The sequence below is a fragment of the Serratia proteamaculans genome (assembly GCF_949794035.1).
Taxonomy (GTDB): domain Bacteria; phylum Pseudomonadota; class Gammaproteobacteria; order Enterobacterales; family Enterobacteriaceae; genus Serratia; species Serratia proteamaculans.
The window spans coordinates 2,516,101-2,572,457 of the sequence record NZ_OX461105.1; the positions used below are offsets into that span (position 1 = coordinate 2,516,101).

At 56.0% G+C, this 56,357-nt stretch carries 54 protein-coding genes (2 of these 54 only partly in view); 26 read left to right on the top strand and 28 right to left on the bottom strand.

The annotated features are described in order from the left end of the window. The 3 genes in view from QOT07_RS11845 to QOT07_RS11850 are tightly spaced (at most 2 nt apart) and all read left to right on the top strand, a layout consistent with a single transcriptional unit that may run on beyond the window. Window positions 1-109: the end of an HlyD family secretion protein gene (locus tag QOT07_RS11845; RefSeq protein WP_430523274.1), read on the top strand. Its footprint begins 797 nt before the window's first position; 109 of the gene's 906 nt are visible here — the last part of the coding sequence; the start codon falls outside the window, past its left edge; it ends in the stop codon at window positions 107-109. Continuing rightward, a complete protein-coding gene (locus QOT07_RS25905) occupies window positions 110-472 on the top strand; it encodes a hypothetical protein (protein WP_430523275.1) in 363 nt (120 codons plus the stop codon). A gap of 2 nt (window positions 473-474) precedes the next feature. Continuing rightward, the gene (locus QOT07_RS11850; protein ID WP_346823451.1) at window positions 475-2,610 is read left to right on the top strand and encodes a peptidase domain-containing ABC transporter; all 2,136 of its coding nucleotides are present in this window, start codon (window positions 475-477) and stop codon (window positions 2,608-2,610) included. Window positions 2,611-2,644: 34 nt separating this feature from the next. On the opposite strand, the gene hpxO is transcribed toward QOT07_RS11850, so the two are convergent. Continuing rightward, entirely contained in the window at window positions 2,645-3,802 is a 1,158-nt protein-coding gene (gene hpxO, locus QOT07_RS11855) for an FAD-dependent urate hydroxylase HpxO (protein ID WP_099061919.1), read from the bottom strand. A 331-nt stretch (window positions 3,803-4,133) separates the two neighbouring features. Between hpxO and QOT07_RS11860 the strand changes: the two genes are divergently transcribed. From QOT07_RS11860 to QOT07_RS11870, 3 genes are read left to right on the top strand one after another with little or no spacing between them, the layout of a single operon-like run. Next, window positions 4,134-6,341, top strand: a complete 2,208-nt coding sequence (locus QOT07_RS11860) for a xanthine dehydrogenase family protein molybdopterin-binding subunit (protein WP_261426703.1) — start codon at window positions 4,134-4,136, stop codon at window positions 6,339-6,341. A gap of 13 nt (window positions 6,342-6,354) precedes the next feature. Beyond that, window positions 6,355-6,813 (top strand): (2Fe-2S)-binding protein, encoded by a 459-nt coding sequence (locus QOT07_RS11865; RefSeq protein WP_283603183.1) that lies wholly within the window; start codon window positions 6,355-6,357, stop codon window positions 6,811-6,813. A gap of 11 nt (window positions 6,814-6,824) precedes the next feature. Further along, window positions 6,825-8,129 carry a cytochrome c gene (locus QOT07_RS11870; RefSeq protein WP_283603184.1) on the top strand — a complete coding sequence of 435 codons (1,305 nt, stop codon included), beginning with the start codon at window positions 6,825-6,827 and terminating at the stop codon, window positions 8,127-8,129. 34 nt (window positions 8,130-8,163) lie between these two features. Here the strand turns inward: QOT07_RS11870 and QOT07_RS11875 are convergent, their stop codons facing one another. Continuing rightward, window positions 8,164-9,333 carry a cupin domain-containing protein gene (locus QOT07_RS11875; RefSeq protein WP_099061923.1) on the bottom strand — a complete coding sequence of 390 codons (1,170 nt, stop codon included), beginning with the start codon at window positions 9,331-9,333 and terminating at the stop codon, window positions 8,164-8,166. Window positions 9,334-9,921: 588 nt separating this feature from the next. Here QOT07_RS11875 and QOT07_RS11880 point away from each other — a divergent pair. Genes QOT07_RS11880 through licT form a run of 3 tightly spaced genes read left to right on the top strand, consistent with a single transcriptional unit; the run spans window position 9,922 to window position 14,063 of the window. After that, window positions 9,922-11,787: a beta-glucoside-specific PTS transporter subunit IIABC gene (locus tag QOT07_RS11880; RefSeq protein WP_283603185.1), complete on the top strand. Its 1,866-nt coding sequence runs from the start codon at window positions 9,922-9,924 to the stop codon at window positions 11,785-11,787. Further along, the gene (locus tag QOT07_RS11885) at window positions 11,784-13,196 is read left to right on the top strand and encodes a glycoside hydrolase family 1 protein (protein ID WP_283603186.1); all 1,413 of its coding nucleotides are present in this window, start codon (window positions 11,784-11,786) and stop codon (window positions 13,194-13,196) included. Before QOT07_RS11880 ends, QOT07_RS11885 begins: the two co-directional genes overlap by 4 nt. Before the next feature lie 27 nt (window positions 13,197-13,223). After that, window positions 13,224-14,063: a BglG family transcription antiterminator LicT gene (licT, locus tag QOT07_RS11890; RefSeq protein WP_283603187.1), complete on the top strand. Its 840-nt coding sequence runs from the start codon at window positions 13,224-13,226 to the stop codon at window positions 14,061-14,063. Here the strand turns inward: licT and QOT07_RS11895 are convergent. Beyond that, complete coding sequence (locus QOT07_RS11895; RefSeq protein WP_283603188.1) at window positions 14,060-14,980, bottom strand: LysR family transcriptional regulator; 921 nt, start codon at window positions 14,978-14,980, stop codon at window positions 14,060-14,062. The genes licT and QOT07_RS11895 overlap by 4 nt on opposite strands. A gap of 99 nt (window positions 14,981-15,079) precedes the next feature. On the opposite strand from QOT07_RS11895, the gene QOT07_RS11900 reads away from it, so the two are divergent. Then, window positions 15,080-15,652, top strand: coding sequence for a chromate transporter (locus tag QOT07_RS11900; protein WP_085116687.1), 573 nt, complete (start codon window positions 15,080-15,082; stop codon window positions 15,650-15,652). After that, a complete protein-coding gene (locus tag QOT07_RS11905) occupies window positions 15,649-16,170 on the top strand; it encodes a chromate transporter (protein ID WP_099061927.1) in 522 nt (173 codons plus the stop codon). The genes QOT07_RS11900 and QOT07_RS11905 overlap by 4 nt, the downstream gene beginning before the upstream one ends. Before the next feature lie 41 nt (window positions 16,171-16,211). Here the strand turns inward: QOT07_RS11905 and QOT07_RS11910 are convergent, their stop codons facing one another. The 5 genes from QOT07_RS11910 to QOT07_RS11930 form a co-directional block, all read right to left on the bottom strand. Continuing rightward, complete coding sequence (locus tag QOT07_RS11910) at window positions 16,212-16,571, bottom strand: AprI/Inh family metalloprotease inhibitor (RefSeq protein WP_283603189.1); 360 nt, start codon at window positions 16,569-16,571, stop codon at window positions 16,212-16,214. A 142-nt stretch (window positions 16,572-16,713) separates the two neighbouring features. Beyond that, window positions 16,714-17,214 (bottom strand): GNAT family N-acetyltransferase, encoded by a 501-nt coding sequence (locus tag QOT07_RS11915; RefSeq protein ID WP_283603190.1) that lies wholly within the window; start codon window positions 17,212-17,214, stop codon window positions 16,714-16,716. A 28-nt stretch (window positions 17,215-17,242) separates the two neighbouring features. After that, a complete protein-coding gene (locus QOT07_RS11920; protein ID WP_283603191.1) occupies window positions 17,243-18,250 on the bottom strand; it encodes an alpha/beta fold hydrolase in 1,008 nt (335 codons plus the stop codon). Between the two features lie 132 nt (window positions 18,251-18,382). After that, window positions 18,383-19,552 carry a pyridoxal phosphate-dependent aminotransferase gene (locus QOT07_RS11925; protein ID WP_085116692.1) on the bottom strand — a complete coding sequence of 390 codons (1,170 nt, stop codon included), beginning with the start codon at window positions 19,550-19,552 and terminating at the stop codon, window positions 18,383-18,385. A gap of 143 nt (window positions 19,553-19,695) precedes the next feature. Further along, window positions 19,696-20,571 (bottom strand): LysR family transcriptional regulator, encoded by an 876-nt coding sequence (locus QOT07_RS11930; RefSeq protein WP_283603192.1) that lies wholly within the window; start codon window positions 20,569-20,571, stop codon window positions 19,696-19,698. 126 nt (window positions 20,572-20,697) lie between these two features. Between QOT07_RS11930 and QOT07_RS11935 the strand changes: the two genes are divergently transcribed. Beyond that, window positions 20,698-21,948, top strand: a complete 1,251-nt coding sequence (locus QOT07_RS11935) for an alpha/beta fold hydrolase (RefSeq protein WP_283603193.1) — start codon at window positions 20,698-20,700, stop codon at window positions 21,946-21,948. Here QOT07_RS11935 and QOT07_RS11940 read toward each other — a convergent pair. After that, entirely contained in the window at window positions 21,905-22,822 is a 918-nt protein-coding gene (locus QOT07_RS11940) for a DMT family transporter (protein WP_283604354.1), read from the bottom strand. The genes QOT07_RS11935 and QOT07_RS11940 overlap by 44 nt on opposite strands. A 177-nt stretch (window positions 22,823-22,999) precedes the next feature. On the opposite strand from QOT07_RS11940, the gene QOT07_RS11945 reads away from it, so the two are divergent. After that, window positions 23,000-23,869, top strand: a complete 870-nt coding sequence (locus QOT07_RS11945) for an AraC family transcriptional regulator (RefSeq protein WP_283603194.1) — start codon at window positions 23,000-23,002, stop codon at window positions 23,867-23,869. Window positions 23,870-23,887: 18 nt separating this feature from the next. Beyond that, window positions 23,888-24,325 carry a VOC family protein gene (locus QOT07_RS11950; protein WP_219016130.1) on the top strand — a complete coding sequence of 146 codons (438 nt, stop codon included), beginning with the start codon at window positions 23,888-23,890 and terminating at the stop codon, window positions 24,323-24,325. Window positions 24,326-24,377: 52 nt separating this feature from the next. Here QOT07_RS11950 and QOT07_RS11955 read toward each other — a convergent pair whose 3' ends face one another. The 5 genes from QOT07_RS11955 to QOT07_RS11975 form a co-directional block, all read right to left on the bottom strand. Further along, on the bottom strand, window positions 24,378-25,574 hold the full coding sequence (locus tag QOT07_RS11955) for a multidrug efflux MFS transporter (protein WP_283603196.1): 1,197 nt from the start codon (window positions 25,572-25,574) through the stop codon (window positions 24,378-24,380). Window positions 25,575-25,698: 124 nt separating this feature from the next. Beyond that, window positions 25,699-26,913 (bottom strand): glycosyltransferase family protein, encoded by a 1,215-nt coding sequence (locus tag QOT07_RS11960; RefSeq protein ID WP_012145068.1) that lies wholly within the window; start codon window positions 26,911-26,913, stop codon window positions 25,699-25,701. Further along, on the bottom strand, window positions 26,906-27,736 hold the full coding sequence (locus QOT07_RS11965) for a mannosyl-3-phosphoglycerate phosphatase-related protein (RefSeq protein ID WP_283603197.1): 831 nt from the start codon (window positions 27,734-27,736) through the stop codon (window positions 26,906-26,908). The genes QOT07_RS11960 and QOT07_RS11965 overlap by 8 nt, the downstream gene beginning before the upstream one ends. Before the next feature lie 231 nt (window positions 27,737-27,967). Then, complete coding sequence (locus QOT07_RS11970; protein ID WP_283603198.1) at window positions 27,968-28,300, bottom strand: type II toxin-antitoxin system RelE/ParE family toxin; 333 nt, start codon at window positions 28,298-28,300, stop codon at window positions 27,968-27,970. Window positions 28,301-28,322: 22 nt separating this feature from the next. Further along, on the bottom strand, window positions 28,323-28,556 hold the full coding sequence (locus QOT07_RS11975) for a type II toxin-antitoxin system Phd/YefM family antitoxin (RefSeq protein ID WP_012145071.1): 234 nt from the start codon (window positions 28,554-28,556) through the stop codon (window positions 28,323-28,325). A 146-nt stretch (window positions 28,557-28,702) separates the two neighbouring features. Between QOT07_RS11975 and QOT07_RS11980 the strand changes: the two genes are divergently transcribed. The 8 genes from QOT07_RS11980 (at window position 28,703) to QOT07_RS12015 (ending at window position 36,752) form a co-directional block, all read left to right on the top strand. Beyond that, window positions 28,703-29,566, top strand: coding sequence for a GNAT family N-acetyltransferase (locus tag QOT07_RS11980; protein ID WP_283603200.1), 864 nt, complete (start codon window positions 28,703-28,705; stop codon window positions 29,564-29,566). A gap of 246 nt (window positions 29,567-29,812) precedes the next feature. Beyond that, entirely contained in the window at window positions 29,813-30,685 is an 873-nt protein-coding gene (locus QOT07_RS11985; protein ID WP_099061943.1) for a MurR/RpiR family transcriptional regulator, read from the top strand. A gap of 18 nt (window positions 30,686-30,703) precedes the next feature. Then, window positions 30,704-31,267 (top strand): D-alanyl-D-alanine dipeptidase, encoded by a 564-nt coding sequence (gene ddpX, locus QOT07_RS11990; RefSeq protein WP_099061944.1) that lies wholly within the window; start codon window positions 30,704-30,706, stop codon window positions 31,265-31,267. Between the two features lie 35 nt (window positions 31,268-31,302). After that, entirely contained in the window at window positions 31,303-32,853 is a 1,551-nt protein-coding gene (locus tag QOT07_RS11995) for an ABC transporter substrate-binding protein (protein WP_207976941.1), read from the top strand. Between the two features lie 48 nt (window positions 32,854-32,901). Continuing rightward, window positions 32,902-33,918, top strand: a complete 1,017-nt coding sequence (locus QOT07_RS12000; protein WP_283603202.1) for an ABC transporter permease — start codon at window positions 32,902-32,904, stop codon at window positions 33,916-33,918. A gap of 5 nt (window positions 33,919-33,923) precedes the next feature. Further along, on the top strand, window positions 33,924-34,811 hold the full coding sequence (ddpC, locus tag QOT07_RS12005; protein WP_099062081.1) for a D,D-dipeptide ABC transporter permease: 888 nt from the start codon (window positions 33,924-33,926) through the stop codon (window positions 34,809-34,811). Continuing rightward, window positions 34,811-35,815, top strand: a complete 1,005-nt coding sequence (locus QOT07_RS12010; protein WP_099061946.1) for an ABC transporter ATP-binding protein — start codon at window positions 34,811-34,813, stop codon at window positions 35,813-35,815. Before ddpC ends, QOT07_RS12010 begins: the two co-directional genes overlap by 1 nt. Further along, window positions 35,805-36,752, top strand: a complete 948-nt coding sequence (locus QOT07_RS12015) for an oligopeptide/dipeptide ABC transporter ATP-binding protein (RefSeq protein WP_099061947.1) — start codon at window positions 35,805-35,807, stop codon at window positions 36,750-36,752. Before QOT07_RS12010 ends, QOT07_RS12015 begins: the two co-directional genes overlap by 11 nt. A gap of 12 nt (window positions 36,753-36,764) precedes the next feature. On the opposite strand, the gene lpxA is transcribed toward QOT07_RS12015, so the two are convergent. Next, on the bottom strand, window positions 36,765-37,553 hold the full coding sequence (gene lpxA / locus QOT07_RS12020) for an acyl-ACP--UDP-N-acetylglucosamine O-acyltransferase (RefSeq protein ID WP_261426683.1): 789 nt from the start codon (window positions 37,551-37,553) through the stop codon (window positions 36,765-36,767). Between the two features lie 297 nt (window positions 37,554-37,850). Beyond that, window positions 37,851-38,132: a YjcB family protein gene (locus QOT07_RS12025; RefSeq protein ID WP_085116713.1), complete on the bottom strand. Its 282-nt coding sequence runs from the start codon at window positions 38,130-38,132 to the stop codon at window positions 37,851-37,853. A gap of 293 nt (window positions 38,133-38,425) precedes the next feature. Here QOT07_RS12025 and mrdA point away from each other — a divergent pair, with 293 nt between their 5' ends. After that, complete coding sequence (gene mrdA, locus QOT07_RS12030; protein ID WP_198404388.1) at window positions 38,426-40,351, top strand: penicillin-binding protein 2; 1,926 nt, start codon at window positions 38,426-38,428, stop codon at window positions 40,349-40,351. A 102-nt stretch (window positions 40,352-40,453) separates the two neighbouring features. After that, a complete protein-coding gene (locus QOT07_RS12035) occupies window positions 40,454-42,172 on the top strand; it encodes a penicillin-binding transpeptidase domain-containing protein (RefSeq protein ID WP_283603205.1) in 1,719 nt (572 codons plus the stop codon). 31 nt (window positions 42,173-42,203) lie between these two features. Here QOT07_RS12035 and QOT07_RS12040 read toward each other — a convergent pair whose 3' ends face one another. The 4 genes from QOT07_RS12040 to QOT07_RS12055 all read right to left on the bottom strand — a co-directional run bounded on the left by QOT07_RS12040 (window position 42,204) and on the right by QOT07_RS12055 (window position 45,631). Beyond that, complete coding sequence (locus QOT07_RS12040; protein WP_099061952.1) at window positions 42,204-43,442, bottom strand: hypothetical protein; 1,239 nt, start codon at window positions 43,440-43,442, stop codon at window positions 42,204-42,206. A gap of 441 nt (window positions 43,443-43,883) precedes the next feature. Beyond that, window positions 43,884-44,096 (bottom strand): osmotically-inducible lipoprotein OsmB, encoded by a 213-nt coding sequence (gene osmB / locus QOT07_RS12045; protein ID WP_085116717.1) that lies wholly within the window; start codon window positions 44,094-44,096, stop codon window positions 43,884-43,886. 364 nt (window positions 44,097-44,460) lie between these two features. Further along, entirely contained in the window at window positions 44,461-44,754 is a 294-nt protein-coding gene (locus QOT07_RS12050) for a hypothetical protein (RefSeq protein WP_099061953.1), read from the bottom strand. A 331-nt stretch (window positions 44,755-45,085) separates the two neighbouring features. Continuing rightward, entirely contained in the window at window positions 45,086-45,631 is a 546-nt protein-coding gene (locus tag QOT07_RS12055; RefSeq protein WP_099061954.1) for a helix-turn-helix transcriptional regulator, read from the bottom strand. Between the two features lie 624 nt (window positions 45,632-46,255). Between QOT07_RS12055 and QOT07_RS12060 the strand changes: the two genes are divergently transcribed. Continuing rightward, window positions 46,256-46,390 carry an AcrZ family multidrug efflux pump-associated protein gene (locus QOT07_RS12060; RefSeq protein WP_099061955.1) on the top strand — a complete coding sequence of 45 codons (135 nt, stop codon included), beginning with the start codon at window positions 46,256-46,258 and terminating at the stop codon, window positions 46,388-46,390. Window positions 46,391-46,429: 39 nt separating this feature from the next. Here the strand turns inward: QOT07_RS12060 and QOT07_RS12065 are convergent, their stop codons facing one another. The 6 genes from QOT07_RS12065 to QOT07_RS12090 all read right to left on the bottom strand — a co-directional run bounded on the left by QOT07_RS12065 (window position 46,430) and on the right by QOT07_RS12090 (window position 52,847). Next, window positions 46,430-47,191, bottom strand: a complete 762-nt coding sequence (locus QOT07_RS12065) for an amino acid ABC transporter ATP-binding protein (RefSeq protein WP_099061956.1) — start codon at window positions 47,189-47,191, stop codon at window positions 46,430-46,432. After that, window positions 47,188-48,105, bottom strand: coding sequence for an amino acid ABC transporter permease (locus QOT07_RS12070; protein ID WP_283603207.1), 918 nt, complete (start codon window positions 48,103-48,105; stop codon window positions 47,188-47,190). Before QOT07_RS12070 ends, QOT07_RS12065 begins: the two co-directional genes overlap by 4 nt. Further along, window positions 48,102-49,016 carry an ABC transporter substrate-binding protein gene (locus tag QOT07_RS12075; RefSeq protein ID WP_283603208.1) on the bottom strand — a complete coding sequence of 305 codons (915 nt, stop codon included), beginning with the start codon at window positions 49,014-49,016 and terminating at the stop codon, window positions 48,102-48,104. The genes QOT07_RS12070 and QOT07_RS12075 overlap by 4 nt, the downstream gene beginning before the upstream one ends. Window positions 49,017-49,032: 16 nt before the next feature. Further along, the gene (locus tag QOT07_RS12080) at window positions 49,033-50,370 is read right to left on the bottom strand and encodes an LLM class flavin-dependent oxidoreductase (RefSeq protein ID WP_099061959.1); all 1,338 of its coding nucleotides are present in this window, start codon (window positions 50,368-50,370) and stop codon (window positions 49,033-49,035) included. A gap of 17 nt (window positions 50,371-50,387) precedes the next feature. Beyond that, the gene (locus QOT07_RS12085) at window positions 50,388-51,707 is read right to left on the bottom strand and encodes an MmgE/PrpD family protein (protein ID WP_283603209.1); all 1,320 of its coding nucleotides are present in this window, start codon (window positions 51,705-51,707) and stop codon (window positions 50,388-50,390) included. A gap of 276 nt (window positions 51,708-51,983) precedes the next feature. Then, complete coding sequence (locus QOT07_RS12090) at window positions 51,984-52,847, bottom strand: alpha/beta hydrolase (protein ID WP_283603210.1); 864 nt, start codon at window positions 52,845-52,847, stop codon at window positions 51,984-51,986. Between the two features lie 172 nt (window positions 52,848-53,019). Between QOT07_RS12090 and QOT07_RS12095 the strand changes: the two genes are divergently transcribed. Beyond that, complete coding sequence (locus QOT07_RS12095) at window positions 53,020-54,456, top strand: MFS transporter (protein WP_283603212.1); 1,437 nt, start codon at window positions 53,020-53,022, stop codon at window positions 54,454-54,456. A gap of 17 nt (window positions 54,457-54,473) precedes the next feature. On the opposite strand, the gene QOT07_RS12100 is transcribed toward QOT07_RS12095, so the two are convergent. Together QOT07_RS12100 and QOT07_RS12105 are read right to left on the bottom strand one after the other, a co-directional pair. Further along, window positions 54,474-55,721 carry an LVIVD repeat-containing protein gene (locus QOT07_RS12100; RefSeq protein ID WP_085116723.1) on the bottom strand — a complete coding sequence of 416 codons (1,248 nt, stop codon included), beginning with the start codon at window positions 55,719-55,721 and terminating at the stop codon, window positions 54,474-54,476. Between the two features lie 9 nt (window positions 55,722-55,730). Next, window positions 55,731-56,357, bottom strand: partial view of a sugar ABC transporter substrate-binding protein gene (locus tag QOT07_RS12105; protein WP_283603213.1) — the 3' portion only. 447 nt of this gene lie beyond the right edge of the window; the window shows 627 of its 1,074 coding nt (coding positions 448-1,074); its start codon lies beyond the right edge, outside the window; its stop codon occupies window positions 55,731-55,733.

The following is a 56,357-nucleotide window of genomic DNA, read 5'->3' on the forward strand; positions in this document are numbered from 1 at the left end:
TACGCTGACTGCGCCGGTGGATGGCCATATCGCCGTGGTGCTGGCCCGGGCCGGGCAGACGGTAAAACAAAGCGATCCCTTACTGATGATGGTTGCCGACGATGCATAATTGCAGGTCGAACTCTTTGCCCCAAGTAAAGCGGTCGGGTTTATCAAACCCCAACAACGGGTGGGGCTACGCTTTGCCTCATTCCCCTATGAAAAGTTTGGAGTGCAGTACGGCGCCACCCGCGCGATTACCGACACCAGCCTCAGCGCCAGCGAAGCAATGCTGCAAAACCCCATGGTATGGAAGGAAAACGAAGGGCATTACCGCGTCATCGTAGCCTTGGATAAACCCACTATTACGGCTTATGGCCGGCAGGAGCCATTGCGCGTCGGCATGACCGTTTCCGCAGATGTAGAACTGGACAGTCGTCGCCTGTATGAGTGGTTGCTGGAGCCATTATGGAGCCTGCAAGGGAGGATCTGAGCATGGACGTTACCGAAGTGATTAACTGGGGATGGCGCAAGCGCCTGCCGTTGATCCGCCAGACAGAATCGGCGGAGTGTGGCGTGGCCTGTCTGGCGATGATCGCCGGTTGGCATGGGCATCGGGTTGATCTGCCCACGCTGCGCGCGCAATTTAACGTTTCGCAGCTCGGTATGACATTTTCGCAATTGATGAGCTGCGCCGAACACCTGCACTTAAGTGGACGCGCGGTGCAGTTGGAGCTTGAAGAATTGCACCAGTTGGCACTGCCCTGCATTTTGTACTGGGACATGAATCACTTTACGGTGCTCAAGCGGGTACGGGGGCAAACGCTGGAGCTGCACGATCCGGCGCGCGGCCAGGTAAAAATGAGCCTGCGGGAGGCGGACCGTCATTTTACCGGCGTCGCGATGGAGCTGACGCCCACTCACCAGTTTGCAGCCAAAGACCAGCGTAAAAAGATCCGCCTGATGGATCTGATTGGCAAAACCCAGGGGCTGAAGGCCGCGCTGGGCAGGATCTTTTGTTTTGCCCTGGCGCTCGAAGTGTTTGCGCTGATCGGCCCGTTGATCAACCAACTGGTGATTGATGAGGTTTTGGTGGCGCTGGACGCCAGCCTGCTGACGCTGATCGTCATTGCCATGTTGCTGATGGCCGCAACCCAGACGCTACTGGAACTGGCCCGCCAGTGGGCGACCCTCACCATGGCGGTCAATTTCAACATGCAGTGGACGGCGAACGTGTTTCACCATTTGCTGCGGCTGCCGATTGGCTGGTTTGAGGCGCGCAACATGGGGGATATCAGCGCCAAATTCGATGCGGTCGACACCATTCAGGACACCCTGACCACCACGTTGCTTGAAGCCTTTCTGGATGTGTTGCTGGTGGTGGGTACCCTCACCATGATGTTTTTCTACAGTGCCAAATTAACCCTGGTGGCCTTGGTGGCCGCCCTGGTTTATGGCCTGCTGCGGCTGTTTTGGTTCAGTACGCTGCGTAAAGCGGCAGAAGACAGTTGGGTCGCCGGCACCCAGGAATCCAGCCACTTTCTGGAAAGCCTGCGCGGGGTGTTGAGCCTGCGGGTCAACGGAGCGCTGACGCCGCGGGAATCGGTCTGGCGTAACCTTAACGTCGCCCGGCGCAATGCTCAGCTGCGTGAAAGCAAACTGATGATGGTTTACGGCATTATGCAGACGGTGATCGGCAGCGTGGTGGGGGCGGCGGTGCTGTGGCTGGGAGCCAGCGCGGTACTGGCCGGTCAGTTTTCGGTGGGCATGCTGGTGGCCTATATGTCTTTTCAGGGCCGCTTCTCGTCCAGCATCAACGGGCTGATCGACAAGCTGGTCGCTTACCGAATGCTGGATGTCTATAACGAAAGGTTGGCGGATATCGTGCTGGCAGCGCGTGAAGATGCGGCGTCGCAGGCGGCGGGCGGTGCGGGTGTGTCATCAGCCGCCTGCGTCTGGCCGAGCGATCGGCCGGCGTTGAGTCTGGATCAGGTCAGTTTTAGCTATGCCGGCACTGAGCGGGAGATCCTGTCGCAAGTCTCGTTGCAGATTATGCCCGGCGAGGTGGTGGCGCTGGTTGGTGCCTCCGGCAGCGGCAAGACCACGCTGGCCAAGCTGGTGCTGGGGTTATATCCACCGACCGCCGGGGTGATATGTACACTGGGCATTGAGCACCGGCAGGCGGAGTATCCACAGGTTCGTCAGCATATCGGCGTGGTGTTGCAGGAGGATCAACTGTTTCGCGGCTCTATCGCGGATAACCTGACATTTTTCTCTTCGCGGGTGGATAAGCAAAAGCTCAGCGAGTGCGCCCGTTTGGCGCAGTTGGAGCAGGACATCGATAAGTTGCCGATGGGCTATCAGACGTTAATCGGGGAAATGGGCGGCACCCTGTCCGCCGGACAGAAACAGCGTTTGCTGTTGGCGCGGGCATTGTACAAACAGCCACGACTGCTGATCCTGGATGAAGCCACCAGTCATTTGGACATCAATAATGAAATGCTGATTGGCCGGACCTTGCGTCAGCTTGGCTTGCCCATTTTACTGATCGCCCACCGGCCGGAAACGATCGCCACGGCGGACCGGGTGATCGAACTGGCGGTGGGACGCATACGTAGTCTTAAAACCTGAGGTCGCCCCGTATCGAGTCGCGAGGGGAAGCGACTCAGGCCAGCGGCCCGCCCATAATGGTTTCTTTCATGCCGGAGAGAATACGCTCGCCGGTTTCGGTTTTTAGCTCCTCATACCAGCCACGAGTGATCTCCATCTCTTTGCCATGGGTTACATCGCAACGCTTGCGCGCCTTCAGCACCAAATCCTTCACCCGATAGCTGCGTTTTTCCTGATAGCGCAGCAGTGCGTCTTCAATGCCCAGCGAGTTGGTTTGCAAGGCAATCGCCAGTACCACCGCGTCCTCCATGGCCGCGCAGCCGCCCTGGCCGATATCCGGTGTGGTGCTGTGCCCGGCGTCACCCAGCAAGGCCACGCGCCCACGCACCAGTTGTTCGAAGGGTTCGATATCGTGGATCTCAATGCGGTTGATGGCGTCGGGATCGAGTGCGGCAATCAGCTTCTGCACCGGCTCGGCCCAGCCGGCAAAGTAACGCTGCAAATCGGCACGTGCGGTGCTGCGGTCTTCCGGTAATCCGGTAGGCAGCGGCACATCGAAAAAATAGTAGAAGCGGTTGTCAGAAACCGGCATCAAAGACACACGTTTGCCCTCACCGACAAAGGTGGTCCATTGGTCGGCCGGGGCGATGGACTGATCAATGGTCACCAGCCCGTTCCAGTTAACGTAACCGGCGTAGCGTCGATCCACCCCGTGGCCCAGAACATAAGGACGAATGACGGAATGGGTGCCGTCGGCGGCGATCAGAAAATCGCCGCTGGCCTGGCTGCCGTCTTCAAACCAGGCGGTGACGCCTTGTGGAGTTTCCTCAATACCGCTGACGCGCTTGCCGAAGTGCACCTGGTCGCTGCCGTAAGTGTCCAGCAACATCGCCTGCAGTTCGGCGCGGGCTACCGGGTAAGGGCGTTCACCGACGCTGGCGATCAGTGGATCCAGGCTAAAGCGTGTCAGGGTCTGGCCGTGCAGGTATTCCTGATAAGCCATGTAATGCATTGGGCCACCCAGTGCGCGCAGGGCGTCCTTCATCCCCAGGTAGTTAAGACATTTGACACCGTTGGGCCAGATGGAAATCGCGGCTCCAACCGGTTTGATCTGTTTTACCGCTTCAAAAACCTCGGTGTCGATACCGCAACGCTTCAATGCGATGGCGGTACACAGACCGCCGATGCCGCCGCCAATGACGATTGCTTTCATCTTCTTCTCCTTCATTGCCATGATCGGGAGAAGCAATTTCCATACCAGCCTGCAAATCAGGCGCTGGCGCGACATCGGACCGTCGCCTGATGCAATTTGGTGCAATCGATGGGCCGTGGTGGGGCATCATTAGGTAGCCAAAGCATTTTGTGAACTGCTAACCCGCACAGCACAAATCCGCAACAGAAAACCCAGCCTAAATGTTAAACAGACAAATTAATGGACTACGCTAACTATTAGCTCGCCGTGCTTGTGCATGCAGACGGCGCGCATAAAAAGAATGATTTCGCCGCATTGATCAAGGTTGATCGGCATTTTGGAGCGATGAGCAATGAAACTACCCGAAGTCCCGCTTACCCGGCGGCGGTTTATCGTCGGCACTGGCGCGTTGGTGATCGGCGCCTATCTGCCGTCTACCGGTGCGCTGGCCCGAACCAGCCCCGCCACGGCAGCAGAAAACACCACTTTTGAAGCCAATGCCTTTGTGCAGATTGGCGAAGACGGCATTGTTACCGTTATCAGCAAACACACCGAGGTGGGTCAGGGCGTGTATACCGGCATGGCGACGCTGGTCGCCGAAGAGCTGGACGCCGATTGGGCCCAGGTGCGGGTGGTTGCCGCACCGGTCGATAGCAACGTCTACAAAAATATGTCATTCGGTCTTCAGGGCACCGGCGGCTCCAGTTCGGTGGCCAATGCCTATGAGCAAATGCGCCGCATGGGCGCGATGGCCCGTGCAATGCTGGTTCAGGCCGCCGCTCAAAGCTGGAAAACCTCGGCAGAGGAAATCACCGTGCAGGCGGGGAAAATCCGCCACGCTGCCAGTGGTCGTGAAGCGGGCTTCGGTGAGTTTGCCGCGCTGGCCACCCAGTTGCCGCCGCCCGATCCCGCCACGCTGACCCTGAAAGATCCTTCCCATTTTACCCTGATCGGCAAGGCCAGCGGTTTGCACCGGGTGGATTCACTGGCGAAGACCAACGGCTCTGCGCAATTTACCCAGGATATTCATGAGCCGGACATGCTGACCGTGACCATTAAAAAGCCGCCGCGGTTTGGCGGCAAGGTGGCCTCGTTTGACGCCAGCCATGCGCTGACGGTTCCGGGCGTAGTGGCGGTGAAGCAGACCGACACCGGTGTGGCGGTCTACGCCAAAAATACCTGGGCGGCGATCCAGGGCCGTGAAAAGTTGCAGGTGGAGTGGGACGACTCGCAGGCCGAACGACGCAATACCGAGCAGATTTATGCCGAGTTTCGCCAGGTGGCGCAAAAGCCCGGTGCGGTGGCCAAAAGCCACGGCCAGCCGGAGCAGGTTTTTGATAAAGCCGACAAAGTGATTGAAGCGGAATACACCTTTCCCTATCTCGCCCATGCACCAATGGAGCCGCTGGACGGCTATTTGTTCTGGGACGGCGAAAGCGTCAAGGCGCGCTATGGTTGCCAAATCCAAACCCTCGACCAAATACAACTGTGCAATCTGTTTCAATTGCCGCCGGACAAGGTAGAAATTGAAACCATTCTGGCGGGCGGCAGTTTTGGTCGCCGCATCGATCTGGGTAACCCGCAGTTGGGGCCGGATTTGGCTGCCGATATGGCGGGGGCAGCCAAGGCGATTGGCCCCGGTCACGGGGTGAAGGTGGTATGGACACGTGAGGACGATATCCGCAACGGTTGGTATCGCCCGATGATCCTGCATCGGCTGCGCGGGGCGATCCGTGACGGCAAGGTGGTGGGCTGGAGTGACACCATCGTCGGCCACTCCTGGACGCTCAATAGTGCGATGACGGCGCTGGTGGTAAACGGCGTCGATCAGATGATGATCGAAGGTGCCAGCGAGGTGCCTTATACCTTTGAGAGCTTCCTTTGTGACGCCCATATCGTGCCGGGCAAGGTACCTACCACCTCACTGAGATCGGTGGCCAGTACCCATACCGGCCACGCGGTGGAAAGCTTTATCGATCAACTGCTGCAGGAGACCGGGCAGGATCCGGTGGAGGGACGGCTGGCGCTGATGGGGGATGCACCGCGTGAGGCCGGCGTATTGCGGGCGGTGGCGAAAGCCGCTAACTGGCAGGGTGCGAAGGTGGTGGATGGCCGCGCGCGCGGCGTTGGCGTCGCCAAGGCGTTTAATACCCGGGTGGCGCAGATTGCCGAGGTGTCGATCGGCGAAGGGGGCATTCCGCGAGTGCACAAGGTGTGGTGCGCCGTGGACTGTGGCGTGGCGGTCAATCCGGATGTGATCCGCGCGCAGATTGAGGGCGGTATTGGCTACGGTCTGAGCATCGCACTGTACGGCAACATTACGTTAAAAGACGGCGTGGTTGAGCAGTCCAACTTCAATAATTACCGTCCGCTGCGTATCGACGAAATGCCGGAAATAGAGGTGATTATCGTGCCTTCAAGCGAAGCCCCGACCGGCGTGGGTGAACTGGGTGTGCCCACCATCGCCCCGGCGGTCGGTAATGCTCTGGCGCTGCTCGGGCGCCCCCGCAGCTCACTGAGCCTGCCTTTACACCGTCCCAACAGTGACGCCAGCGTCTGAAAAGGAAAACAGCATGATAACTTTAACCGTAAATGAACAACCGCTGACGTTTGATGGCGACCCTCATATGCCGCTGCTGTGGTTCCTGCGCGATGAAGCCGGGCTGACCGGCACCAAATTTGGCTGCGGTATCGCCATGTGTGGCGCTTGCACCGTCCATCTGGACGGCGTGCCGGTGCGTTCTTGCATGACGCCGGTCTCCGCCGCCGAGGGCAAGAAAATCACCACCATTGAAGCGATCGGCGAAACGCCGACCGGCCAAGCGGTGCAGGCGGCCTGGGTCAATCTGGATGTGGTGCAATGTGGCTACTGCCAGTCCGGCCAGATCATGAGTGCCAGCGCACTGCTGGCCCAGAGCAAGAACCCGAGCGATGCAGATATTGACGCGGCGATGAGTGGCAACGTTTGCCGCTGCGCCACTTACGTGCGCATTCGCGCCGCCATCCACCAGGCCGCCAAGGCGTTGGATTAAGGGAGAGACTCATGAGCAACGCCCTGAGATGGCTGTTATGGCTGATTGTCGCAGTAGTGGTGATAGCGGGCGGTTACGCGCTCTACACCCTGTTGCGCCCGGTCGGTCCGGAGCCTGCAGCGCCTATCGCCGGTGCGCCGGCAGGCATTAGCGATAAACTGGCGCGCGGTGAGTATCTGGCACGTGCCGCCGACTGTGTGGCCTGCCACACCGCACCGGGGGGGAAACCTTTTGCCGGTGGTTTTGCCTTTAAACTGCCGTTCGGGACCATTTACGGCACCAACATTACTGCGGATCCGCAAACCGGCATCGGCGGCTGGAGTGACGATCAGTTTGTCCGTGCGGTGCGTGAGGGCGTCGGCCCACAGGGCAATCTGTACCCGGCGATGCCTTATACCTCCTACACCGCGCTGAGCCGTGATGACGTGCTGGCGATCAAGGCTTATCTGTTCAGCCTGCCGCCAATAAAGCAGGCCAATCCGGAAAACGGGCTGTCGTTCCCGTTCAACCAGCGTTGGGGTATGAAGTTCTGGAATTTGGCGTTCTTCAATGAAAAACGCTTCGAGCCGAACCTCAATCAGGATGAGCAATGGAACCGGGGAGCCTACCTGGCGACCGCCCTGGGGCACTGCAGCGAATGCCACACGCCGCGTAATCTGGGCTTTGGCATCAATCAGAACAAAAACCTCAGCGGTGAAGTGATCCAGGGGTGGTTTGCCGCCAATATTACCCCAGACAAGCAGACCGGTATTGGTGCCTGGAGCGAACAGCAACTGTCAGAGTACCTGGCAACCGGCCATGCGCCAGGGCGCAGCAGCGCTTCCGGGCCGATGGCAGAAGCGGTAGAAAACAGCCTGCAATACCTGACGCCAGAAGATAACCAGGCGTTGGTGAAATACCTGCGTAATATCGAACCAATTGCCACCGACAGTGCCAGCGCGGTGAATCTGCAGCCGAAAGGGGCGACGTCTTCCAGTGCGATATTGCCGGGTGGGCAGGAAGATTCGCTGGGGCGTCGGCTGTTTGCCGGCGATTGCAGCGGCTGTCACCAGTGGAATGGTACCGGTCGCCAGAGTAAGTATGCCTCTCTGGTCGGCAGCACTGCCGTTAACGATCCACAAGGCCGCAGCGTGGTGCAGGCGATCCTCAAGGGAACGCGTATCAGCATCGGTGAGCAGCACGAGTTGATGCCGGACTTTGGCGCCCAATACTCGGACGAGGAAGTGGCGGCGGTGGCTAACTACGTGGTGGGGCAGTTTGGTGAAAAACAAGGCAAAGTAACCGCTAAACAGGTCGCAGAACAGCGTAAGCAGTAACCATCGGCGAGGGGGAAACCCCTCGCCATACCCATCAACTTCTGCGGCGAGACATCACCAGTTTATCCTTGGGGCGATCCTGCCAGTCGGCAATCTGGTTATTGAAGTTATCCGCCAACAGATAGGCTGGGGTTTTTGCCAGCCAGTCCGACAGCGAAATATCCTGGTAAATACCGTTATCCAGTACGATCAATACCTTCAGATCTTCATCACCCATATTCTCAATGTAATGACCAAACCCCTGTGGTACATAGCCAACATCGGTCGGTGCATATTCTTCGGTCTGCGCATGGCCGTGTGAACTGAATACCGTCATGCGGCCTTTTCCGGAAATATAATACTGCCATTCATTGGCGTTGGGATGCCAGTGCAGCTCTCGGATTGCACCGGGCTTGACGATTTCAATAATCCCGGTAATGGTAGTAGAAATAGGAAACTCTTTCGATGAAACCAGGTGCACACTGCCGGCGTCATTTTCAAAAAAAGGTTTCTTTTTCATTAATTCATAACGGTGAGTTAGAGGGGCATTATTCAAGCCGCCGTCGTTGCTGGGCAGGGGAAGCGCCGGTGGAACGGCACCGCCGACAATATAGGCTTCACCTTGTTTGGCTTTGGAAAACACCGCTGCTGGCATATTGACGCTTTTTTCCAACACCTCTTTGGGCATGTGTGCCACCCAGTCGGTGATGCTGAAAGTACCGAACTCGGAAAAGTGGCCGTTATCAAAGGTCAGGATAAAATGTGCACCGTCTGCCAGCGCCTGAATCGAGTGTCCGTAACCTTTGGGAAAGTACCAGACGTCGCCTGGGCCGAAGTCCGCCACTTCACACTTGCCTTCCGGGTCAATGATGGTGATGCGGGCATGGCCTTCCAGCATAAACGCCCATTCGGCCGCAATGGCGTGCCAGTGCAACTCACGCACACCGCCCGGTTCCAGCGTCATATCTACCCCGGCAACGCCCTCGGAAATGGGGAATTGTTCGACGGTAGCTTCCCTGGCCCAACCGTTGGGCAGGCTGCGTTTTTTACTGTGAGAAAAGATATATTTATATACGCCTTGTGCATCGGCGGCGGGTTGGAAAGAACTGGGCGGAACAATATTACGGTGATCGTCGGCACTGGCAGACTTAATCATACCCCCCATAACGCTGGCTGCCGCCGCACTCACTGCGGAGGCTTTTAATATATCACGACGCGATATCATATAACTTTCTCCAAAATATAGAGTACCTGCTGAAATAACAGCAGGGTTTATCTGTTTATTTTATTGTTTGCAGGTGTCTATTGCCGAGGTGGAAATGTTCGGCGACGGTTAAATCATAGTGGGTAAATTTACCTTCGCAGTTAGTAATGTATTTGTTTGTGTTACTAATTGAGTGTGGTTGTGATTATTAAATTACTTTTTAAATAATAATGCATTGGTATCAATTAAATCCTGTTTTTAATTAAATAAAGCATAAACGAAATTAATTCACTGGCGGAGTTGTTTTATGGTCAGTGCTATTTTAATCGGTTAATTAAACGCGGATGCGCCAAAGCGGGGCGAGGTCGGTAACATTGCAGTGCATTTTCGGGAAAAGGTGATGCTACTCACAAAGCTTAACGAAGACCCTTGCTGAAAAAACACAATTATGGCGATACTTTCGCCGCGATCTTAGCGATCGCCAGACATTTTTATTACGGCGTGTTACTGCTCAGGCAGGCAAGACCAAAATAGGAATGCACCTCTCCATGCGATGAGGTGCATTTTGATTTTGGTCTTTTTTTTTGCATTTTTTACCGGGGAAATTCGATGGATTACAAACAGCTGGGCCTGGAAATACTGGCAAGGGTTGGGGGCAAGGCCAACGTCAGCAAGCTGACGCACTGCGCCACTCGCTTGCGCATGGAGTTTAATGATGACAGCAAGGTAGAGGCGAAAGCCATCGAGGCTTTGCCGGGGGTGATCAGCGTGGTGGAGCGCGGCGGCCAGTTCCAGATCGTGGTCGGTAACAACGTGCAGCAAACCTTCCGCACGCTGCAAAAAGAAATTGGCGATCTCAGCGACCGGCAGAGCGAAAAGAAATCCCAGGCCCGCGGCGGGGTGATTTCGCAGATTATCAGTGTGATTTCTACCACTTTCACGCCGGTGATCCCGGCGATCACCGGCGCGGGGATGATTAAGGCGCTGCTGGCGATCCTCAAGCTGACCGGGACGATAGATGCCGCCAGCCCAACCTATCATCTGCTGGACACCATTGCTGACGCAGCCTTCTTCTTCCTGCCGGTACTGTTGGCGTACGGCGCGGCGATCAAGTTCGAGTGTAATCCGATACTGGCCATGACCATTGCGGGGGTGTTGTTGCACCCCAATCTGGCGCAGATGCTGGCGGCGGGCACGCCGATTGATTTTATCGGTATCCCGGTACGAATGGCGGATTACGCCGGTTCGGTGCTGCCGATTATTTTCACCGTCTGGCTGATGTCCTATATCGAGCGCTTTGCCGAGAAAGTTTCGCCGACGATGATCAAATTCTTCACCAAGCCTATGATTATCCTGTTGGTTACCGCGCCGCTGGCATTGGTGGTGGTAGGCCCCTTCGGTATTTTCCTTAACGATCTGGTTGCCGCCGGTGCGACGATCGTCGACGGTAAAGCCAGTTGGCTGATCCCGATGCTGATGGGCGGGCTACAACCCTTCCTGGTGATCACCGGCACCGCCTGGGCAATGACGCCGATTGCGACCGGTCAATTGAGCAAGAACGGTTTCGAAATGATTAACGGACCGGGCATGTTGGCTTCCAACATTGCGCAGGGCGCTGCAACCCTGTGTGTGGCCTTCCGTACCAAAAACAAAAACCTGCGCCAGTTGGCATCCTCCGCCGGTTTTACCGCGCTGTTGGGCATCACCGAGCCTTCGCTGTACGGCGTGACGCTCAAGCTGCGCAGACCGCTGATTGCGGCGATGATCGGTGGCGGCTGTGCCGGTATCTATGCCGGATTGAGTGGGTTGGTGCGCTACGCCTTTGTTTCTCCGGGGTTGGCGGCGCTGCCGGCATTTATCGGCGAAAACCCGATGAATATCGTCCATGCGCTGGTCACCTGCGCCATCGCCATCGTGGTGACTTTTGCGCTGACCTGGATCCTGGGCTTTGAAGATCCGGTCGAAGAGCAGGAGACGACGGTGACGGATCCTGTCAGCGACGGTGATCAGCAAATTTTCAGTCCGCTGTCCGGTCAACTGGTGGCCCTGGATCAGGTTAACGACGATGTCTTTTCCCAGGGGCTATTGGGCCAGGGCGTGGCGATCCTGCCACAGGAAGGGCTGCTGCGTGCGCCACTGAACGGTGAGGTGGTGACCTTCCTGCCGTCGAAGCATGCGGTGGGTATCAAGGGTGACAACGGCGTTGAACTGTTGGTGCATATCGGCATCGATACCGTCAATCTGGCAGGGCAGCATTTTAGCTCCAACCTGCAAGTGGGCGATCGGGTCAAGGTGGGTGACGAGCTGGTGCGTTTTGACCTGGCGGCAATCGCCGGGCTGGGTTACGACCTCACCACGCCGGTCCTGGTGGTCAACAGTGAAGCTTTCCCGCAGTTGAGCTGCCGTCAGCCGGGCCGTCTGGGCTTCGGTGAACCGATCATCAGCCTCAATAATACGCAGCCGGAGCAGGCATGATTTATCAACGACTGAACGATTTCCCCGCAGATTTTCTGTGGGGGGCTTCCACCTCCGCCTATCAGGTGGAGGGGGCCTGGGATGAAGACGGCAAAAGCCCGTCGATTGTGGATATGCTCGATCACCCGCAGGAAACCGCGGATTTTAAGGTCGCCAGCGATCACTATCACCGTTTTCGTGAGGACGTGAAGCTGTTTGCGGAGTTGGGGCTGAAGGCCTACCGTTTTTCGATTGCCTGGACGCGGGTGCTGCCCAATGGCACCGGTGAGGTGAATGCCGCCGGGCTGGATTTCTACCGCCAGTTGATTGATGAACTGCTGAGCCATGGCATTGAGCCGGTGGTGACGCTGTACCATTTCGATTTGCCTTACGTGCTTGAACAGCAGGGCGGCTGGTCTGATCGCGCCACTATCGACGCCTTTGTCGAGTATGCCGGGGTGCTGTTCGACGCCTTTGGCGATCGGGTGAAGTACTGGCTGACCATCAACGAGCAGAACACCATGATCCTGCACCCGGGGGCCATTGGTACGCCAAAGGGCGGTGAACTGCCGTCCAAACGGGTGCTGTATCAGCAAAGCCACCATATGCTGGTGGCCCAGGCGCGGGTGATGGCGCTGTGCCACCAACGCTGCCCGGGCGGGAAAATTGGCCCGGCGATTAACACCACCTCGATGTACCAGGAAACCTGCCATCCGCTGGACGCTATCGCCGCCCATAATTGGGAAACGCTGCGTTGCTGGAGCTTCCTCGACGTGGCGGTGCATGGCCGCTATAACCCACTGGCCTGGCGTTATTTGCAGGATCGCGAACTGGCACCGCAGACGGAACCGGGCGATGCGGCGCTATTGCTGCAGGGCAAACCGGACTATGTGGCAATAAACTACTATTCGACAGCCACTATTGCTGCCAGCCGCGGCGACGCCTCGGACATCAGTGCACGCGCCGGCGATCAGCAAATCATGCTGGGAGAGCCAGGCGTGTACCGTGCGGCGGAGAATCCGTTTGTCGGCAAAACCCGCTACGGTTGGGTGATCGACCCGGTTGGATTACGGCTAACGCTGCGCAAAACGGCTGAACGCTACCACTTGCCGATATTAATTACCGAAAACGGCATCGGCGCCCCGGATGAGTTGCAGGCCGATGGTACAATTAACGACGATTACCGCATTGAATTTATGAAACAGCACGTCGAACAGATGCAGTTGGCGATCAACGATGGGGTAGAACTGATTGGCTATTGCCCCTGGGCGGCGATAGACGTGGTCAGCACTCATCAGGGCTATGCCAAGCGTTACGGGTTTATCTATGTCAACCGGGGTGAGCAGGATCTGAAAGATCTGCGGCGGATCAAAAAGCGCAGTTTTGACTGGTATCAACGGCTGATTGCCTCCGATGGCCGGCAACGCTAATAAAAATAAAGGGTGATGGCCGCGACGATGAAAGTCATTAAGGTACTCAATAATAGCCTGGTGCTATCGACTGACGACGATAACAATGAAGTTATTGCTATGGGCAAGGGTATTGGCTTTAACAGCAAAGTGGGTGACGTTCTCGACCCGGCCGCGATAGAGAAAGTGTATGTGGTGCAAAACGGCCAAAAGGGCCGTGATTACCTGCGGCTAATAGAATCCACGCCGGAAGAGTATATCGAGATCGTGCAGATGATCCTCGCGGAGGCCAATCGGCAGCTCAATGGGCGGATTAACGAGCAGATTTTCTTCACGCTGGCGGACCATATCAGCTTTGCCATTGAGCGTTATCACAAGGGCATTGCCATTCAGAACCGTCTGTTGTTTGAGGTGAAGCGTTTTTATCCGCAGGAGTTCGCGGTGGCGACGCAGGCGCTGGCGCACATCAACCAGCGGTTGAACATTAGCCTGCCGGAAGAAGAGGCGGGCAACATCGCTTTCCATCTGGTTAATGGTCAGACCGATGTGCAAAACATGGAGCATACGCTGCTGGCGGTGAAGATGTTGAAGGACATTTTCAATATCATCAAATACCATTTTCGCATCAATATCGATACCGACTCGCTCAACTACTCGCGTTTTCTGGTGCACATGCAGTTTTTTATTCAGCGCATGGTTGAAGGGCAACAGATGGCGTCGAAAGACGATTTTATCTTTGCCCAGGTGACCAAAGAATATCCGCATGCCTATCGCGGTGCGCTGCTGATCCGCGACTACGTGAAGAATCTGTTGCAGATGGAAATGTCGAACGATGAGCTGCTGTATCTGGTGATCCACCTGACGCGCATCGCCGACAAGCAGGATTAGCCGGGCGATTGCTCACTGACCGCTTCGGCCACCAGATCGCAAAAGCGGTTAATGATGGCCGAGGATCGGTTGCTGCGCAGCGCCAGATAAAGCGGCGCACTGAGCTGGGCCTGATCGCTAATCGCCCGATAGACGATGCCGTCACCGCCCAGCCGCCGCATCGAGGCCGGCACGATTGACAGCCCCAAACCGGCGCCCACCAGGCTGAGGGTGGCGGGCAGGCGCGGCGCTTCCTGGATCACCCGGGGGCTGAACCCGGCGCGGTGACAGGCGGCCAGAATGGCATCGTATAACCCCTGGCCCGCAGGTCGACGGTACAGAATAAAGGCTTCGTGGGTTAACGCGGTCAGCGGCAGTGGTTGTTCGCCGTTAACCGCCAGTGGATGACCCACCGGAAGCGCGACCAACATCGGTTCGCGCAGCACCGGTTCAATCGTCAATCCGGGAATGCCGCCCACCGGTGAACGCACAAAGGCCACGTCGAGCCTTTCATCCACCAGTGCATCCAGTAACTCACCGCTGCCGGCTTCTTCTAACTGGGTGGTAATGCCCGGCAGGATCTCACGGTAGCGGCGCAGCAGGTTTGGTACAAACGGATGCAGTGCGGCGGAGCTGGTGAAGCCGATGGCAATATGCCCCTGTTCGCCGCGTGCGGCACGGTGTACCGCTTCGGTCAGATGTTCCGCACGTGCCAACAGAGCACGCGCTTCATTGAACAGCACATTGCCGGCTTCGGTGACGCGAACGCCGCGCGGCAGGCGCTGCAACAGTTTTACCCCCAGCTCATCTTCCAGCCCCTGCAACAGGCGGGTTAACGGCGGCTGCTGAATAAACAGACGTTCGGCGGCGCGGGTAATATTGCCTTCTTCTACCACGGTAACGAACGCCCGAAGGCGGCGAAGTTCGATCATAGCCATACCCTAAAGGTATCCTTGTTGCTTATGAAATGCATTAAACAGCATGGCATGGCGACGCGCATCATACCAGCCATCATAATAAGCAATGTGGAAGCGGCAATGTCTGAATCTGATGCGGTAAAAAACAGCCAACTTGCGTCACCGCCGGGTAATGGCGAGTTATTTTGGGGCTTTCTGATGCTTGGGTTAATGGGCTTTGGCGGCGTACTGCCGCTGGCGCGCAACATGTTGGTGGAGGATCGTCGCTGGCTGAGCGGTGAACAGTTCACCGAACTGCTGGGGCTGTGTCAGTTTTTGCCCGGTGGCAACGTGATCAACCTTTCGGTAGCCGTTGGCATGGAGTTTCGCGGTCTGCGGGGAGCTTTGTGCGCCCTGTTGGGGCTGATCAGTGCGCCGACGGCAATTGTGGTGGGACTGGGCATGGTCTATGCCCGCTTCCAGAACGATGCACATGTGCAGCACGTGTTTGCCGGGTTGGCCGCGGCGGCAGCAGGTTTATTGTTGTCCACCGGGGTAAAAATGTTGTTACCGCTGCGCGGTAAATGGCTGGCACTGGCGATTGTCGCACTCAGCCTGATCGCCATCGCCTGGCTGCGTCTGCCGTTATTACCGACCATGCTGGTATTGGCACCGTTGAGCATTCTGCTGATGGGGTGGAGGAGCCGTTCATGACGGGCATCTTGATCTCGCTGGCGCTGATCTTCACGGAGCTGTCGTTGCTGGCGTTCGGTGGCGGCATGACCATTCTGCCGGAAATGCAGCGTCAGGTGGTGGAGGTTCACCAATGGATGAGCGCGCAGGAGTTCAGTGCGCTGTTCGCCATGGCGCAGGCTGCACCGGGGCCGAATATGATGATCGTGCCGCTGATTGGCTGGCACGTGGCCGGCTGGGCCGGGCTGCTGGTCTCTTCGGTAGCCAAGTTTGGCCCGTCGTCGATCGTCACCCTGTTGGTGATGGGTGCCTGGCGGCGTTTCAAGGACAAACCCTGGCGGCGCAGAGTGCAGAGCGGTCTGGTGCCGGTTACCGTCGGTTTGGTGGCGGCGAGTGGGGTGCTGATTGCCGAGGCTTCCGCGCCAAGCTGGCCGCTGGCGGCGATTATTCTGCTGGCCACGCTCGTGAGCATGAGCAAGCGCATTCATCCGCTATGGGTGTTGGCGGGCGGGGCGTTAATGGGATTGTTGGTGGCGTGACGGCAGATTTTTTTACGCTGCCGCCATGCCAGAAAAGCAGGTTATTGGCGTGGTGTCAGCGTAAAGCGCGGCTTGCTGTTATGGTTCATCACTTCATAGTGCTTAGGGGCCGTCAGCGCCAGGAACGCGACCATGCTGCCGTCGGCGTTGGTTAGCGTCATACCGTCCGGCGTTGGGCGCCAGGCAACCGGCAGTTCGGTCAGGGCCAGCGGCTGCAGACACTGTGTCGAGGCGGTAAAACGGTAGGCGTTGGTACCTTCGATCAGTTCATCACTTAATTCAACGTCACAGGTGGCGGCGTTGTTTTCCGCATCATTCAACTGCCAGTGCCCTTTCAGTGCAGAGGGGGCCAGCAGGGGCAGTGAACTGGCAAAGCTGGTGCTGCTTAACATAAGGCTCATAACAACTCCTGTCAGGGCAACGCGCCGTAGTGTGCGCAAACAGAGAAATCTCGACATCGGCCACTCCTTACTGAAATCCGCTAATACCATAGCACGATCCCCAGAGCCGGGTGAGTGAAGGGTAAGGGGTTTTAATGCTCGTTTACCGGCGAAAAATAAGCACCATCAGCATTTCATCGAGATAACCCTGTGCGGTTTTTAAAGCCCGAGGTTCCATGCCATAGGGCTCGAAACCGTATTTTTTGTAGAGGCTGATTGCGGTATCGTTGTCCGCTACAACCGTCAGCAGTATCTGTTCGACCTGGTTGGAACCATAGTCAATGACCGCTTTTAGCAGTGCATGGGCGACCCCCTGGCCTCTGAATTCGGGTTCAACAAATACCCCGGTCAGGGAAGCCTTATGGGCATCTTTAATCCCCTCGGCCTGCCTGAATACCATAATCCCCACGATCTTGCCGTCTGAATAGGCGCCGAATACGGCGCAGTTGGCGAGTCTGTCGGCAAAAAACGGTAGCGGTCTCATGGCCTCAACCGAATAAAGCGAGCCGAACATCTCGGGGGATTTTTTTAAAGCCGATAGCCGGATAGTCCGAAAATCCTCGGAGTCTTCTGCTTGCAGGCGGCGAATTTTAATATCAAGCATGGAGGGTTCCTGTCCTGTATCGAGAGGGTTATGGCTGCAATGCCTTGATCAGCGCCTGATTAAATTGCGCAGGTTGTTCCATCTGTGGCGCATGGCCCAGCCCCGGGAACTCGATCAGGCTGGCGTGCGGGATCAATTTCGCCACCTGTTTACCCAGCAGATTGTAATGCCCCAGTTTGGCTTTGACCGCTGGCGGGGCGATGTCGCTGCCGATGGCGGTAGTGTCAGCGGTGCCAATCATCAGCGTGGTCGGTGTTTGCAGATCCTTAAATTCGTAGTACACCGGCTGGGTAAAAATCATGTCGTAAATCAGCGCCGAGTTCCAGGCCACCAGACGATGCCCCGGCCCGTTGTTCAGCCCGGCCAGCATATCGACCCAGCGGTCATATTCTGGTTTCCAGCGGCCGACATAGTAGGTATTCAACTCATATTGCCGGATACCGGCAGCGGAAGTTTTTAGTTCGCGCTCGAACCATTGATCGACGCTGCGCCATGGCACGCCCTTGGCCTTCCAGTCTTCCAACCCAATCGGGTTCACCATCACCAGTCGCTCAACCGCCTGCGGATACATCAGGCTGTAGCGCGTTGCCAGCATGCCACCGGTGGAGTGGCCGACGATCACCGCTTTACTGATTTTCAGGTTATTGAGCAACGCGTGAGTGTTCTGTGCCAACTGCTGGAAGCTGTATTGGTAATGCTGTGGTTTGGTCGAACTGCAAAAACCGATTTGGTCCGGCGCGATCACCCGGTAGCCGGCTTTGCTCAGCGCCTTGATAGTGTCTTGCCAGGTGGCTGCACAAAAGTTTTTGCCGTGCATCAGCACCGCAGTGTGACCATTGGCTTCACCCTCTGGCGGCACGTCCATATAACCCATGCTTAACGACTGCCCTTGAGAGCTAAAGTTGTACTGCTCCAGGGGATAAGGGTAGTGAAAGCCCTGCAGTTCCTGGCCGTACTTCGGGGTTTCGGTTGCCGCGCCAGCCGTAAAGGCGGTGAGGGCGGCGGATAGCAGCCAGAGGCGGGAAAATCTCAGCATCCTGATCTCCTTATGAAAAATCGGCAAGAGTCTGAGTATAGCCATAATAGAGTGGTTTTCAGGATGAAAAAGGGGGTTGTCGAATGATAACCGCCAGCGAACTGGCGGCGGTGGTTTAGCGTATCAGGGCCACTATACCCAGCCCTTGGCACGGAACTCGTGCAGGGTTTTGGCGACAAAGGCCATTTCCTGCGGCGTGCCGAGCGAGATGCGACACCAGGCATCCGCCGGTGGGAAGGCGCGGCCAATCAATACACCGGCTTGTTTCATGTGCTGCTGGAACTCTTTCAGCGGCACGCTGAGCTGGAGAAAGACAAAATTGCCTTCGGACGGCAGATAGGGAATTTTCAACGCTATTAATGCATCCAGCAGGATCTGGCGTGAAGTATCGTTACTTTTTTTGCTGTAAGTAATGAAGGCCTGGTCATCCAGTGAGGCCAGTGCGGCATCGACGCCGCAAAAGTTGATTTTTTCACCGGCAACGTGGTTGCTCAGACGGGCGACGATCGCCGGTTGAGCAACGGCATAACCCACGCGCATGCCAGCCATGGCAAAGATTTTTGAAAATGTTTTCAGCAGAATAACGTTATCCGCACCTTGACTGACTAACGGATTGACCGAACGAAAACGCGGGTCGTTAACAAACTCGGCATAAGCTTCGTCGACAATAAACATGGTATTGGTCGGTTTGGCGGCGATCCAGGGCTCGATCAAATCGGCCGGTGTGATGGTTGCCGTGGGATTATTGGGGTTGACCAGATAGACCAGCGACGGCCCGCTGTAGCTCGCCACCGCCTGTTTCAGACCGTCGATGTCAAACTGCCAGCCTGCGAGCATCGGTACTTTGGTGATTTTCATGCCGGCAATTTTGGCAAAGTGCTCGCCGTCGCCGTAGGTCAGCTCCGGGATCACCAACTGAGTATCCAGCGTGGCGTAAGCCTCTACGGCTGCACGTATCCCTTCAGACGACCCGGCAGTGAGCAAGATCGCGCTTTCCGGCACCTGATGCAGGCTGGCCAGCTTGCTGCGCAGGGCGACAATCTCGTCCTTGGCATAGCGATTGGCTTTTACCACCGCATCGCGCGCGGCCGCTTGTGCCTTGGGTGACATGCCGAGTGGGTTTTCGTTGAAGTTGATGCGGATCGGATTATCTGCGGTGGGGGTGGTGAACGGTGCGTTACCTGATGCGACGTTCGCCAGTGCGCTGCGATTCAACCCTGCCAGTGCGATACCGCCGGCCAGGGCCCCAGAGAGTTTTAATAACTGCCTACGCTTAACGTTTAAGGTGTTGCTTTCTTGCATGTGTTCTTTCTCCTTTTTATAAAGTTGCAGGGAGAACAGGCAGAAAACATGCCAACTTTTAATATGTTGATTTTTAATAGTTAAAATTATCTGGTGCACTATAGTGCACCAGCGTAAGTCAATAATTGCACCGTGACACGCTTTTACTTATGCCATTCAGCGTCTTCCTTTCTAAAAATATCCTGCAAAAATTCGCTTATCGCTCGAACGCGCGCCGAGGCACGGACGTCGGCATGCGCAACCAGCCACAATTCTTCTGTAAATACATCCTTCGGCATTTGCGTTTGAACCAGTCGATCATCATTCCTCACCATAAAGCAGGGTAAGACGGCCAAACCGATAGCCATTTTGGCTGCTGCATATTGTGTCGCGACACTGTTGGTGGTTAATACCGGATCCTGGCTATGTCCATGTTTTTCCATCCACTGTGCGGCGGGTAGATGTGCATAGGTTTTATCCCAGCAGATGAAGCGCCTTTCCTCGGGCGGGTACCGGGCAAGGTAATCCTGATTGCCATATACCGCAGAGGCCATATTTCCCAGTTTTTGGATCACTAAATTGCCATGTTCGGGGCGCACCAGACGCAATGCCAAATCGGCCTGATAGCGCGGTAGATCAACCATTCCGATACCGGTGATCAACTCCAGCCGTAACCTAGGATAGCGTGTGGCCAATAACGGTAGAGCAGGAATGATAATCCGGGTGGCCATAGTTTCGGCAGTTGCCAACCGGACAACGCCGGCAACGGTAGCGTCCAGGCTGGACGAGCCTTTTTCCAGTTCAAAGATCCGCACTTCAACCTGTTCGGCTCGTGCCAGAACGTCGTGCCCATTGTCCGTCAGATAATAGCCCGTGGCATGGCGTACAAATAACGCAGTACCAAGGCATTCTTCCAGTGCTGCAACCCGCCTCGCGACCGTGGATTGGCTGACACCCAGCTGTTGTGCTGCGCCGGTCAGGCTGGCGTGCCTTGCGACACAAAGGAAATAACGCAGATCGTTCCAATCCATATTTTTCATTTTTAGAAAACCAATTGGCAGTTATTTCTATAGTTATGCAAAAAACGAAAGCTAATAATAAAACCCAGACGTTGATTGAGCGAGCCTTTAATGGCGAGTCTTTTAATTTTTCAAAAGGAGTATCACATGACAGACCTTACCTCAGCCAACATCGGGGTTGTGCAGCGCTATATCAGCGCATTTGGAAAAGGGGATATTGATGGGGCGTTGCGACTGATGACCGACGATGTGGTGTGGCATGTTGACGGTGTCACTCAGGTTTCAACCGTTGGATTACTCAAAGGGCGTGAATGTGTGCGCGAGTGGCTCCAGTCATTCCCTGAGCGTTTTCAACCACGGGTGTTCCGGTTGGATAACTGGTTGGCGTCGAATGATAGCGTTATGGTGAGCGGGTATTTCCGTCACCGCGTGATTTCTACCGGCCGCAGTGTAGGCAGCGATTTTATGCTTTATTTCCGGATCCGCGATGGTTTGATAGCACGTTATCAGATTTTCGAAGACTCAGCGTTGTTGGCGCGCGCTTTTGATTCTACCCGAGATTGGGAAAGACAGCAGATCCGGCTCAATAACACCGAGTACGCCTATTCGGATCGTGGGGAGGGACCCGTGCTTATTTTTGCCCATGGTCTGTTTGTCGACCGCGATATTTTTGCCGAGCAGGTCGCCGTATTGGAAAGGCATTATCGCTGCATTGTGCTTGATATGCCGGGCCACGGGGAAAGCAGTTTTAATCACCAGGGGTGGTCACTGGATGATATTGCAGAAGATTTAGCGTTAATGATTAACGAGCTTTCCCTTGGCCCGGTGATATTCATTGGGCAAAGCCAAGGGGGAATGGTTGGGATCCGCTTGGCTGCGCGGCATCAGCAATTGTTGTCCGGATTGATATTGATTGGAACCAGTGCGCGTGAGGAGTTCTCGCAACGCCAGGCTGACTGGGCGCGTTTAAAGGCGATTATCTCGCAGGGTAGCGCTGAAGATTGTGAGGCCGCTTTTCTGAATGTACAGCACAAGGTAAATGCACCTGATTGGCGGCTTAATCATCCGCAGACCATGGCGAGAGAACGGGCGGTGATGCTGCGACACGACCGCAGAGGTTTAACGCTGGCGATTGATGCTGCGGTGATTGCACGGACAGATTCCCGTGATCTGTTGTCGCTGATAACGGCACCTACGCTGGTCATTTGTGGGACGCAAGACCTTGCCACGCCACCGGAACTCAGTGATGAGATGGTGGGTGGTATTGCTCATGCCAGTCTATTAATGATGGATGGCGTAGGGCATCATCCTCCATTGGAGGCCGCCAGCGAACTGGTGGTGGCCATTGAGCACTTTATTCGGGTAACGTTACCGCCCGGCGACGCCACAAAGCCGTGAGCCTGCCCGGTTTGGCAAACATCACCAGATTGCCCAGCAGGATCAGGCACAGGCCAATCACCGCATTGAGGTGCCACTGGTAGCCTTCATAAATTGTCGAAATACTCAGCGCCACCAGAGGGAACAGCAGGGTGCTGTACGCCGCTGCACCGGCACCGATACGACCCAGCAGGCTGAAATAGGCGGCGAAGGCAATCACTGAGCCGAATATCGCCAGATACAGCAGTGAGCCGATATAGCGGTTGCTGAACTCAATCTGGAACGATGCGCCCTGAGCCAGGGCAATCAGCGCCATCAGGATCGCGCCGTAGCTCATGGCATAGGTATTGGTGGACAGAATATCCAGACCGCGCCGCTGGTGACGGGTACTGATCATATTGCCCAAAGAGAATCCGTAGGTGCCCAGAGCGCTCAGCCCGATGCCTTTCAACAGCTCCGGTGCCAGCTGTGTGGCGGCCAGATCCTGCCAGAACAGGGCGACGATCCCGGTCAGGCCCAGCACCGCCGCCGGCAGCAGGTTTGGGCTGGGGCGCTGGCGGAAGAACAGCACTCCGTTAACGGCGTTGAACAGCACCGCCATTGAGAAAATTACCGACTCCAGTCCGCTGCTGATATAGGCAGCGGCATGGTAGAAACAGTAAAAGTTAAAGCCGAACACGCAGCAGCCTTGCAGGATGCAAAACACATGATCGCGCGGGGCAATACGGCGCAGGCGGCGTGCCAGTAGCAGAATCACCAACATCACTCCCGCAGCAACCACAAAGCGGTAACTGATGGAAACGGGAATGGCTACAGGCCCTTCCTGCTGCAAGGTAATCGCAATCCAGGTCGTGCCCCAGATCAGCACTACGGCAAGGTACAACAGCGTGTTCATCATAGACTCCAGTAAACAATAGACCGGCTCAGTATCCGTTGTTGCAGGCCGCCGTGCTTTCAGCGCTTTGCGTACAATTGCATATTCTTGCGCTTTTTTTGGCAAAAGCGCGGGCTGACGGCTGGTGTGGCGCAGTGCCTCTCTCTACACTGGAGGGATTGAGAAACGGAGGCGGCAATGTCCAGCTATAAGGCGTTTGAAACCCTGCGGGAGCATAAAGCGCGGTTGCACAACAGTGTGCAACTGGCTTCTGGCGTGGAATTGGCCGCCTGGTCAAACTGCAACGATCGCATTACTCAGGAAAGCGCTAATCACCATACGCTGAGCCTGTATGTCGCCGACGGCTATGAGTGCTATCAAAAGGTGCCGGGTGGCTGGAAGAACGGCGGCGGGCCGGACCGTTTTTGTATTATGCCGCGTCAATATGAATCTACCTGGGATGTGCGCAGCGATTTATCTTTTGTGCATCTATACTGCACCGATCAGCACCTGCGCCAGGTGGTGGAGCAAACCTGGGATCGCAGCCCGGCGTCAATTAACCTCGAACAATGCGCCTTTGGCGAAGATCCCCAAATCACGCTGCTGTATCGCCAGTTTTTACTTAACTGCAATTGGCAAGAACGTGCCAACCAACTGGCGCTCAGCAGTGCCACCACTTTGCTGATGTCGCACCTGGTGCAGCGCTATAGTCAACTGCAATGGGCGATGCCGCAGGTGCGCGGCGGTCTGGCTCCGACGGTTGCCAGACGGGTGAAAGAGTATATTGAGCAGCATCTCGACCAGCCGTTATTGCTGGCAGACTTGGCTGCGCAGGCCGGACTGAGTGAGTTCCACTTTGCTCGCATGTTCAAACATGACACCGGTCTGGCACCACACCAGTTTGTTATGCGTGCACGGTTGCAGCAGGCAGAAAAACTTTTGTGCCACAGCCTGCTGCCGTTGACGCAGATTGCGCTGGAGTGCGGTTTCAGCTCCTCCAGCCATTTCAGCAACCGTTTCAAAGCGGCCTACGGAATTGCCCCGATGCAAATGCGTCTGGGGCGTTGATAGCCAACAGGAGAGAACATGGAACAGCAGTTCGCAGGACTAGGCGTGTTGTTTGTCGCCGGATTTGGGCCGATTACCCAACAAACTGAGCACAGCAAGGCGTTTTATGCTGACGCGCTGGGGCTACCGCTTAAGCCGATGGACGGCAATGCCGATTATTTGCTGACCGAGCATGGCGCACTGGAGGGGGTGAAGCACTTTGCTCTGTGGCCATTGGCGCAGGCCGCACAGTCGTGTTTCGGTAGCGATCAATGGCCGACCGATTTACCGGTACCCCAGGCGTGGATGGAGTTTGACGTCGCTGATATGGCGCTGGCGACGCAGGGGTTGATTGATCGCGGTTATCGTTTGCTGATCGCCAACCGTGAAGAGCCCTGGGGTCAGAGTGTTACCCGGTTGCTCAGCCCGGAAGGGCTGTTGATCGGTGTGACCTTTACCCCCTGGCTGCGAGATTAACCGTTGCCAACGTTTTTTAAGAACGACAGGGCCGCGGTGGTGGCCCTCTTGATCACTTCCGTACGCCTTCGACCTTGTTAAACTGGCTACGTACCTGCAGGCAGTTAATCAGCACCAGCACCGCCGTTACCGCAAACACCCAGCGGAAGCCCATCAGTGCCGAAACGCCAGAGCCAATTAGCGGACCCACCACGTTACCAAGATACATAAATGACTGATTATAGCCGAAGATACGGCCAGTGACCTGATCGGAAGAGTACTTCAACAGCAGCGTCTGCACGGCAGGCATCAAGGCGCCGTCGGCAAAACCCAGCAGAAAACGCAGGATCCCCAGCTGTAGCGGTGTTTCCACCCACGCCATGATGGCGAACAGCACCGTGGTTAACCCCAACGCCGCCAACAGAATACGTGCGGTACCGATACGATCGCCAAGTCGGCCGAGGCTCGGTGCGGAAATCAATGCGGCAACGCCGGGAACGGCGGCGATCATACCGCTAATAAAGGCTATATTGCCGCTATCACCGGACAAATCCTTGATAAACAGCGTCAGAATGGGACTGATGGAAGAGTTGGCCAACTGGATCATCAGTGTGCTGATAAACAGGGTTACAATCAGCGTCGGATAGGGCAGCGACTGGAATACCGCTTTGCCGCTTAGCCGATCGGCTTTTTTCACCTCGATACTGCGTTCTTTTATCAGGAACAGGGTGATCAGGAAACTGACAAACATCAGCCCGGCGGTGACGAAAAACACCACGCGTAACCCCAAATGGTCAGCCATCAGGCCGCCCAGCAGTGGACCAACGATCACTCCGGTCACCGGGCCTGTAGACAAGGTGCCCAAAGCCCAGCCGCTTTTATCACGCGGTACCTGCGACGCAACCAGCGCCATGGCATTTGGGATATAGCCGGAGGTCAGACCCATCAAAGCACGCAGTGCAAACAGCTGGTATACGTTGGTCACCATGCCTTGCAGCGCAATCACGACCGCCATCCCCAGCGAAGCACGCAACAGCATCAATTTACGTCCTTTGCGGTCAGCCAGGCTGCCCCACAGCGGTGATACCAGCGCCGAGACCAAAAAAGTGCCGCTGAACACCAGACCGGACCAGATGCTCAGAGACTGGTGGCCGCTGACGCCGAGCTGTTCGATATACAGCGGCAGAAAAGGGAGGATTTGGCTCATTGCCAGCCCGGTGAAGAAACAGCCGAGCCAGACCGAGATCAGATTGAGTTTCCACGCTTCCATCAGCTTGTCGTACCACTTTGAATTAGGAGGGATTTATTGAGCAGAGTAATAATAACACCGGTTATCAGGCGCTGCTGGGCGAAATCAGTGAACAAAAGTAAAACCCGCCAAACGGCGGGGGCATTTACTGCTGATTATCTTGCTCCACGGCATCATACAGCCGCTGCAGAATGTCCGGGAAGGCGGACTGTACGCGGTTCCAGCTAGGCACAAAGGGTTTGTCACCGGGATTTTCGCTAAAGGCGTGACCCGCCTGAGAAATGACCCGGGAGAACAGCTCGACCGCTGATTCTTCACTGTGACGATCGAAGCCCAGACCGTTCATTTTGGCGTCGTGCTCGAAGGCGTCGATCATATCCAACGCGGTGCGGTAATAAGTGGCGCGCAGTACGCGGAAAGAATCACTGGTGATCGGCACCCCCTGGATCGCCAGCTTGCGATACAACGCCTTGGTAATGTCGCTCGCCATACGTTGCAGGCCGGTGTTCGGGTCATCTTCTGACATTGGCTGATGCTTGTGGTCGTAATGGTCGGCGATATCGACCTGACAGATGCGGTTGGTGGCGGTATTACGGTGGATTTCCGACAGCACGCCAATCTCCAGGCCCCAGTCGCTGGGAATACGCAGGTCATTGAGGATATGGGTACGCATGGCGAACTCGCCGGAGAGCGGGTAGCGGTAGCTGCGCAGATAGTCGAGAAAATCCGAGTTGCCATAGACCTTTTGCAGTGATTTCAATAGCGGAAACACCAGCAACCGACCCACGCGGCCATTCAGCTTGCCGCCGGCCACCCGTGCGTAATAGCCCTTGCAGAAGTCGTAATGAAACTGCGGGTTGGCCACCGGGTACAATAAGCGCGCCAGCATGCGACGATCATAGGTGACAATGTCACAGTCGTGCAACGCCACACAGCTGCTGCGGCGCGATGCCAGGGTATAGCCGACGCAGAACCACACGTTGCGGCCTTTGCCCGGCTCGTTGGGTGCCAGTCCTTCGGCGCTGAGCTGTTCGGCAATCGCCGTCAGGCGCGGCCCATCATTCCACAAAATCCGGTGGCGCTGTGGCAGGCGCGAGAAGAAGGCTTTGGCGTGCAGAAACTGCTGATGGTTGGCGCGATCCAGGCCAATCACGATTTCCTCCAGATAGGGCACCTGTGCCAGCGTATCGACGATCTTGTCCAGCGCCGGGCCCTCCAGCTCGGAATAAAGCGAAGGCAAAATCAACCCCATGGTGTTGCGGCCGGAGAACACCTGCAGCTCATATTCCAGCTCGGCCAAGTCACGTTGGGCCAGATTGTGGAAGTTGGTGATGATGCCGTCCTGGTAAAATTCACTCATGTTGAGATCTCCCGTTAAGCAGAAAATGATCCAATCCTTCGCACCAGCCCTGTGGGCCTTGCTGTTGCGTGCGGTACAGCCGGCCGGAGAAGTCGTTCGGTAAGTTAAGCGGTTGGGCCTGCTGCCCGCGGATCAATACCGCCAGATCGCTGGCGTGGAGCAAGGAGAGATCATTGGGGCCATCGCCCAGACTGAGGGTGGTTAAAGGTTGACGCCGAATTAATTGATAACGCGCGGTCAGCCAGCGGGCAGCATTGCCCTTGCTGACCTCTCGGCTCATCAGGTGATAAAAGCGCCCCCCCTGGGTCAGATGCAGGTCGTGTTGCGCCAGCAGGGTGCGAAAGTGTTCAAGTTGGCGATCGGTGCCTGCCCAACGAAGCGGTTCAGAACCGGCACGTTGCCGTGCCTGGCGGGCTTGCGTCAGGGTTAAGCCGGTCCAGTCTGCCACCGTCGCGGCATCCACATCGGCAAATCCCTGAAAGGCGAAACCGGTCTGGTGGCGCAATGCTCGCAAGGTTGCCGTCAGGCTGTGGTAATCGGCACCCAGGGTTTTCGCCGGGTAGTCGGGTTGGTCGTGCCATCCCTCGGGAAACACAATCTGCGCGCCGTTTTCGGCGATAAAGGGCCAGTGGCTCAGCCCCAGTTGCTGTTGCAATGTGCAGACCTCGGCGGCGGTTTTACTGGTGGTGATGATCAGCGGCGTTTGGGCCTGTGCCAGACGATCCAGCCAGGGCTGCGCCGCTTGCCAGCGGTAGCTGTGGTGATCCAGCAGTGAACCGTCCAGATCGGTAAAAATTAACAGGTCGGGACTCAGTTTCAGCATTTCATCTCCATTCTATCGTGCACAATTCGCTGATAAATAGGCGGATTACTTTGTTTTAACGCGGGATACCAAGAGGGGGATTTATCGCCGCACGCATCTTAAAACTGTGATGCAAATCACAATTAACCCTAACGGGTTATCGGCGAGGGCGCAAGTTTTGGCCACCGCGGGTGGCAGGGAACCTTTGTTTTTGCGTGGCAAAATGAGGGCGTATCAGGGAGCCCGGTGGGCTTAGGGCGCAATCAGTCGATTGAATAATATTTGCTGAATATCCTGCTTTTGTGCAAGAAAAGCGTGCACGGTAATGAGTGAATCTTCGAGCGAATAGATGACGCGAGAGCCATTTACCGTATTACATTCACGGTATTTATCGCAGCCAATCTTTAAAAGTTCAGGGCATATCTGACAACCGGTTGAGAACTGACTTACCCTTGCTTCAAACGCGTTGATGATTTCGCCCACGACAGGCATCGGAGGGACATTATTGGCTTTAAGATGGCGGATAATCTCGACCAGGGTGCTTTTTGCCGTTGCGGTATACTCAATATCAAGCTGTTCCTTCATGCGACATCTCCTTTTTACCGCATTAGTTATCTATATCAGCCAGTAACTGGTCGCGGGTATAAACTTTCCCTTCTTTTTTGTCTTTTTCAGACAGCGTTAGCAATTTAAGCAGGGCAATAGCGTCATCACGTTGCTTGCGCTCTTCATAAGACTCGATCACATAAGCCGGTGTGCCATTCTGCGTCACCAAAATAGGTTCAGACAAATCGAGCGCGGCGGCGTGTTTCTTTACATAGCTAATGGTTTCAACTTTCATACTGATCTCCTTGCAGAACGAATGTGTCAAATTTAGTCCATATTAAGACCACAAGCAATGCGCCAGACAGAACCAAATCTGATACTTTGTGATAGGGCGATTCTCGCCACCCACTGACCCTATGTTTATTGAATCAGGAGGCAAACGTGCCCCAGGAAAATCAGACCATTAAGTTGCGCCCCATGGTCGAAACAGATCTGCCGGCCGTATTCGGGCTATCACAGCAGGTGCAGTGGCCCCATCGGCTGGAGGATTGGCAGCAGGCGTGGTCGTTGGGGGGCGGCGTCATTGCCGAGGCCAGCGGTGAGGTAGCAGGTTGTGCGCTACGCTGGCTGTGGGGCGAACACCGTGCCATGCTGGGGCTGGTGATTGTCGCCGAGCAGCACCGGGGGCAAGGCATCGCCAGGGCGATGATGCAGCAGTTGATGGCACCATTGAGCACTTTTCAGCTGCAATTGGTGGCCAGCGATCAGGGAAAGCCGCTGTATCAGCAATTGGGGTTTGTCGAACAAGGCCCCCTGGCGCAGCATCAATGCCGGGAGTTGCCAGCCCGCGATGCCGCACCTTTGCCAAACGGGCTAAGTCTTCGTCCGGCTTTACCTGCGGATATTGCCTTATTGAGTGAGCTGGATTTGCTTGCCAGTGGCATGCAGCGTCAACCGCTGTTGGTAGAGTTACTGGCAAATGCCGGGCAGGCGCTGGTGCTGGAGCGGCAGGGGATTGCTGTCGGTTTTGCCCTGCGGCGTCGTTTTGGTTATGGCAGCATGATTGGCCCGGTGGTTGCCCCTGAGCTTGCGGGGGCCATTGCCCTGATTGATGCCTTGTGCCAGCCTTGCAGCGGTCAGTTTGTACGGGTGGATACACCGCTGGACACCGGTCTTGGCGAATGGTTGATTGAGCGGGGGTTACCCTGTGTTGATACGCCTACCATCATGGTTCGTGACACACCTCATAGTCCGGATTGTCATCTTGCACAGACTTTTGCACTGGTTTCGCAAGCCTGGTCATAGAATTGAAATTAAGGGTTCACGGCGGTGCATTGCCAGATGCATTGCCCAAATGTTGTGCAATAGTTATCAACTGATGACTATGTTGTAATCGCAGGATCTGCCGTTCCTGCACCGCCGTCCGCCGCCGCGCGAGAATTTTTCCCCAGTAGTCCGCAATTGGCACAGGCCATGCATTGTCATCATCAATCTATGTTACCTGAGTAACAGAAGGTGGTTTGGTGACAACTTAACAACAGCGGGCGAACTATGGCAGAGCATCCTGATGTGATCGCGCAAATAGAAGCGTCATTTGCGGTACAGACCCCGACCGGCAAACGCATCGCCGGTTACCTGCTGGCCAATCTGGCGCAGGTGCCGTTTGAAACGGCCGACAGCATCGCCCGTAGCACCGCCACCAGTGGCATATCGGTGGGGCGCTACCTGCGCAGCCTGGGTTACCGCAATCTTGATGATTTGAAACGCACGCTGCGTGAACAGGGGACGGCACTGTACCAGCCCTGGGGCGTGACCGATCGCTTGGGAGCTTATCGCCAACGGCGTGAACAGCCGCAACCGCAAAAGCTTCGTCAGTCGTTAACCCTGGAGCTGGAGGCGATCGAACAGGTTTATCAATTGGCCGGTGGCGAAGCCTTTGCTCAGGTCAGCCGACAGTTGGCGCAGGCGGAAGCGGTATTTGTGATCGGCATTCAATCGACGCGCGGCATCGCCAACGCCTTCTACAGCCACCTGGAATACCTGCGCCCCAAGGTCTACTACGCCGACGGGTTGTCCGGCACCTATGTGGAATCACTCAACTCTGAGTTCAGCACGCCTTATCTGGTGCTTACCGATACCCGCGCTTATTCCACCATCGCCCAGAAATACTGTCAGGCGGCCTGTGCGCGTGGGCTAAGGCTGGCGCTGATCACTGATATTTACTGCCCGTGGGCACGGGATTACCCGATTGACCTGCTGCAGGTGAAAACCGATACCGGCCAGTTTTGGGATTCGCTGGCGCCGTTCAGTTGCCTGTTCAACCTGTTGTTGTCTTCGGTGTTGGAACAGGGCGGCACAGCGGTGGAACAACGGCTGGCCAATAACCGCAGCCTGCAAAAAGAGCTGGGGCAATTTGAATCTTAACCGCTATGGGAAAACGCAATGAGTGACAATGTAACTTTAATCGATCTGGCTGAGGCCTTTCCCGGGCTGCCGATCGATTTGAAATACGCCAGCGCCGACAATCTGACCGGCCGGGCGATTTACCTGGAAAACCGCTGCCTGTTGCATCCCGATGCACTACCGGGGCTACAGCGCTGCCTGTTGGCGGCGAAGCTGGCCGGTTTTTCCTTGCTGGTGTTCGACGCCTATCGGCCGCAGCGGGCGCAGGCGCTGCTGTGGCTGGCCTGTCCGGACCCACAGTATGTCACCAGCACGCAAACCGGTTCGCACCATAGCCGCGGCGTGGCGATCGACGTGACGCTACTGGATGCCGACGGCGCGGCACTGGATATGGGCACCGCCTTTGATGAGATGAGCGAAGGCTCCCACCCGTTTTACCCAGATTTCCCTCCGGAGGTGCAGCGCAACCGGCTGCTGCTGAATGCGGTGATGGCCGCCGGAGGTTTTCGCGGTATCGCCAGCGAATGGTGGCACTTTGAGCTGCCCAACGCCGGGGATTACCCGCTGCTGGCCGATCGCTTCGGCTGTTTTTCTTACGATTAAAACAACACACATTCAACGCATCAGGAGCTTTGTTTATGAATAAGATCAAATACGCCGCTCTGGCGGCTGCAGTGACGTTGGGCCTGGCGGTAATAGGTCCGGCGCAGGCGGCGGTCCCCAAGGACATGCTGGTAATTGGCAAGGCGGCCGACCCGCAAACGCTGGATCCGGCGGTCACTATTGATAATAACGACTGGACGGTGACTTACCCGGCCTACCAAAGGTTGGTGCAGTACAAAACCGAAGGTGGCAAAGGCTCGACCCAGGTGGAAGGTGAGCTGGCCGAGAGCTGGACGGCTTCTGACGATCAGTTGGTCTGGACCTTTAAACTCAAACCCGGCAACAAGTTTGATGATGGTTCGGACGTCAATGCCGAAGCGGTGAAGTGGTCGTTCGAACGCCTGATGAAGATTGGTCAGGGCCCGTCCGAAGCCTTCCCGAAAGATTTGCAGGTCACGGTGGTGGATCCGCTGACGGTACGCTTTACCTTGAAAACGCCGTTTGCGCCGTTCCTGTACACCCTGGCCAACGACGGAGCCGGTATCGTTAACCCGGCGATTGCCAAGGCCAATCCGGCGGATGAGGGCAAAGCCTGGCTGGCCAACCACAGCGCCGGTTCTGGTGCTTACAAGCTGGATCGTTGGCAAAAAGGCCAGCAACTGGTGCTGGTGCCGAATCCACATTACAGCGGGGCCAAACCGGCGTTTAAACGGGTGACGGTGAAAATCATCGGTGAAAGCGCTACCCGCCGTTTGCAATTGACACGCGGTGACCTGGATATTGCCGAATCGCTGCCGATTGACCAACTGACGGCACTGAAGAGTGAAAACAAGGTGGCGGTCAATGAGTATCCGTCACTGCGGGTGACCTATCTGTACCTTAACAACGGCAAAGCGCCACTGAACCAGGTCGATCTGCGCCGCGCCATTTCCTACGCGGTGGATTACCAGGGCATGGTGAAGGGCATCCTCGGCGGCAACGGTAAACAGATGCGTGGCCCGATCCCGGAAGGCATGTGGGGTTACGATGCCAACGCGCAGCAATACAGCCAGGATGCGGACAAGGCCAAGGCGGCTCTGGCTGCAGTGAAGGATAAACCCGCTTCACTGAACTTCCTGTACTCGATCAGCGACCCAAACTGGGAGGCGATTGCGCTCTCGGTGCAGGCCAGCCTGGCGACGGTGGGCATCAACGTCAAACTGGAGAAACTGGCCAATGCCACCATGCGTGACCGCATCGGCCAGGGGAATTACGACATCGCCATCGGCAACTGGAGCCCGGATTTTGCCGACCCCTACATGTTCATGAACTACTGGTTCGAATCCGACAAGAAAGGGCTGCCGGGCAACCGTTCGTTCTACAGCGATCCGCAGGTAGACGCGCTGTTGAAGAAAGCGGTCTCGGTGCCCGATCAACAGGTGCGTACCGCCGATTACCAGGCGGCGCAGAAAATCGTCATCGACCAGGCGGCCTATGTTTATCTGTTCCAGAAAAACTACCAGGTGGCGATGAACAAAGACGTGAAGGGCTTTGTGTATAACCCGATGCTGGAGCAGGTGTTCAACGTTGGGCAGATGAGTAAGTAATCTTCTTCGGGCAGCCGTTTGGCTGCCCCTGCACCATGGGAAATCGCTATGAACGTTTGGAGCCTTATCCGTCAGCGTTGCTGGGGGTTGGTGCTGGTGATGTTCGGGGTGTGCGTGATCACCTTTACCATCTCGCACCTGATCCCCGGCGATCCGGCGCGGTTACTGGCCGGCGACCGTGCCAGCGAGGAAATCGTCCAGCACATTCGCCAGCAACTGGGCCTGGATCAGCCGTTATATGTGCAATTTGGCCGCTACGTGCTGGATCTGCTGCATGGCGATCTGGGTACCTCCATCCGCACCGGCCGCCCGGTGCTGGAGGATCTGCGTGCCTTCTTTCCCGCCACGCTGGAGCTGGCTTTTTGCGCCTTGCTGCTGGCAATAGTGCTGGGGGGGCCGCTCGGCGTGGTGTCGGCGGTTTATCGCAATAAATGGCCCGATCATCTGGTACGACTGCTGTCGGTAACTGGCATCTCCACCCCGGCGTTCTGGCTGGGGCTGGGCGTCATTATCCTTTTTTACGGCCAACTGAATCTGTTACCCGGCGGCGGCAGGCTGGACGACTGGCTGGATCCGCCCACCCATATCACCGGCTTCTACCTGCTGGACTCCCTGTTGACCGGCAACGGCGAGGCGTTCTGGAACAGCCTGCAGCATCTGATCTTGCCCGCGCTGACGCTGGCGTTTGTTCACCTCGGGGTGGTCGCGCGGCAAATCCGCTCGGCGATGCTCGAACAACTGGGGGAAGATTACATCCGTACTGCGCGCGCCAACGGCCTTTCGCACTGGCGAGTGGTACTGGGTCATGCATTGCCGAATGCGTTGATCCCCTCGGTAACGGTGTTGGGGCTGGCACTGGGAGATCTGCTCTACGGTGCGGTGCTGACCGAAACGGTATTCGCCTGGCCGGGCATGGGCGCTTACGTTGTGGATTCTATACAGGCGCTGGATTTCCCGGCGGTAATGGGCTTTGCGGTGGTGGTGTCCTTCGCCTACGTGATGGTTAATTTGATCGTCGATCTGCTTTACCTGTGGATCGACCCGCGAATGGGGCGCGAGGGATAATGACGATGACTCAAATCGAACAACCGTCGGCAACACAACCGACCTTACGCTTTATCAGCCTGCGACGTGCCTGGTACCGGGTGCGGCGTAGCCCGCTGACGCTGCTGGGCGCCGCCATCATGATTGTCGTGCTGTTCCTGATGCTGTTCTCACCGTGGCTGGTACCGCACAACCCGGATGCGATTGACCTGACCGCGCGCTTGCTGCCGCCTTCTGCCAACCACTGGTTCGGTACCGATGAAGTGGGCCGAGATCTGTTCAGTCGGGTGCTGGTCGGCAGCCGACAGTCGGTGGCCGCCGGGCTGGCAGTGGTGGTGCTGGCGGGGGGTATTGGCTCGCTGCTTGGCTGTTTCTCCGGCGTGATCGGCGGTACGGTCGATGCACTGATCATGCGTTGCATGGATATCATGCTGTCGGTGCCTTCGCTGGTGCTGACCATGGCGTTGGCGGCGGCGCTCGGGCCCAGCCTGTTCAATGCCATGCTGGCGATTGCGGTGGTGCGTATTCCGTTTTATGTCCGACTGGCGCGTGGCCAGACGTTGACGCTACGCCACCAGGCCTACATGCAGGCGGCGCGTACCTTTGGCGCTTCCCGCTGGCACCTGATCGGTTGGCATGTGCTGCGTAACGTGATGCCGCCGTTGGTGGTGCAGGCGTCGCTGGACATTGGCACCGCGATCCTGATGGCGGCTACGCTGGGCTTTATCGGCTTGGGTGCCCAGCAACCGACCGCTGAATGGGGGGCGATGGTGGCCAACGGCCGTAACTATGTGCTCGACCAGTGGTGGTATTCAGCCTTTCCCGGTACGGCGATCCTGATCACCGCCACCGGCTTCAACCTGTTCGGCGACGGTCTGCGCGACCTGCTGGATCCTAAAGCTCGGGGGCGCTGATGAGTGAAACTACCGTTTTATCTATCGATGAGTTGCAACTGGAATTTCCGGTCTACGGCGGCAGCGTCAAAGCGCTGAACCGTGTCTCACTGCAGGTTAAGGCCGGTGAGATTGTCGGCGTGGTGGGCGAGTCCGGCTCCGGCAAGTCGGTGACCGCGATGATGACCCTGCGCCTGCTGGCGGAGGACGGCTACAGCGTGACCGGCGGTTCGCTGGAGATGTTGGGTACCGACGTACTGAAGGCCAGCGAGCGACAAATGCGCCAACTGCGGGGGGCCAGGGTGTCGATGATTTTTCAGGAGCCGATGAGCGCGCTGAACCCGACGCGCAAGATTGGTCGCCAGATGTGTGAAGTGATCCGTCTGCATCAGCGGTTATCGGCGGCAGCGGCCCGTGACAAAGCGATCCAACTGCTGCGGGAGATGCAAATTGCCGATGCGGAGCGGGTGATGGAGCGTTATCCGTTTGAGCTGTCCGGCGGTATGCGCCAGCGGGTGCTGATCGCCATGGCATTCTCCTGTGAGCCGGAGCTGATTATCGCCGACGAACCCACCACCGCACTGGACGTCACGGTGCAGCGTCAGGTGCTGCGTTTGTTACAGCAGAAAGCGCGCGCCAGCGGTACGGCGGTGCTGTTTATCACCCATGATATGGCGGTGGTGTCGCAGCTTTGTGACCGGGTGTATGTGATGTACGCCGGGCACGTGATTGAAAGCGGGGTTACCGCCAGAGTGATTGAACACCCGAGCCACCCGTATTCCATCGGGCTGTTGCTGGCGGCACCGGAGCGCGCCGAACCGCGCAGCCTGCTGCGGGCTATTCCCGGCACGGTGCCCAATCTCAGTGCGTTGCCACCGGGCTGCGCCTTCAGCAACCGCTGCCGCTACGCCGACGCCCAGTGCCAACAAACCCCGTCGCTGCTGCCATTGGCCGCTGAACCGACCCAGCGGGTGGCCTGCTGGCATCCGCAGTCAATCGAACTGGAGGTAAGAAATGAACCTTGAAGCGCTGTTGGAACTGCGCGACGTGCGGCTGCGCTTTCCCGCCAGTTATAACTGGCGTGGTAAGCCGCGAGAGTATGTGCATGCGCTCAATGGGCTGGATCTCAATATCATGCGTGGGGAAACCCTGGGTATCGTCGGCGAATCCGGCTGCGGCAAGAGTACGCTGGCGCAGTTGCTGATGGGGTTGTTGAAGCCCAGCAGCGGCGAACTGTTGCGTGCACGTAACCAAGGTTCCTGGTTTGGCAGCGGCATGCAGATGGTGTTTCAGGATCCGCAGTCGTCGCTCGATCCACGCCTGCCGGTGTGGCGCATTATCACCGAACCTGTGTATGTACAGCAGCATAACAGCGTGACGCAGCGGCGAGCACAGGCGGCAGAACTGGCGCAACAGGTCGGTCTGCGACCGGAGGCGATTGACCGGCTGCCGCACGAGTTTTCCGGCGGGCAGCGCCAGCGCATTTCCATTGCTCGTGCGCTGTCCTCACAGCCGGATATCATCGTGCTGGATGAACCGACCTCGGCACTGGATATCTCGGTGCAGGCGCAGATCCTCAATCTGCTGGTGGAACTGCAGCGCCAACGCAACCTGACCTATGTGCTGATTTCGCATAACGTCTCGGTGATCCAGCACATGAGCGACCGGGTGGCGGTGATGTATCTGGGGCAAATCGTTGAGCTGGGGCCGACCGCGCAGGTACTGCGCCAGCCGCAGCATCCTTATACCCGGCTGTTGCTGGATTCGGTGCCCCGTGCCGGCCGTTCGCTGAGCGACAGTGCCATTGAAGATCGCAAGGGCGAACTGCCGGGTAACCGCCAGTTACCCCTGGGCTGTTTTTTCCGTGAACGCTGTCCCTACGCTGGAGAAGGCTGCCAACTGCCACAAAACCTGCGCGTCAATCTGGCAGGTACGGCGGTGCGTTGCCATAAGGTGGCATAACGGCCTCTTTGATCAGCGGATAATACCGCGCGTCGAACGTGTAAAGAAATCGTGGAACAGGCTCAACAGCGGGTATTCCACGCTGAGGTGAATGACTTCTTGCCGGACATCCTCCAGCGCCATGGCCCGGTGGTAGATCATGTCATACAGCGAGTGAATCACCCGCTGCTGTTGCGGGTCGGCGGCCAAAAAAGCCGGGGCGGACAGGTGTACACCACCGGGTTTGGCGCGCTGCCCCGCAGCCAGTACGAAAGGCGGCAGATCTTGCACCGCCAGGGAGTGGTCGTCTAACCGCGCATGGGCACCGATAATGCAAAATTGATGTATCGCGCACCGGGCGCCGATCCAGGCGGCATCGCCCAGTTCAACATGCCCGGCCAAACCGCTGTGATCGCCGAGGTAAGTGCCGTCACCGATGATACAGTCGTGGGCCACATGCACATTGTCGCGCAGATCATTGTCATTACCGATAATGGTTCGCTGGCAGCCTTGCAGCGTCCCGCGATGCAGGGTGGCATATTTGCCGATGCGATTGCGATCGCCGAGGGTTAGCGTGGTCGGCTCACCGGCATATTTCAAATCCTGGCTGGCTTCGCCGATCGAGGAAAACTGACCGATAACATTGTCTCGGCCAATGCGTGTCAGGCCATTAATCACCGTGTGTGAAGCGATCGAGGTGCCTTCACCAATCTCAACGCCGGCAGAAATGTAGCAAAAGGGGCCGATACGCACGCGGGCACCGATAATCACGCCGGGCTCAATCACGCTGTTGTCGGCAATATGGGCAGAGGGAGAAATCATGACGCATCCTGATGGCGGCGCGTGGCTATCCATCAGCCATGCCAGTCATCGGTTAATTATTAAGCCGGATTCTGGATTAATTAAGGAGGGAACAGGAAAGTGTGGGCAGGAAGTTTGCCTTCCCGTCGGTGTGACAAGGTTGTCTGGGGCCAGCATAAGCCGGTAGACGCCTTAGACTGCTACTTTATATTTTATTTATTTTATGAACCTTTAGGTAATAACGGAATGTTACCACCGGCGGTAAACAGAAGATCGGCAACAGGCAAAACGCGTCGCGCTTTGCCTGTTCATTCAGGCTCAGGGCATGGGCCAGTCGGTGGGAGTGTTGCTGACCACTTCGACATACATGTCCCAGGCGTGGGACCAGAAAAGCACAAAACCTTCCTGACTGAAGCTGATGCCCATCAAGCCCATGACGAACCAGCAGGTGGTGAACAACCCCAGGCTGCTGAACATAAATGCCATACCGTTGCGGCTGGTCTTACGGCAAACGACGTTTAGCTGGCTGGCCATAAACATCATAACGGCGCTCAGTAACTCCCAGCGCATCATAATAAAACCTGTGGCAATGGCACTCATCGAACATGGTCCTTGGGAAAAGCCGCAACCGGCAGGGCGCCGGGAGGTTTGTGCGGGCAAAAATGGAATAGTGTGATCTGTGTCACATTGTAGCACTGGCGCAAACGGCGGCTCAATCCCTGAGCGGGAGAAAAATCGGCATTTGGTAACATTCCAACATGCTGAAACATTTATGCCATTTCATTAGCAACCTTTTAATGGGGCGCCTTCGGCAATAACGCTATGCTTGCCGACTTTTCACTGCCCTGATTTATCTTGGGAAAGTGTGACGTCAGACAGGTAGCTCGCCACGCATGGCCCTATTACAAGATAAAATTCGTGACCATTCCGCAGAGGAAATGCTGTTTATCCGCCGTGCCAGTGTGGCTATGGTGCTGGTTGTCGCCTGTTTTGGTGTACTGGTCGCCAACCTGTACCGTTTGCAGATTAAACAGCATGGGTTTTACCAAACGCGATCTAATCAAAACGACATTAAAATGGTGCCGATTGCCCCCAGCCGCGGGCTGATCTTCGATCGCAATGGCACCCCGCTGGTGCGCAATATTACGCTGTACCAAATCCAGATCATTCCCAGCAAAATCGACAATATGACCGCGCTACTGCAACAACTGACGCCGATTGTCGATCTGACCCCCGAAGACATCACCGCCTTTCGCGATGACATGCACCACAATGGCCGCTATAAGCCGGTGACGCTAAAAAACGGGCTGACCGAAACGGAAGTGGCGCGCTTTGCCGTCAATCAATACCGCTTTGACGGGGTCACCATCGATACCTATCAGCAACGTGAATATCCCTATGGTGCCGAGCTGGCGCATGTGGTGGGTTATGTATCGAAAATCAATGACGGTGATTTGAAACGGTTGGATAAAGAAGGCCTTAGCGAGAACTATGCCGCCGATCACAATATCGGCAAGCAGGGCATTGAGGCTTACTATGAGTCTGAGCTGCACGGTACCACCGGCTATCAGGAAGTGGAGGTGGACAACCACGGCCGGGTGATACGCCTGCTGAAGGAGCAGCCACCGCAGGCCGGCAAGAATATCTACCTGACGCTCGACTTGCGGTTGCAGCAGTACATTGAATCCGTGTTGAAGGGGCAGCGTGCGGCGGTGGTGGTTGAGGATCCGCGTGACGGCGGCATTCTGGCGATGGTGTCCAGCCCCAGTTACGATCCCAACCCTTTCGTGAAGGGTATCAGTTATCCCGCTTACAAGTCTCTGCTGGCTAACCCCGATTTACCGCTGATTAACCGCGTTACGCAGGGGCTGTATCCACCGGCCTCCACCGTGAAACCCTACATGGCCACTTCTGCGCTGTTTGCCGGGGTGATCACCCCCAACACCACTTTCTTTGGTGCTCCGACCTGGACCTTGCCGGGCACCCAACGCCGTTACCGTGACTGGCTAAAAAGCGGCCACGGCATGCTGAATGTGACCAAGGCGATTGAAGAGTCTGCCGATACCTTCTTCTATCAGGTGGCGTATGAAATGGGCATTGACCGTATTCACAGTTGGCTGAGTCAGTTTGGTTACGGTCAGGCGACCGGCATCGATCTTAATGAAGAGTACCGTGGCGTGCTGCCAAGCCGCGAATGGAAGCAGCGGGTGCATAAAAAACCCTGGTACCAGGGTGACACCATCTCGGTAGGGATTGGCCAGGGGTATTGGGTCGCCACGCCGATCCAGATGGTGAAGGCATTAACCACGCTGATCAATAACGGCAAGGTGAAAACACCGCATCTGCTGTATTCGATGAAGCAGGGCAACCGGGTCAGCCGCTATCAGCCGCCGGTACAAACCGCGCAGATTGGTGATGCCAAATCACCGTATTGGGGCATCGTACGCAACGGCATGTACGGCATGGCCAACCTGCCGAACGGCACCGGTTACAAACTGTTCCACACCGCGTCATACCAAATCGCCGCTAAGTCCGGTACTTCACAGGTGTTCGGTCTGAAAGAAAATCAGACCTATAACGCCAAGATGATCCCAGTGCGGTTGCGCGACCATATCTTCTATACGCTGTTCGCCCCCTATAAAAATCCGCGGGTGGCCATGGCACTGATTTTGGAAAACGGCGGCGGTGACGGCGTGGTTGCAGGGCCGACCGCCCGGGCGATCCTCGACCATATTTTTGACCCGGCTAATGCGCCACAGGCTGCGGACGATCGGCAAGTTAAACCGGAGTTAAACGACAGTGCGGACGTGCAACCCTAAACGCGTTTGTTTTTACTTTCTTACAAACTGCAATCTTCTAAAGATTTTTGTCAGGGTAGACTGAAATCATTACATAACTTTAATAAAAACGCAGGGTTAACAGTGGCGCCATCAACAAAAAAAAGCGGTAAAAATTATTCCACCCTTCGCTTTGGCTGGATTTGCGCCGGGATTCTGGTGTGCTTTTTCCTGCTGGCGTTCCGGGTCGGCTACTTACAATTGCTGGAGCATCAGCAATTGGCTGACCAGGCGGATCAGCGTTCGATCCGCACCCAGGTGCTGCCGACCAACCGGGGGATGATCACCGATCGCAATGGTGAAGCTTTGGCCGTCAGCGTGTCTTCAAGAGACATCGTGCTGGATCCCAAGCATATTCTCGACACCCATACCGATCTGACTAATGAACGTTGGCAGAGTCTTGCCACCGTGCTGAAAATGCCACTGACCGAGGTGCAGAAGCTAATCCAGACTAACGCCCATAAGCGATTTGTCTATCTGGCGCGTAAGGTTGAAGATGATAATGCCAACTATATCAGCAAGCTGCATTTAACCGGTGTCAGCACGGAGCAGGACTTTAGCCGCTTTTATCCGATGAGTCAGGATGCCGCCGGGTTGATCGGTATTGTCGGGCAGGACAATCAGGGGCTGGAAGGCATTGAGCTGGGCTTTAACCACCTGCTGCAAGGCAAGAACGGCGTCCGCGTCTACCAGAAGGATGGCAGCGGGGCGGTGATTGGCGTGATCAAAAACGTCGACCCTGTGCCACCGCCGAACGTCACGCTGAGCATCGATAAATTCATCCAATACGTGTTGTATGCGCAGATCCGCGACGGCGTGGTGGCGAATCAGGCCGACTCCGGCTGTGCGGTGTTGGTGAAGGTGAATACCGGTGAAGTGCTGGGCATGGCCAGCTACCCGTCATTTAACCCAAACAACTATGCCAATACGCCAACGAAAGACATTCGTAACGTATGCAGCAGTGACAGCTTCGAGCCGGGCTCTACGGTGAAACCGATTGTGGTGATGGTCGGGCTGGAGCACCACTTGATTAAACCGGATACCGTGCTGGATACCACGCCTTACCGGGTCAACGGCCACCTGATCAAGGACGTGGGCCACTGGTCGAAGCTGACCATTACCGGCGTACTGCAAAAATCCAGTGATATTGCCGTTTCACACATCGCACTGGCGCTGCCTGCCACCGTACTGCCGGCGGTTTACAAAAGCTTTGGTCTGGGGCTGCCAACCGATCTGGGCATCGGTAACGAGAGCAGCGGCTACTTGCCGCAGCACCGTGAGCGCTGGGCGGATATCGAACGTGCAACCTTCTCCTTTGGCTATGGGCTACGTGTGACGCCGCTACAAATGGCGCGTGAATATGCCACTATCGGTTCCTATGGGGTTTATCGACCCTTATCGATCACCAAGGTCACTCCACCGGTGATGGGACAACGCATTCTGCCGGAAGATACGGTAAAAACCGTGGTGCATATGATGGAAAGCGACGCCTTGCCGGGCGGCAGTGGCCTCAGCGCCGCGGTGCCGGGTTACCGGTTGGCGATTAAAACCGGTACCGCCGAGAAAATGGGGACCAACGGGAAATACGACGGCGGGTATATCAACTACACCGCCGGTGTGGCCCCGGCCAGCGATCCGCAGGTGGCGCTGGTGGTGATGGTCAACAACCCGAAAGCCGGTAAGCACTTCGGTGGTTCGGTGGCCGGCCCGGTGTTCGGCAAAATTATGGCTCAGGTACTGGAGCATATGAACATCCTGCCGGATGCCCAGCCGTTGAAGGTGGTGTCTCAGGTTAAGGGGTGACGCAAAGCCCCCTCGATGGAGGGGGACCGGATCAGAAGTAGTAGCCGATGTTCACGTTGGAACGAAAATACCATTTATTGCTGCCGGAGGACTGGGTGCTGGTCCAGCCGGTGGCGTTTTCGGCTCCACCCCAGGGGTTGGCATTTTGCGCCCAGGTCAAATCAACCCAAACCATCACCGGCATGGCGAAGATCTGTACCCCCAGGGTATTCATTTTAGAGTCTGACCCGCCGTCCTTATCCTTCCACAGCACGCTGTAGTCGTTATAAAAACGCAGTTTTTTTACCGGTCCCCAGGGCACTTCGACATCGCGTGCCAGGTTGATAGACGCGGTAGTGGCCTGTGCCGGAATCAAATAGGCTGGGGTCAGGCCGTTGCCGCCCATTAAAATCACCGAGTTGTTTGCCCCCTCAGGCCCCTTGGCATCATAAGAATAACGGATAACCTGAGTCGACAGATGCCATGGATCGTGGTTCACCAACGCGTGCAGGCCTGCCGCCCAGAAAGAGCCATTATCCCCGGTGGCATGATTATAGAGCCGGGAGCCTGCCAGCGAGCCGCCGAGCTCGTTGTTCCAGTCACCCTGATGGAATTCACGCGTCAGACGCAGGTTAACCTGGTCGCGTTTCTCGTTGGATTGCAAATGCTGCGAGCCGTAGTTGGTGTTTTTCAGATCGTCATAATTGCCCACCTCCGGCGCATAGCGCACGCCCGCCGGCATCATGCGGGGAAAATAGGCTGCATCGAACGCCCAAGCATTGTCATGGTATTGATATTTGGCACCCAGCCCGTTATTAACACCGAAACCGAGGTAAAACGGGATGCCGTAGGACCAACCAAACTGGGGATAGGGCTGCAAACCAAAGGGTTTGAACGGCGCGCCAAGCTGTAGGTCCGAGTTGCCAGTCAGGTGATAACCGACATAAGCACGGTCGATAGCGTATTTCCGGTGATCCTGAAACCAAAAACCAGAATCAAAGAATGCGTCATTATAATTGGCGCTGGTGTCGATGCGGAAGGCGTCAAAACGCAAGTGCGGCGGGTGGCGATAATTGCTACTACCCCAATCCTCATAGCGGTAATTGGCACGCAATGCTCCACCGATATCAATGTTTTTCTTATTATCTTCACTTTGCCAATGAAGGTGAGGAAATACCGGGCTGCTCTTTTTTACCGGCGACCCGGTGACGAGTTTATCCTTGTCTGGTGTGGTGGTGTTGGCGTAACTCATTGGTGATAAAAGTAAAGTTATGATGATGGCCTTACGCATGGCTTTCCCCTGATCAAGACTGACTTTTTAAAAACGAGCGCGTTCCGCCATAAAATAATGGAAGCGTTGCTTGGGTTTTATATATGAGACAAGTTTTGGTTAAGTATTTATTATTTTAACTTTGAGTAAGTTTCAAATATGAAACTTTGTTCCATATTTAATATTGGAACTATAATCCTGACATGGTGTAAGTCAAGAAATAAAAATAGCAGTGCGAATAAAGCGAACATTGCTCACGAAAGGTCAGTTGTCAGGTCACGGAAAGGTGAGGGAGTGCGTGGGTAGGACCAGGAATGTTATTCTGGTTGGGTTTTATGAGGGTAATAAAAACCACTACTGAGTTTCTTTAATATTAATAAATAATGGAATGGCATAGATTTCAGGTCGATTACTTTAAACAGACAATAACCGACCTGAAACTGATATTTTTTGCTGTAAGGATCAGCGGCTGGTCTGGTGACCGATGATGCCGCCCAGCGCTGCGCCGCCCAAGGTCCCCAGCGTGCTGCCGTCGGTCAATACTGCACCACCCAATGCACCTACGCCGGCGCCAATAGCAGTGTTGCGATCGCGGTGAGACATATTCCCGCATGCAGTCACGGAAAGCGTTGCCATGATAACAACCATTACGCCTGCAGCACGTTTAATGTTCATAAGAGTTTCCTGGTAAAGTTGCCTAATTAACAGACAAAGAAAGCACTGGTTAATCGGCCGGTAAAAGTTGAGATGAATGTATTCCTGCGAAAGAAATTAGAATAGGTAAATATTCTTAATTTTTAGCATTCGGATTTTGCCGATCGGCTTCCTGCATTCGTTATGACGATAAAATGAACAGCCTGACTGCAGGACCGAAACAATGGCATGTCACCGGCACCGGGCCGGATAACAGGACTGGCCAGCAGAACTACACGAGTTACAAGCGACATTGACAACGGCATGCCTTGGTTTGCATTAGGGGGAAGAGACAGGGGCTTCTGCCCTCAAGAGAGGGCATTGAAGTTATTTTATAATGATTGACTTAAAGTGAACTCAGAAACCAAATAAACCCACAGACCACCAGCCAAAATAAGCCGCTGACAATAAATACGCCATGCCAGGCATAGCGTTCAAACCACTGAATAGGTGTCCTTTTTATTTTTACCGTTGATGTCGTCATCTTGCTATTGATAGTCAAAGATATCAAATTGCTGAATATCCCCCGTTGATGTTTCTGGAGGGTGAAATTTCTGTTGGCTGACTGTGTTTTTTTAAAAATCACTGGCGTGTTTTTTATGAGTGAGGTGCTGAGATGTTTCTTCGTTTTAATTTTCACCTGTCTCTCCCTGAAACAAATATGTAACAATTTGACCATGTATATCTATTTTTAATAATGCTTTCGCGATAACGATAAGCTGCGTCCATTATTTTTGCACAAACGGGCGTTTACTCACTACTTCATTCCTGCTGTTTGTTTTTGATAATTGCTTTTTAAAATATATTGAATTATATATTTCCATTTAAATCAAACGGATGTGGCATATGTTCCATGTGAAACAAAATTAAATTTTGAACATAATGTGAGTATATCCAGGGCGAGATAGCTTATGAACAGAGACCTCTGCGCACCAATTCAAAGGACATCAAAAATCTCTCTTTAGGCCGTCTCAACCTGAGGGTGATGCTTCACTGCCAGGTTTTGGCCAGCCAGACCAAGATCTCAGCAACACCCGCGCCTGTTGGGGGGCCAGTGCGAATAACGCCACATCATTATTCAGCCCCAGCTTTTGCATTAATCGACGTTTCTGATAGCTGACCGTTTTCACGCTACGTCCTTGTTGATAGGCGATATCTGTCACGCTTAACCCCGTGAGCAGGGCATTCAACACCAACTGTTCACGGGGAGCCAGTAACCGACGACGGACAGTAATATCCGCGCTCAAGGGGGGGCCGAGTAGAGCCCCCAGGGCATACAACATGGCATTGCTGGTCAAAGAGAGTCGAGCCATGGCCGCCTGCTTTTGGTTGCTGACGGTGCGGATATCGCGCTTTAATCTCCAGGCAATAGTGGTCAGAGCCTGACCGCTGAGTAGGGCCTGCATAATAATGCGTTCATTAGCGGTCAACAGATTAGCAAGTTGGGGCGGCAATAGCGGCAGAGGTATGGGTTGTTTGCCGTGAATATCGGTAATGGCAGGTTTCGGTAGTATCATGGTGATGTTTCCCTGGTAGGGGCACGCCTCTTTTTTGGCAATATGTGCATATGGACTGAGTCCGCGGCCAAGGGCATTGGCAAAAAAATAAAAGTTAACTTTTTAGGGGTTTAATTAAAATTCCACCGGTATGACCTGCCTTTCTCTTTGTTTATCATCATAGATATCCCCCTGAAATAATCTTGTGAAAGGTCATATGTATTTATGATTCTTGGCTATGAATTTGTGGGGGATACCCCACGCAATTATTATTATTTTCGCATAAACATATCTTTGGTGAATATTTCATTCTTGCTGTCTTCCTACAATAGTTGCTTTGTTGGGGTATTATTTTATGTATTTTCAATATGAACAAAACCGGGGCGTTGGTTCTTGCAGGCGAGAGCTGCTGGGGGTTCTGTCAGGATGGCGCAGTGATTTTCAGTACCTGGCTTGAGGGACAATCGGCTGGCAGGAAAGAGCATTTTTTTGTATTGCGGTAATGCAACTGTGTAAGTTACATTAGCGACGTTAGGGTGTGATCTGCATCACAGATTGAAATCAAGCAACAATAACCTTAAGAAAACTCAGGGAAATATTTTTTTCTGAGAAGGCTTTTCTCTGCTTAAAAACCAGGTGACGACGATGTTAGAGATGATTGAGAGTTTGGCAACCGTGGTGGTCCTGGTGCCGGTAATGATAGCCGTGTTACTTGGCTCGATTTATGGCCTGGGTGAGCTGTGTAATCTTTTCTCCGCCATAGGCAAAAAGAAAGACTGAATTTAATGATCAGGGGGCGCAATGCCCCCCGACGCAGGTTTAGAGCACGGTGGCCAGAAAGTCACGCGTTCTCTGATGCTGCGGCGCATCCAGTACCTGCTGCGCAGTTCCCGTCTCCACCACTTTCCCCTGATCCATAAAGATGATTTGATCTGCCACCTCGCGGGCAAAACCGATTTCGTGCGTTACTACCACCATGGTCATGCCCGAATGCGTCAGGCCCTTCATGACCTGCAGCACTTCACCCACCAGCTCAGGATCGAGTGCGGAAGTCGGCTCATCGAACAATAACACCTCGGGGTTCATCGCCAACGCGCGGGCAATCGCGACCCGCTGTTGTTGACCGCCCGAAAGTTCGCGTGGCCAGGCGTGGATACGGTGTTCCAGCCCGACGCGGGTCAGCAGGGCCTTTGCCCGTTCCAGCACCACAGATTTCTTTTCCTTTTTAACCAGCAATGGCGCTTCGGTGACGTTTTCCAGCACCGTGCGGTGGGGGAACAGATTGAACTGTTGGAATACCATGCCAATACTTTTGCGTTGTTCGGCGACCTCACGTTCCTTCAGTTCATACAGTTGATGACCTTTTTGGCGATAGCCGATGAGCTGTTCACCCACGCGAATAGTGCCACCGTCGAGTTTCTCCAGGTGGTTGATGCAACGCAGCAGGGTCGATTTCCCCGAGCCGGAAGGGCCGAGGATCACCGTGACCGACCCCGCCGGGATCTGCAGGCTGATATTCTTCAGCACTTCGGTGCCGGAAAAGGACTTCCGCACCTGATTAATCACAATGGCGGCGCTCATGATTCTGCTCCCTGTGCCTGGCTAACCGGGGCCTTACGGCTGCGGAACAGCCAGTTGCTGCCCGTGGCCTGGCTGCCCCGACCAAAGTAACGCTCAACGTAGTGCTGGCCGACCGACAAGATAGAGGTCATCACCAGATACCACAGCGTAGCGACCAGCAGCAGCGGGATCACCTCGTAGGTGCGCTGGTAGATGATCTGCGCCGAATACAGTACGTCCTGCAAGGCAATCACCGACACCACCGCGGTGGTTTTAAGCTGTCCGATCACCTCATTCCCGGCCGGTGGCAGAATTGTGCGCATGGCCTGTGGCAATACTACTCGCCACAGGATCTGCCCACGGCGATAGCCAAGAGCCTTGGCGGCCTCCAACTGACCGCTGCCGACGCTTTGGATACCGGCACGCACAATCTCTGCCGCATAAGCCGACTGATGCATTACCAGGGCGATCACCGCCGCGCTAAAGGTGCTGATAATGGTGTTGGTCGGCGCGCTGGCGACTTCGCCCAGAAAAGGGATCCACAGGCTGATACGCGGATAGAGCGCGGCGATGTTGTACCACAGGAAAAGCTGCACCAGCATCGGTACTGCGCGGAAGAACCAGGTATAGAACCAGCTCACTGCCACCAACACCGGGTTGGCCGACAGGCGCATCAATGCCAGCACTACGCCGCCGGCAAAGCCGAAGAGCACCGAAATTACCGTCAGTTTCAGCGTCATGATCACGCCGTTGATAATCGAGTCTTCGGTGAAGTTTTCCGCCACCACCGCCCATTCAAAGCGCGGGTTGTGCACCATCGAATTGGCGATGATGCCGAGGATCAACAGCACCAGCAGTGCGCTGATCCAACGCCCATAATGCCGATGACCGACGATGCGCAGCTCGGCATCGTCGATGGGGTGTTGCCCACTCATTTTGCGATCTCTTCGTTGATACCGGCAGTTTTCACCGCACCAAAACCGATATCCCAGCCGTCGAGGATTTTTTGGTAGCTACCATCGGCAATCAGCGAGTTCAGCGCCGCCTGCACCGGTTTCACCAGCTCGGAGCCTTTTGGCAAGGCAATGGCGACGGTGGTGCCTTCAATGTTGATGTCGCCGGCCAGTGCCAGCGGTTTCACATGAGTAGCCTGGTAACGCAAGCCTTCATAGGGGCCGAAGAACATCGGTACGCGACCGCTGATCACCGCCTGAACGCCGGCCGGGCGGTCGGGGAAGATCGGAATGGTGATAGCCGGTTTGCCGCCGCTGACGCATTGATCGCTGGCTTGCTGCAAACGGGTGATCTGCGAAGTGCCGGCACCGGCACCGACGGTCTGACCACAAAGCTGTGCCAAATCGGTATAAGGACCAAGTGCCGCATCTTTACGGGCAATCAGCGCCAGTTTGGAGGCATTGTAATAGCCGACGAAATCGACCTGCTGGAAGCGTTTTTTGTTGGCGTCGATGTTGGCCAGCGCCACGTCATAGCGGCCGGATTTCAGGCCGGGAATGATATTGTCGAAGCCGCCGGTATCCTTCCAATGGATCGCTACGCCAAGACGATCGGCAATCGCGCTCATCACATCAATTTCGCGCCCAGCCAGCGTTTTATTGTCCGTTTCATAGAAAGTGGTTGGCGGGGTGTTCGGGTTGGTTCCCGCCACGATGTAACCGGCCTTTTTGATGGCTTCAGGCAGGCTGTCGTGCAGCGCAGGATCGGCGTTGGCCTTAACTGCGGCACGGAAGGGCACATCGCCTTCTGCCGCAAATCCGCTGGCCAGCGGAGCCAGTGTGCCAGCGACCAACAGCAGGGACAGTGCGGTGCGTTTTGTGGTGATTTTCATGATATTCCCCTGCGAATTAAGCCGACTTAACGTTGGCGAAGTTGATTGCCGGTTGCGGCAGGCCCAGGTTTTCACGCAGGGTTGAGTACTGATACTCCTCACGGAACAGGCCACGACGGCGTAACTCCGGGATCACCAGTTCGACGAACAGCTCCAGTTGGTTCGGCAGCACGGCAGGCATGATGTTAAAGCCGTCAGCTCCTTGCTGTTCCAGCCACAGTTGGAAGTCATCGGCGATCTCTTCGGCGGTACCAACCACCACGCGATGTCCTCGTGAACCTGCGGCAACGGCGGCCAATTCACGCAGCGTCAGATTTTCACGCGCGGCCAGATCGGTCAGCAGTTTCACCCGGCTTTGGCCGCCTTCGGTCGCACCCACGTCCGGTACCGGGCCGTCGAGTGGGAAACCGCTCAGGTCAAAGCCAAAACGGGCAGACAACTGCTCGATGCCATTGTCGATATCCACCAACTGATTGAGTTGGTACCAGGTTTCCTGTGCTTCGGCCTTGGTACGGCCGATGATCGGCATCACGCCCGGCAGGATCAGCAAGTGATCCGGGTTGCGGCCGGCATCGGCGACAAATTTCTTCTGGCTGCGATAAAACGCCTGGCCTTCTTCCAGCGTGGCGGCAGCGGTAAACACCACCTCGGCGGTTTCAGCCGCCAACTGCTGCCCGGCCGGTGAGGATCCGGCTTCGATAATCACCGGACGCCCTTGTGGCGAGCGCGAAATGTTCAGCGGTCCCTGTACCGAGAAATGCTTGCCCTTGTGGTTGGCGGCATGGATTTTCTCGTCAATGGCGTAAACGCCGTTTTCTTTGTCACGCACGATGGCGTCTTCTTCCCAGCCGTCCCACAGTTTGTAGCTGGCCTGCAGGAATTCGCGCGCCACTTCATAGCGCTCGGCGTGCGAAGGCAGGTCGTCACGGCTGAAGTTGCGTGCCGCATCGCTGGAGAATGAGGTCACCACGTTCCAGGCTGCACGGCCGTGGCTGATATGGTCAATGGAAGCCATGGCGCGTGCCAAATGGAAAGGCTGGTCAAAAGTAGTGGAGGCGGTGGCCGCTAGCCCGATATGGCGGGTATTAACCGCCAGCGCGGCCAGCAGCGTCAGTGGCTCCAGGCGTGACATCGTAGACGGCAAACGGTGCACGCTGGTCGCCAGCGCATCACCGACGAAGAACATGTCAAAGGTGCCTTCTTCGGCCTTTTGAGCGATCCAGGTAAACCAGTCAATGTCGGTCGGTGAACCGCTGGCACCGGCGGCACGCCAGCCGCCGACGTGGTGACCCAGCGCCTGAACAAACAGGCCGAGACGTAATTGACGCGATGGTGTTGAAGGTGAAGTACTCATAATTATTCCTATATTTATTATTGGTTTAGTAATTTTATTAAGCGGAGCAGCGCCTCGGGCTGCGCTAACGCGCAATCACCCATCACGCTGTCGCTGTCCAGATGCGGCATCAGTTGCAGGATGCTGCGCAGCTTGGCGTTGACGTCGGTTTGGCGGGCGGCCGTTTGCTTTCTGGTGACAACGTCACTAAATTGACGGCCATCATGCAAAGTTAAGGTCACGCGGTGGAAGCGTAACTCTGCATCCAGTTCATCCGGCGGGGCCGTCAGGTCGGCATGGCGTTCAACCCTTGCCGCCAGAGCGGCAATCACCGGGTCCACCGGATTTTCGCCGTAGTGCATCAGTGGCACGGCTCCGCTGTACAGGGCATCGGCGATGACGTATTCCAGGCTGAAACGTGCTTCAACCCCGTTTGACGGACGACGAATATAGGGCGCGGTATCGGCACCAGGCGGAAAACTGACCTGAATGTGGCTGATTGCCGCAGGAATATCGGCAGGGGAAATACCTTGTTCGATCAGACGCTCACGCAGGTTGAATGCCGCTTCGGCGGCGCTGTGGGTGCCACCGCAGGTCGGGTAGCGTTTAAACTCCAGACCCGGTTGCAGAATGCGCCACGGCGCGCCCCAGTCGGCGGTCAACAACTCTGGCCGTTGCCTTCCATCACCGTGCGATTGCAACAGGCTGTCTATCACGCCTTCTGGCTGGCCGGTAAAGCCCGCCTGTGCCAGCAGCACCGCATTGACCGCGGCACGCGCCGCCAATCCTGTATGCAGCGGTTTGGCTGCCGAACCAAACTGGCTGCGTAACCCGGCGGCTTGGGTGGCGGCCAGCCCGAGGGCGATCTGCGTTTGTTCAGGTGTCAGTTGTAAATAGCGTGCCGCTGCCGCACTGGCGGCCACCGCCCCGAGGGTAGCGGTGCTGTGAAAACCTAATTGATAATGCTGAGTCCCGGCCGCCAACCCCAGTCGCCCGGCGGCTTCCACTCCGACCACATAGGCGCTCAGCAGCGCATGTACATCAGGTGTATCGCCGGTCAGCGCCAGCAGCGCAGACAGCACCACCGTAGTTGGGTGGCCGCGTAGCGCAGGGTGATAATCATCAAAATCCAGTGAGTGGCTGACATAGCCAAAGTACAGCGCGCGGTTCTCTGCCCCGATGGGCGGGAATACCGATGTCACCGCCGCCAGGCCGCTGTCGGTGAGTGCGCCCTGGGCGACAGGCAATGCGCAGGCGAAATAATCCATCAGCCCGATACGGGCGGCCGACAGGGCGGAACCCTCGGGCTGGCTATTCAACACCAGACGGGCAAATTGAGCGGTAATTAGCGATGACAAGATATAAAACCTGATTTTTTATGCGGTTATGCACTGGACTGCGATTCAGATTTCATTGTGTGGTGATTTGAACGCACCCGAAAGAACGAACGGGACTTTGATATTTCAAAATGGAATATAGAAAGGGCTGGATAGCGCAGAATACCGAAGGAATAGGCTGTCGCGCCTGCCTTAGACATTTTTGTGCAAAGCAAAGCTGGAATTGAGAATAAGCAGCCACTACGGCGCTCAGCATCAGGCTTTATCACCGGATGAACGCCGTAGTGAGCGATGACGTTATTTAATCATCGCCATCACACGTTTGAACATGGCGCTGTCAGCATTGGCCAACTCATTCACCAGGGTGAAATGGTTGCTGTGCCGGTCTTCCAGCAGGGTGACATCAAGCCCTTTCTCACGGCAGGCGGTGTAATAAGCCAGCGTCTGGTTTTTAAAACCCTGGGTTTCTTTGGCCCCTACGTCGAGCAGGATCTGCGGTGCATTGGCCTTTTCCGGCAGCATAAACAGCGGACTGAGCGTTAGCGCCTGCTCCGCGGTCAGGCGCATCCAGTCATTCACGTAGATATCACACAGCGGGCGAATGTCGAACAGGCCGCTCAACGCCAGTGCGCCTTTAATCACATTCACCGGCAACTGATAAAGGTGCTGCCAGTCATCGGCGATCAGCATGCCACTCAGGTGGCCACCGGCCGAGCTGCCACTGACAAAAATACGCTCGGGATCGATGCCATATTGGCCGGCATGGTGGTAAAGCCAGGCTATCGCGCTGCGCACCTCGCGGACGATTTCCGCCAACGTAGCTTCCGGTTGCAGGGTATATTCCAGCGTCGCCACCGCTACGCCGTGACGGGTGAAACTGGCGGCCATCGAACAGGCTTCTTCTTTGCGCTGGGAATGCCAATAACCGCCATGAATAAAGACCAACAGGGGCGAAGGCTGGGTGGTGGCCGGGAACAGATCAAGGCGTTCGGCAACGCCCATGCCGTAGTGAATGTCATAGATCCCCGGTGTTTGTGCTTTGGCCTGGGCGGCCAGCGTCGCATATTGCGCCATGCAAGCGTCAAAATCTTCTACCGAAGCGCGGGCGTTGTATTGCTCGGCACGCACGGACAGGTCATCAAACAGCAGATCGATTTTCATCTTGTCTCCTTGTGTGGTTCCTCATCATCTGCCTGAAGCGGATTTGAAGTTTGATCCTTAATGCTGACCGATGACATGGCGTCATATGCATTAATAAACTGCATAGGCTGCGCCTTCCGCCATATCATGGGCTGACATAGGCTACTGACAGGTTCTTTCAGGAGTCAGTACTATGAAGCTAATTACTCAATCTGCGGTGGGCAGCCCCCATTCCGGCGGCATTCTCACCGGTCTTTCTCTGACCATGCTGGTTTCATCGCTGGGCGCCAGCATTGCCAACATCGGTTTGCCCACGCTGGCACAGGCGTTCAACACGTCGTTTCAGGCGGTGCAGTGGGTGGTAATCGTCTACCTGCTGGCCATTACCACTTCCATTATCGCCATAGGGCGTCTGGGGGATCGGATCGGCCGCCGCCGCTTGCTGCTGATGGGCATTGCCTTGTTCACCCTTGCCTCAGGACTGTGCGCCGCCGCACCGGATATCTGGCTGCTGTTGGCGGCACGCATTGCCCAGGGGATGGGGGCCGCAGTGATGATGGCGATGACTATGGCACTGGTGGGTGAGACGCTGGGAAAAGAAAACACCGGCCGTGCTATGGGGTTGCTTGGCAGCATGTCGGCTATCGGTACCGCGCTTGGGCCTACGCTCGGCGGCGCGTTGATTTTTGGCTTCGGCTGGCGGGCGATGTTTCTGGTGAGCCTTCCTATGGGCGGGCTGGCATTTATGCTGATATATCGCTATTTGCCGGTGGGCCAGCCGCAGTCGCAAAAAGATAACGGCAATTTTGATCTGCCCGGGACTTTGCTGCTCGGTCTGACGCTGGCCTGCTACGCGCTGTCGATGACGCTGGGGCATGGTAACTTCGGTGTCATCAATTTGCTGTTGTTACTCTGTGCGGCGCTGGGGATCGGACTGTTTGTACGGCTGGAAAACACCACGACCTCTCCCTTAATACAGTTGGCGCTGTTCCGCCAGGCTGGGCTGAGTGTCGGGTTGGTGATGAGTGCACTGGTCATGACGGTGATGATGACATCGTTGGTGGTAGGGCCGTTTTATCTGACGCATGGTCTGGGGTTGGCGGTGGGACAGGCCGGACTGGCGATGTCAGCCGGGCCGTTGGTGGCTGCTTTGCTCGGCGTGCCGGCCGGTCGGCTGGTGGATCGTCTGGGGGCACAAAAAATCACCGCCGTGGGCCTGGTGATCATGACCCTGGGGGCCGGCGTAATGTCGATGATGACGCTCAATCAGGGGGTCTTTGGCTACGTGACTCCCCTTTGCCTGATTACTCTGGGCTATACGCTATTTCAGGTCGCCAATAATACCGCGCTGATGAAGCATGCAGCCCCTGAGCAGCGCGGGGTGATCTCCGGCATGGTTAACCTCTCACGTAATCTTGGCCTGATCACCGGGGCCTCTGCCATGGGCGCTTTGTTTATGCTGGCGGCAAACACCGGTGATATCACGATGGCAACGGCGGAGGCGGTATCAAACGGCATGCGTGTGACTTACCTGGTGGCAGGCGTGTTGGCGGCAATAGCACTGGTGATGACCCTCAGAAGCCATGCCGCCATTAAACCGGAAGGGGATTACAGCAGGTCGCCGCGGTAGGCGATGAAAATGAATTCTCAGCCCAAATACTCGATGATCGACAAACCGCCGTTGTAATCCGTGCTGTAGATAATGCCCTGGGCGTCGACAAACACGTCGCAGGATTGGATCACCTGCGGGCGGTCCGGGCGTTTATCCATCATCGTTTCTGGGGCGGCGGGCACTAAAGCCCCGGTTTCTTTCGGTTGATAAGGGTTGCTGATGTCATAGGCGCGCACACCGGCATTTTGGTAGGTGGCAAAAATCAGCGTTGAGCTGATAAAACTGCCGGGGCGGTTCTCATGCAGGTTATGTGGCCCGAAATGCGCCCCCTTGCTGATGTAATCGCGTTCCTCCGGCTGCGGGAAGGTGGCAATGCTCACCGGGTTGGACGGTTGGCGGATATCAAATAGCCAGATCAGTTTTTCGCCGTCCTGCTGGTTATCGAGCACTGCCTCATCCAGCACTACCAGCAGATCCCGGTCCGGCAGTGGCAGCGCGGTGTGAGTACCGCCACCAAAAGGGGGGCTCCAGTTGCGGTGGGCGATTAACTGCGGTTGGCTGCGATCTTTGATATCCAGCAGGGTCAGGCCGCCATCGCGCCAACTGGCATAGGCGGTATCGCCGCTGATAATGGCATGGTGCAGGGCGTAGCGTTTGCCTTCCGGCCAGTTTGGTGTTTCTCCACCGGCGCTGTGCATGCCCGGCAACCACCAGCGGCCGGCGATCTGCGGATTGCGTGGATCGGCCAAATCGACGGTCAGAAAAATGTAGTCACTGTAGCCGTCAATCAGGGCGGAAACGTAGGCCCAGCGGCCACCGACATACCAGATGCGGTGGACGCCGATCCCCTCCAGTGCCAAAAAACCGATCTCCTTTGGCTGGTCCGGGGTAGAAATATCGAAAATTCGCACCCCGGCACTCCAGCCGCGGGCGTCATTGCCTGACACCGTCTGGCTGATGGCGCGGGTGTAGTAGACCTTCTCATCGGCGAAACGGGCATCGGCAAACAAATCGCGAGCGTTGATCACCAGCAGCAAATCATCGTGCGCCTGTAAATGTACGTTCCAGGTACCCGGCGGCGCGGGGACAAAACCGGCCGCACGCGGATTTTTCACGTCACGCACATCGACGATAGAAAACCCCTGCGAAACCATATGCCCGATATAGGCATAACCCCGGTGAACCATAACCTGCACGCCGTCAGGCTTACCGCCCTGATCGCTGTGGCCGATCAGCCGCATATTGCGGCTGTACTCGGGTTGGGGAAGCGCTCGCGATGCCATTTTCGTTCCTTATTTCTTAGCCTGTTGCGCTTCAAGCGTGGCAAACCACGGCGCGATAAAATCGTCCGATTTGCCCCAGCCAGGAATGACTTTGGCCAGTGACGCGACGTTGGTGGCATCCGGGTGGCTGAGCAACAGATCCTGTGGGATGGCAGCGGCTTTAAATTCATAGGTCGCCGGGGTTTTCTCTCCGGCAATCTTATTGGCCACCAGACGCAGGTTAACGGCACCAATCAGCTTGGGATCGACCGCCACGCTAAGCTTCCAGGCGCTGCCCTTGGCACGCATCAGCGCCAGATCCTGGTTCGAAATATCAATGCTGTAGAGTTTGATTTCGGTGCGGCCATTCTCTTCCAGAGCCTTGTAGGCACCCTGGCTAAACGCATCCCAGGTTCCCCAAATGGCGTCGATTTTGCCCTTTGGATACTTGGCCAGGATCGCGCCGATTTTGTTGGCGGTGTCACCCTGAACGTCGGAGGATACCGCGCCGATGGACTCAAGCTCCTTGATGCCCGGCTGATCCTTCAGCACCTTTTGATACTGCGCCTGACGCCGCTCCATCGGTGGGAAACCCGCCACCCACAGCTTGACGATATTGGCTTTGCCGTCGAAGTCTTTCACCAGTTGGCCGAATGA

What these genes read in the sequence shown, in the direction of transcription:
- QOT07_RS12095 (WP_283603212.1), top strand. Translation starts at nt 53,020, where the DNA reads ATGAAGCTAATTACTCAATCTGCGGTGGGCAGCCCCCATTCCGGCGGC.
- ddpC (WP_099062081.1), top strand. Translation starts at nt 33,924, where the DNA reads ATGACTCAAATCGAACAACCGTCGGCAACACAACCGACCTTACGCTTT.
- QOT07_RS12015 (WP_099061947.1), top strand. Translation starts at nt 35,805, where the DNA reads ATGAACCTTGAAGCGCTGTTGGAACTGCGCGACGTGCGGCTGCGCTTT.
- QOT07_RS11865 (WP_283603183.1), top strand. Translation starts at nt 6,355, where the DNA reads ATGATAACTTTAACCGTAAATGAACAACCGCTGACGTTTGATGGCGAC.
- QOT07_RS11985 (WP_099061943.1), top strand. Translation starts at nt 29,813, where the DNA reads ATGGCAGAGCATCCTGATGTGATCGCGCAAATAGAAGCGTCATTTGCG.
- QOT07_RS11965 (WP_283603197.1), bottom strand. Translation starts at nt 27,736, where the DNA reads ATGCTGAAACTGAGTCCCGACCTGTTAATTTTTACCGATCTGGACGGT.
- QOT07_RS11975 (WP_012145071.1), bottom strand. Translation starts at nt 28,556, where the DNA reads ATGAAAGTTGAAACCATTAGCTATGTAAAGAAACACGCCGCCGCGCTC.
- QOT07_RS11850 (WP_346823451.1), top strand. Translation starts at nt 475, where the DNA reads ATGGACGTTACCGAAGTGATTAACTGGGGATGGCGCAAGCGCCTGCCG.
- QOT07_RS11995 (WP_207976941.1), top strand. Translation starts at nt 31,303, where the DNA reads ATGAATAAGATCAAATACGCCGCTCTGGCGGCTGCAGTGACGTTGGGC.
- QOT07_RS11925 (WP_085116692.1), bottom strand. Translation starts at nt 19,552, where the DNA reads ATGCAAGAAAGCAACACCTTAAACGTTAAGCGTAGGCAGTTATTAAAA.
- QOT07_RS12025 (WP_085116713.1), bottom strand. Translation starts at nt 38,132, where the DNA reads ATGAGTGCCATTGCCACAGGTTTTATTATGATGCGCTGGGAGTTACTG.
- QOT07_RS11930 (WP_283603192.1), bottom strand. Translation starts at nt 20,571, where the DNA reads ATGAAAAATATGGATTGGAACGATCTGCGTTATTTCCTTTGTGTCGCA.
- QOT07_RS11950 (WP_219016130.1), top strand. Translation starts at nt 23,888, where the DNA reads ATGGAACAGCAGTTCGCAGGACTAGGCGTGTTGTTTGTCGCCGGATTT.
- QOT07_RS11915 (WP_283603190.1), bottom strand. Translation starts at nt 17,214, where the DNA reads ATGCTTGATATTAAAATTCGCCGCCTGCAAGCAGAAGACTCCGAGGAT.
- QOT07_RS11860 (WP_261426703.1), top strand. Translation starts at nt 4,134, where the DNA reads ATGAAACTACCCGAAGTCCCGCTTACCCGGCGGCGGTTTATCGTCGGC.
- QOT07_RS11885 (WP_283603186.1), top strand. Translation starts at nt 11,784, where the DNA reads ATGATTTATCAACGACTGAACGATTTCCCCGCAGATTTTCTGTGGGGG.
- QOT07_RS11905 (WP_099061927.1), top strand. Translation starts at nt 15,649, where the DNA reads ATGACGGGCATCTTGATCTCGCTGGCGCTGATCTTCACGGAGCTGTCG.
- QOT07_RS11920 (WP_283603191.1), bottom strand. Translation starts at nt 18,250, where the DNA reads ATGCTGAGATTTTCCCGCCTCTGGCTGCTATCCGCCGCCCTCACCGCC.
- QOT07_RS12090 (WP_283603210.1), bottom strand. Translation starts at nt 52,847, where the DNA reads ATGAAAATCGATCTGCTGTTTGATGACCTGTCCGTGCGTGCCGAGCAA.
- osmB (WP_085116717.1), bottom strand. Translation starts at nt 44,096, where the DNA reads ATGAACATTAAACGTGCTGCAGGCGTAATGGTTGTTATCATGGCAACG.
- hpxO (WP_099061919.1), bottom strand. Translation starts at nt 3,802, where the DNA reads ATGAAAGCAATCGTCATTGGCGGCGGCATCGGCGGTCTGTGTACCGCC.
- QOT07_RS11895 (WP_283603188.1), bottom strand. Translation starts at nt 14,980, where the DNA reads ATGGCTATGATCGAACTTCGCCGCCTTCGGGCGTTCGTTACCGTGGTA.
- QOT07_RS11955 (WP_283603196.1), bottom strand. Translation starts at nt 25,574, where the DNA reads ATGGAAGCGTGGAAACTCAATCTGATCTCGGTCTGGCTCGGCTGTTTC.
- QOT07_RS12000 (WP_283603202.1), top strand. Translation starts at nt 32,902, where the DNA reads ATGAACGTTTGGAGCCTTATCCGTCAGCGTTGCTGGGGGTTGGTGCTG.
- mrdA (WP_198404388.1), top strand. Translation starts at nt 38,426, where the DNA reads ATGGCCCTATTACAAGATAAAATTCGTGACCATTCCGCAGAGGAAATG.
- QOT07_RS11935 (WP_283603193.1), top strand. Translation starts at nt 20,698, where the DNA reads ATGACAGACCTTACCTCAGCCAACATCGGGGTTGTGCAGCGCTATATC.
- licT (WP_283603187.1), top strand. Translation starts at nt 13,224, where the DNA reads ATGAAAGTCATTAAGGTACTCAATAATAGCCTGGTGCTATCGACTGAC.
- QOT07_RS11875 (WP_099061923.1), bottom strand. Translation starts at nt 9,333, where the DNA reads ATGATATCGCGTCGTGATATATTAAAAGCCTCCGCAGTGAGTGCGGCG.
- QOT07_RS12055 (WP_099061954.1), bottom strand. Translation starts at nt 45,631, where the DNA reads ATGATACTACCGAAACCTGCCATTACCGATATTCACGGCAAACAACCC.
- QOT07_RS11910 (WP_283603189.1), bottom strand. Translation starts at nt 16,571, where the DNA reads ATGAGCCTTATGTTAAGCAGCACCAGCTTTGCCAGTTCACTGCCCCTG.
- QOT07_RS12080 (WP_099061959.1), bottom strand. Translation starts at nt 50,370, where the DNA reads ATGAGTACTTCACCTTCAACACCATCGCGTCAATTACGTCTCGGCCTG.
- QOT07_RS11900 (WP_085116687.1), top strand. Translation starts at nt 15,080, where the DNA reads ATGTCTGAATCTGATGCGGTAAAAAACAGCCAACTTGCGTCACCGCCG.
- QOT07_RS12060 (WP_099061955.1), top strand. Translation starts at nt 46,256, where the DNA reads ATGTTAGAGATGATTGAGAGTTTGGCAACCGTGGTGGTCCTGGTGCCG.
- QOT07_RS11880 (WP_283603185.1), top strand. Translation starts at nt 9,922, where the DNA reads ATGGATTACAAACAGCTGGGCCTGGAAATACTGGCAAGGGTTGGGGGC.
- QOT07_RS12075 (WP_283603208.1), bottom strand. Translation starts at nt 49,016, where the DNA reads ATGAAAATCACCACAAAACGCACCGCACTGTCCCTGCTGTTGGTCGCT.
- QOT07_RS12100 (WP_085116723.1), bottom strand. Translation starts at nt 55,721, where the DNA reads ATGGCATCGCGAGCGCTTCCCCAACCCGAGTACAGCCGCAATATGCGG.
- QOT07_RS11960 (WP_012145068.1), bottom strand. Translation starts at nt 26,913, where the DNA reads ATGAGTGAATTTTACCAGGACGGCATCATCACCAACTTCCACAATCTG.
- QOT07_RS11945 (WP_283603194.1), top strand. Translation starts at nt 23,000, where the DNA reads ATGTCCAGCTATAAGGCGTTTGAAACCCTGCGGGAGCATAAAGCGCGG.
- QOT07_RS11970 (WP_283603198.1), bottom strand. Translation starts at nt 28,300, where the DNA reads ATGAAGGAACAGCTTGATATTGAGTATACCGCAACGGCAAAAAGCACC.
- QOT07_RS11870 (WP_283603184.1), top strand. Translation starts at nt 6,825, where the DNA reads ATGAGCAACGCCCTGAGATGGCTGTTATGGCTGATTGTCGCAGTAGTG.
- lpxA (WP_261426683.1), bottom strand. Translation starts at nt 37,553, where the DNA reads ATGATTTCTCCCTCTGCCCATATTGCCGACAACAGCGTGATTGAGCCC.
- QOT07_RS12065 (WP_099061956.1), bottom strand. Translation starts at nt 47,191, where the DNA reads ATGAGCGCCGCCATTGTGATTAATCAGGTGCGGAAGTCCTTTTCCGGC.
- QOT07_RS12070 (WP_283603207.1), bottom strand. Translation starts at nt 48,105, where the DNA reads ATGAGTGGGCAACACCCCATCGACGATGCCGAGCTGCGCATCGTCGGT.
- QOT07_RS12010 (WP_099061946.1), top strand. Translation starts at nt 34,811, where the DNA reads ATGAGTGAAACTACCGTTTTATCTATCGATGAGTTGCAACTGGAATTT.
- ddpX (WP_099061944.1), top strand. Translation starts at nt 30,704, where the DNA reads ATGAGTGACAATGTAACTTTAATCGATCTGGCTGAGGCCTTTCCCGGG.
- QOT07_RS12040 (WP_099061952.1), bottom strand. Translation starts at nt 43,442, where the DNA reads ATGCGTAAGGCCATCATCATAACTTTACTTTTATCACCAATGAGTTAC.
- QOT07_RS11940 (WP_283604354.1), bottom strand. Translation starts at nt 22,822, where the DNA reads ATGAACACGCTGTTGTACCTTGCCGTAGTGCTGATCTGGGGCACGACC.